Here is a 56,951-nt window from a genome sequence, read left to right as displayed (position 1 = left end):
ACGCGCGTGGATCGAGCAACTGTGCCTGCTGGCCGCCCTGTGCCTGCTGCTGCCCGCATTGAATGTGCTGAGCACGGGCGACAACCTGGCGGCGCAGATTGCGCGCGGCGACTGGGAAAGCGCCGGCGTGGAGCTGTGCAGCATGGCCTTCGGCCTGCTGGCCGCCTGGGGCGCGTGGAAAGTCCACAAGCGCAAGGAAAAACCGCTGAAAAAGGCTGCCGGCAAGGATGGCCCGGCGCCATCGGCCAGCCTGCAAATCAATACGGAAGGACAGTCATGATCCATACCATTCTTTGCGCGCTGGGCCTGGCGTATGCGGGCATGGCCAGCCTGTCCCTGGCGATGGACCGCCATCACGGCCAGGTATGGGGCAGGGATGCGGCGCCGAACGTGCGGCGCGCGCTGCAGCTGACCGGCGCGCTGTTGCTGGCGCTGGCCATCTGGCCCTGCGTGGCCGGCTGGAGCGCTACCGTCGGCGTGGTCGCCTGGCTGGGCTTTTTATCGGCAGGTGCGCTGCTGGTGGTCCTGCTGCTGCCCTATGCACCCCGCCTGCTGTTTCGTAGTTCCCTGCTGGCAGCCGTCGCCGCGCTGGCAGGGCTTGTGACCTTCCTGCATTGAACGCAATGCACATTTCAAGGATAGACTGATGCACTTTTCACGCCTGGCGACACCGATCGACGTTTTTACTCTTGACAGGGCGACTTCCTGATGGCGGCCCGTCTGCCTACCCGCCGCGCGCGCATTCTCGGCGCCGTGGTCCTGCTGGCGCTGTTCGGCGCCAGCGCTTTGTGGGCCACGCGCGGCCCGAAAACCGTGTTCGACACGGCTCCCGTCAAGCGCGGCAACATCGAGGCCAGCGTCACGGCCATCGGCACCCTGCAGCCGCAAACCTATGTCGACGTGGGCGCCCAGGTGTCGGGCCAGATCACGCGTTTGCACGTGCAGCCCGGCAGCGCCGTGGAAAAGGGCCAGCTGCTGGCCGAGATCGACCCCAGCGTGCAGCAAGCCACGGTCGACGCGGGCCGCGCCGCCTTGGCGGGCTTGCGCGCCCAGCTGGCGGATCAGCAGGCGCAGCACCGCCTGGCTGGCCAGCAGCATGGCCGCCAGAAGCAGATGGCGCGATTCGACTCGACCCCGCTGGCCGACCTGGAAACGGCCGAAGCCACCCTGGCGTCGGCCGCCGCCAAGATCGACCACCTGAAGGCGCAGATCGACCAGACCCAGGCCAGCCTGAAGGCGGACGAGGCGCGTCTGGGCTATACGCGCATCTATGCGCCGATGGCCGGCAGCGTCGTGGGCCTGGACGCGAAGGAAGGGCAGACCCTGAACGCGACGTACCAGACGCCGAACATCCTGCGCATCGCCGACCTGTCGGCCATGACGGTGTGGACGGAGGTGTCGGAGGCGGACGTGCGCCGCGTGCGTCCGGACATGCCCGTGTATTTCACCACCCTGGGCGGCGACCAGCGGCGCTGGAGCGGCAAGGTGCGGCAAGTGCTGCCGGCGCCGCCGGTGCCCGGTGGCACGGCCGCCGGCACGGCACTGGCGCCGTCCAGCAGCAAGGTGATCTTGTATACAGTGCTGTTCGACGTGGATAACGCCGATGGCGAACTGATGCCGCAGATGACGGCGCAGGTGGTCTTCGTCACGGCGGCGAAGCAGAACGTGCTGGCCGTGCCCTTGCCGGCGCTGAAACCATCGACCGGGGAAGGCGCGAAACCGGGGCAGTTCACGGCCCGCGTGATGGATGCCGACGGCAAGGTCGATACGCGCGCCGTCACCGTGGGCGTGCGCAACCGCCTCAATGCCGAAGTGCTGCAAGGCTTGCGCGAAGGCGAATTGCTGGTGACGGGCGAGCAGCCGGCCGGCATTGGCGCCAGCAGGTTCCAGCTATGAGTGCCATGAGCGAGGCCGCGTCGCTGGGACAAGCGGGACAGCCGGACCAGGCGGCGCCGTTAATTGAATTGCAAGGCATCCGCAAGCGCTACGGCGGCCATGACGGCGCGCCGGCCGTGGAAGTGCTGCGCGGCGTCACCCTGTCCATCGGCGCCGGCGAGTTCGTCGCCATCGTGGGCGCGTCCGGTTCCGGCAAGTCGACCCTGATGCATCTGCTGGGCTGCCTGGACCGCCCCAGCGACGGCAGCTACCGCTTCGCCGGCCAGGACGTGGCCAGCCTGAACCCCGATGAACTGGCGTGGCTGCGGCGCGAGGCGTTCGGCTTCGTCTTCCAGGGCTACCACCTGATCGCCACGGAATCGGCGCGCGAAAACGTGGAAGTGCCGGCCCTGTATGCGGGCATGCCGGCAGCCGCCCGCCACGCCCGCTCCGAAGCGCTGCTCAAGCGCCTGGGATTGAAAGACAGGCTCGATCACCGTCCGAACCAGCTGTCGGGCGGGCAGCAGCAGAGGGTCTCCATCGCCCGGGCGCTGATGAACGGCGGGCGCATCATCCTCGCCGATGAACCGACGGGGGCGCTCGACAGCACCAGCGGCGCCGAAGTCATGGCCCTGCTGGGCGAACTGGCCGACGCGGGCCACACCATCATCCTGATCACGCATGACCGCAAGGTGGCGGCCCAGGCGCGCCGCGTGATCGAGATACGCGATGGTGAAATCATCGACGATTCGGGCGCCGTCGCCCTTCCCGCCACGGCAGCGGCCCTGCCGCCGCTGGACATGTCGCGCGCCGCGCACGATGCGGGCGCGTCGCTGGGCACGGAACTGCTCGACGCGGCGCGCGCCGCCTGGCGCGTGATGTGGATCAACCGCTTCCGCACGGGCTTGACCCTGCTGGGCATCATCATCGGCGTCGCTTCCGTGATCGTCATGCTGGCCATCGGCCTGGGCACGCGCCAGCAGGTGATGGCGCAGCTGGGCGCCTTCGGCTCGAACCTCCTGTACATGTCGTCGATCGGCGAAAGTTCGCGCATCCCCGGGCGCAGCATCACCCTGGCCGACCTGGAAGCGCTCGAGGGCGTGCCCGGCATTTCCCACGTGCTGCCGAATGTCACCGGCAACAAGGTCATCCGCCATGGCAACCTGGACGTGCAGACGTATGTGCGGGGCACGGGCGCGGCGCTGCCGCAGATCCAGACCTGGCCGCTGGCGCATGGCGGCTTCTTCACGCAGCAGGACGAGCGCGAGATGGCCACCGTCGCCGTGCTGGGCTGGCGCCTGGCGCACAAGCTGATGCCCGACATCGCCAACCCCGTGGGGCAGAATATCCTGATCGGCAACGTGCCGTTCCAGGTGATCGGCGTGATGAGCGAGAAGGGCGCGCTGACGGGCGACAAGGACGAGGATGACGTGCTGCTGCTGCCGTTTTCCACGGCCGGCATCCGCGTCTTCGGCCAGCGCGAGCCGACCTATATCGTGCTGGCGGCCGATGACGTGAAGCGCATCGCCGAGACGGAAAAGGCCGTCGACGCCGTCATGTTCGAGCGCCACCGCATCCGCGACTACGGCATCAGCAATGCGGCCGCCTCGATCGCGGCCGAGGCGCGCACGCAGGACAACATGACCATGATGCTCAGCCTGATCGCGGCCGTCTCCCTGGTGGTGGGCGGCATCGGCGTCATGAACGTGATGCTGATGACGGTGCGCGAGCGCACGCGCGAGATCGGCATCCGCATGGCGACAGGCGCGCGCCGGCGCGACATCCTGCGCCAGTTCCTCACCGAGGCCGTGCTGGTGTCGGTGGTGGGCGGCGTGGCCGGCATCGTGGTCGGCGTGACGTTCGCCGCCGCGCTGCTGGTGTGGGACGTTCCCGTGATCTTTTCGCTCAGCGCCATCGGCGGCGCCTTTGCCTGCGCCGTGGTGACGGGGCTGGTGTTCGGCTTCATGCCGGCGCGCAAGGCGTCGGGACTCGACCCGGTGGTGGCGCTGGCGGGCCAGTAGGCGAACTCCCGATCCCCGGGGGGCCGGCCGGGGCGATGACGGGGCGGCAGCCGCTGCCTGTCGCCCCGGCGGCTGCCGGAAGCGGTTACCGGCAAAAAAATGTTGCTCTGGCTCCAACACGCGGTACTATCTCCCCATAATAAAAAAGCAGTGTTTTGTTGCCATGCCCTTTGCCGGGTGCACATACCAACCACCACAGGAGAATCCGATGCATAAAAAATTGACCTTGAAGACCGGTATCGCCGCTGCCCTCATGCTGGCATTCAGCGTGGGTGCCGTGCAGGCGCAGGAAGTCGTCCGCCTGGGCAACCTGAAATTTGCCCACTATGGTGCCGTGTCATATATCAAGGAAATCGCGCCCAAGTGCGGCATCAAGGTGGAGGAGCATATCTTTGCCAAGGGACTCGATGTGATGCAGGCCATCATCGCGGGCGAGCTGGACGTGGGAGCGACGGCATCCGAAGCCGCCATTTCCGGCCGCGCCGGCGGTGCGCCGATTTATGTGGTGGCCGGCTTTGCCAAGGGAGGCGCACGTCTGGTGGGTGGCACGGGACAAAAAATCACCAGCGTCAAGGATCTGAAGGGCAAGCGCGTGGGCGTGACGCGGGGCGGCATCCAGGAAGTGCTGCTGCTGGCCGAACTGTCGCAGGCAGGCCTGACGTATTCCGAAGCCAAGGGCAAGGATGTGCAACTGGTCTTCCTTGCCTATGCCGACCTGAACCAGGCGCTGATGGGCAAGAATATCGATGCCATGATGCAGTCTGAGCCGCAATCGTCGCAGGCCATCAACAAGGGCTTCGGCACGGAAGTCATCAAACCGTACGACACGCCGATCGGCGAACCCGTGCGTACCATGGTGATGACGGAAAAATTCTACAAGGAACGCCGTCCCGTGGCGGAAAAGTTCATGCGCTGCTTCGTCGAAGCGACGAAAACATTTATTGACAGCAAGGCAACGGCGGAAAAATACGTGCGCGAAGTGGTGTTCCGCGGCCAGATCACGAAGGACGACTTCGACGATGCGATCAGCAATTCGCCGTATTCGTATGACATCACGCCCGAGCATATCCAGGTAACTACCGACGTGATGGTGAAAACGGGCGTGGGCCGCATGGCGAAGCCGCCCGTGGCCAAGGACTGGGTCAAGACGGATTTGCTGGAGCAGGCCAAGAAAAGCCTGAACGTCAAGTAAGGCTCGCCTGCCGCAGTGTCCGGTGGCCCGCTTAAGCGGGCCATCATTTTTTTGCGGCACACTAATATAGTGAGGCGGCGCGAAAGATTGCTGAAATCTTGAGGGCGCGCCACCCCGTCCGGCCTCAGGCACGATATCATGGCAGGCTTGCATTGGCGAATGGGCCTGCTGCCCATGCCGACGCTTGAATCGCGCTTGCCGGCTATGGTGTAAACTTAAACTATGCAGACCTATTTCTTTCTCATTGCCGCTCTCCTGTATGCGGCGTGTGCCGTGCTTCCCTCTACCCGCGCCAGGCTCATCGCCGGCCTGACGGGCGTGGCGTGGCTGGCGCATGCCGCCACCCTGTGGTTCGACCTGATGGCGCCGGGCACCTTGCGTTTCGGCTTTTCCGCCATGCTGTCGGCCGCGCTGTGGGTGTCGGTGGGGGCGTACTGGATAGAGAACCGCAATTTCAGCCTGGACGGCTTGCGTCGCATGGTCATGCCCAGCGCCGTCATCGCCATCGGCCTGGCCTGGGCCTTTCCCGGCAGCCAGGTCAGCATGGAAGGCAAGTCGGCCATCTTCGGCTGGCATATCGCCGTGGCCGTGCTGGCCTACAGCACCCTGACGATCGCCGCCTTTCATGCCGTGCTGATGGCACTGCAGGAATCGCGTCTGCATACACGCAGCGAAAGCCGTGGCTTCATCGGCAGCGCGCTGGACCAGCTGCCGGCCCTGCTGACGATGGAAAAGCTGCTGTTCCGCATGATCGGCCTGGGATTCATCCTGCTCAGCCTGACGGTGTTGTCGGGCATCGTTTTTTCCGAGCAATTGTTTGGCAAGGCCCTGAACTGGGATCACAAGTCGGTGTTCACCATGCTGTCGTGGCTGCTGTTTGCCTCGCTGCTGGCGGGCCGGCGCTTCCGCGGCTGGCGCGGCAAGACGGCCCTGAGCTTTACACTGGCCGGTTTTGCTACCTTGCTGCTGGCCTATGTCGGCAGCCGTTTTGTACTTGAAGTGGTTTTACACCGAGGATTCGCATGACACGTGTTTTATTCTGGCTGGCGCTGGTGTTTCTGGTGCTGTTTGCTATCCGCAGCAAGATCCGCGGCATGCAGCAGCGTGCCCGGGCGCAACAGCAGCAGCGGCCGAACCCGTTTACGCCGCCCGTGCGGCCGCAGGAATTGCCTGATGCCGAGCTGATGCTGTGCTGCGCCCATTGCGGCGTCTATTACCCGGCGTCCGAAAACGTGCAGGCCAAGGGCCACGATTACTGCAGCCACGCGCACGCCACCTTGTAAACAGGGTGCGCACGCGCAGCATTGCTCATCCCGCATTGCTCATCCGTATCGTACATCCCCTCCTTGCCCGCCAGGCGTAGCATCTGCAGTAAGCGGCTCCGGTCGCCATCGCAGAAAGGCTAGCCTCATGCACAGCCCCAGCAGCTCACGTACCGCGGCCGCCACCGGCGAGACAGCCGCCTGCGGCATGCCGCCGGCGCCACAACTGATCGGCAATTCAGCCGCCATGCAGGCGCTGCGGGCGCAAGTGAACCGCATTGCCCGCTGCGGCGCGCCGGTGGCCATCCGCGGCGAGTCCGGCAGCGGCAAGGAACTGGCGGCGCGTGCCATCCATACGCAAGGCCCGCGCGCCCGCTTCCCGTTCATTGCCGTCAATTGCGGTGCCATTCCCGACGCGCTGATGGAGGCGGAGTTCTTTGGCTGCCGCCAGGGCGCCTATACGGGCGCCCTGCATGAGCGCGAAGGCCTGTTCCAGGCGGCGCACGGCGGCAGCCTGCTGCTCGACGAGGTCGACGACTTGCCGCTGGCCATGCAAGTCAAGCTGCTGCGCGCGCTGCAGGAGCGCCGCGTGCGCAAGCTGGGCGGCAGCAGGGACGAGGCCGTTGACGTGCGCATCCTGTGCGCCAGCCAGCATGGCCTGGCACGGGGCGTGGCGGCGCGCACCTTTCGCCAGGATCTGTATTACCGGCTCAACGTGATCGAGCTGGCCGTGCCGCCGCTGCGTGAACGGCTTGGTGATCTGCAGGTATTATGTGAGGCAATCCTGGCGCGTCTGGCGCCACGGCAAGGCGTGCGCCTGGCGCCGCCGGTGCTGGACGCCTTGCGCCAATACGCGTTCCCGGGCAACGTGCGCGAACTGGAAAACCTGCTGGAGCGGGCGCTGGCCTTTGCCGATGGCGGCGTGATCACGCCCGACGACCTGGGCTTGCCTTGCGTGGCTAGTGTCACGCCGTTGCGCGCGGCGCCGGTCGTGCCGGAGCGGCAATTGTCGCTGCCCGGGATGCCGCCGCGCAGCATGGCGCCGGTCTTGCCGCTGGCACGCTACTTGTGCCAGGTCGAGCGGGAAATGATCATGCAGGCACTGGTGCGGGAACGCTATCACCGCATACGGGCGGCAAGGCAATTGGGCATCAGCGTGCGTCAGTTGCGTTACAGAATGCAGAAGTTGGCGATACAGGAGCCCCGGTTTGATGACGACATGGAAGATAGATGACGATGGCTGGTGCGATGGCGCGGTGCGCTACGACTCGCCCTACCACGATGCCCGCCCGGAAGGTGCGCACGTCGATTTGCTGGTGATCCATAACATCAGCCTCCCCGGGGGGCGCTTCGGCGGGCCGCATGTGTCGGACTTGTTTACCGGCCGGGTAGATTATAATGCCGATCCTTCTTTTGCCGACCTGCGTGGTTTGCAGGTCTCGGCGCACTTTTTTGTGCGGCGCGATGGTGCGCTGTTGCAATATGTTTCGGCTGACCAGCGTGCCTGGCATGCCGGTACGTCCATATTTGAGGGACGCCCGCAGTGCAATGGCTATTCCGTCGGTATCGAAATGGAAGGCTCGGACTTTGTCCCCTTCCAGCCGCGACAATACTACGTGCTGGCAGCGCTGACGGCGGCGCTGGTGGCCCGCTACGGACTGGGCCAGGTGCGTGGGCATGAGCATATCGCACCGGGAAGGAAGACCGATCCGGGACCGTTTTTTGACTGGAATTTCTACCAGGAAATCTGGTTGGAAACCGTGCGCGAGCAGCCTGCGTTAGCGCTTACTACGCGGGCATTGGGCTTCCCGCCGCCACCCTGAAAAGTCAACCGAAATCGTAGAAGAAAGTACAAAAAATTACACCGGCCGATGCCGGAAAACTATTGCATCGCCTTTCGATGGGCACTACAATTAGTGCAGAACTTGGATTTAATGACTATATGTAGTGCCATCTCAGACGTTTCCAGAATTATTATCAAAGCTAACCTTCTTGCTGTTGTGGCAATTGGAACTGGCGGTTCATCACCCTTGATCGTGTTTTCCGCCAGCCGGCAGCCAAGGTTGGCGATATGAATTCTGACTGTGCATTATTTACTATTTGGCAATAAAAATTACCTGAAGAAACCCTGACCATCGGGCGTTCTATTCAACCACACACGCGGCAGCAAAACTGCAGGCTGACTTTAGCTGACAACGGGAGCTTCAATGCAATCACCTCAAGATATTTCCATCCATCCAACGCCAGTATCGCCAGCGCCAGGCGCGGCCAACAGCGTGGCGAGTACGGGCGCGGCCTTGGGCGACTATCGCATCATCCGCCGCAACGGTGCGGTGGTGGCATTTGAGCCTTCGAAGATCGCCATCGCCATGACCAAGGCGTTTTTGGCCGTTAACGGCGGCCAGGGCGCCGCTTCGGCCCGCATCCGCGAACTGGTGGAACAATTGACGGACGGTGTCGTCGCCGCGCTGGTGCGTCGCCATCCGGGCGGCGGCACCTTCCATATCGAAGACGTGCAAGACCAGGTGGAACTGTCGCTGATGCGTTCGGGCGAGCATGACGTGGCGCGTGCCTACGTGCTGTACCGTGCCAAGCACATGGAAGAGCGCCGCCTGCAGAAGGAAGCGCAGGGCGCCTCCGCGCAAGTTTCCGCACCGCAACTGAACGTGCTGGACAACGGCGTGCGCCGCCTGCTGGACATGCAGGAAGTGCGTGACCTGATCAACGCCGCCTGCGCCGGCCTGGAAAAGCACGTCGATGCCGACGCCATCCTGGCCGAAACGGTGAAGAACCTGTACGACGGCGTGCCCGTCGAAGAGCTGCACAAGTCGGCCATCCTGGCGGCGCGCGCGCTGATGGAAAAAGACCCGGCCTACAGCCAGGTCACGGCCCGCATCCTGCTGCACACGGTGCGCAAGGAAGTGTTCGGCAAGGAAGTGCCGCAAGCGGCCGCTGCCGCCGAATACCTGACATATTTCCCCCAATACATCGCCAAGGGTATCGCCGCCGAGCTGCTGAACCCGGTACTCGCCAGCTTCGACCTGGAGCGCCTGGCCAAAGCCATCGTGGCCGACCGCGACTTGCAGTTTGGCTACATCGGCCTGCAAACCCTGTATGACCGCTACTTCCTGCACATCCAGGACGTGCGCATCGAAATGCCGCAAGCGTTCTATATGCGCGTGGCCATGGGCCTGGCGCTGAACGAGGCGGACCGCGAAGCGCGCGCCATCGAGTTCTACAGCCTGCTGTCCTCGTTCGACTTCATGAGCTCGACCCCGACCCTGTTCAACTCGGGCACCCTGCGCTCGCAGCTGTCGTCGTGCTACCTGAGCACCGTCTCCGATGACCTGGAAGGCATCTACGACGCCATCAAGGACAACGCGCTGCTGGCCAAGTTCGCCGGCGGCCTGGGCAACGACTGGACGCCGGTGCGCGCCCTGGGCGCCCACATCAAGGGTACCAACGGCAAGTCGCAAGGCGTGGTGCCGTTCCTGAAAGTAGTGAACGACACGGCCGTGGCAGTCAACCAGGGCGGCAAGCGCAAGGGCGCCGTCTGCGCCTACCTGGAAACCTGGCACATGGATATCGAGGAATTCCTCGACCTGCGCAAAAACACGGGCGACGACCGCCGCCGCACGCACGACATGAACACGGCGAACTGGATTCCCGACATGTTCATGAAGCGTGTCATGGAAAAAGGCGATTGGACCCTGTTCTCGCCGTCGGACACGCCAGACCTGCACGACAAGGTCGGCAAGGCCTTTGAACAGGCTTACCTGGGCTACGAAGCCAAGGCTGCCGCCGGCGAAATCCGCGTCTTCAAGAAGGTCCAGGCGCTGGACCTGTGGCGCAAGATGCTGTCGATGCTGTTTGAAACGGGCCATCCATGGATCACGTTCAAGGACCCTTGCAACATCCGCAGCCCGCAGTCGCACGTCGGCGTCGTCCACAGCTCGAACCTGTGCACGGAAATCACCCTGAACACGGGTCCTGACGAAATCGCCGTCTGCAACCTCGGTTCCGTGAACCTGCCGGCACACATGAAGGAAGGCAAGCTCGATCACGTCAAGCTGTCCAAGACCATCCGCACCGCCATGCGCATGCTCGACAACGTCATCGACATCAATTACTACGCCGTGGAGAAGGCGCGCAATTCGAACATGCGCCACCGTCCGGTCGGCATGGGCGTGATGGGCTTCCAGGACTGCCTGCACATGATGCGCGTGCCGTTCGCCTCGGACGCCGCCGTGTCGTTTGCCGACACCTCGATGGAAGCCGTCTGCTACTACGCCTACCTGGCGTCGACGGAACTGGCCGAAGAGCGCGGCCGCTATGAATCGTACGCCGGTTCGCTGTGGGACCGCGGCATCCTGCCGCAAGACTCGGTGAAACTGCTGGCCGAAGAGCGCGGCGGCTACCTGGAAGTCGATTCCTCGTCGGCCATGGACTGGACTCCGGTGCGCGAACGCATCGCCAAGTTCGGCATGCGCAACTCGAACTGCGTGGCGATCGCCCCGACGGCGACGATCTCGAACATCATCGGCGTGTCGGCCTGTATCGAGCCGACGTTCCAGAACCTGTACGTGAAATCGAACCTGTCGGGCGAATTCACCGAGATCAACGGCTACCTGGTGCGCGACCTGAAGGCGCGCGACCTGTGGGATGAAGTCATGATCTCCGACCTGAAGTACTTCGACGGCTCGCTGGTGAAGATCGACCGCATCCCGCAAGACCTGCGCGATATCTACGCCACGGCCTTCGAAGTGTCGCCAAGCTGGCTGGTGGAAGCGGCTTCGCGTCGCCAGAAGTGGATCGACCAGGCCCAGTCGCTGAACATCTACATGGCTGGCGCTTCCGGCAAGAAGCTGGACGAGACCTACAAGCTGGCATGGCTGCGTGGCCTGAAAACCACCTACTACCTGCGTACCATCGCCGCCACCCACATGGAGAAATCGACCTCGCGTACCGGCGCCCTGAACGCCGTGGCAGTCGATGGCGGCATGTCGGCCAGCGCGCAGAGTGCCCAGGCGGCGGTCGTGGCGGCAGCAGCCGTGGCCGTGGCGCCCGTGGTGGCCGCGGCAGCGGACGACGCCGATGGCGAAGCCTGCTACCTGCGTCCGGGTGACGACGGTTTCGAGGAATGCGAGGCCTGCCAGTAAAAACCTGCTGCGCAGCCCCCTCCCGGGTCCTGTGTTGCTCACCGTACTAAAGTACGGCTCCGCTACTCGACCCGATATCGGGCTTGCTCGCGACGGTTTTTAAAAAATTTAAAGTTGTCAGCCCGGAACTTCTGGGCTGATTCAATGTTGTCAATGTCTGTATTGTCCGATTCAACGGGCCTGTTGCAGACGCCGGTGAGCCGGCATGGAAAGGAAGAAGAATATGTCGTTGTCTTGGGATGATGAAACCACGTCGGCAGCTGTGCCGCGTCCGGCGCAGCAAGCACCGCTGGGAAATACCGATTTGAACCTGCCGGCCGGCGCCGAGCCGTCCGAAGCGAATGCCGAACAAGTGGCGCGCCGCGTGAATGCCGACGACAAGCGCATCATCAACGGCAAGACGGACGTCAACCAGCTGGTGCCGTTCAAGTACAAGTGGGCATGGGACAAATACCTGGCCGGCTGCGCCAACCACTGGATGCCGCAGGAAGTGAACATGCAGCGCGACATCGAGCTGTGGAAGAACCCGAACGGCCTGACGGACGACGAGCGCCGCCTGGTCAAGCGCAACCTCGGCTTCTTCGTGACGGCCGACTCGCTGGCCGCCAACAACATCGTGCTGGGCACCTACCGCCACATCACGGCGCCGGAATGCCGTCAGTACCTGCTGCGCCAGGCGTTCGAGGAAGCGATCCATACGCACGCCTACCAGTACATCGTCGAATCGCTGGGCCTGGACGAAGGCGAGATCTTCAACGCCTACAACGAAGTCAAGTCGATCCGCGACAAGGATGAATTCCTGATCCCGTTCATCAACACCCTGACCGATCCGGCCTTCGTCACCGGCACGGTGGAGAACGACCAGAAGCTGCTGAAGTCCCTGATCGTCTTCGCCTGCCTGATGGAAGGCCTGTTCTTCTACGTGGGCTTCACGCAGATCCTGGCGCTGGGCCGCCAGAACAAGATGATGGGCGCTGCCGAGCAGTACCAGTACATCCTGCGCGACGAATCGATGCACTGCAACTTCGGCATCGACTTGATCAACACGATCAAGATGGAAAACCCGCAGCTGTGGACGGCCGCCTTCCGCGAAGAGATCAAGGACCTGTTCATGAAGGCCGTGGAACTGGAATACGCGTACGCGGAAGACACCATGCCGCGCGGCGTGCTGGGTCTGAACGCGCCGATGTTCAAGGGCTACCTGCGCTTCATCGCCAACCGCCGCGCGCAGCAGATCGGCATCGAGCCGCTGTTTGCCCAGGAAGAAAATCCGTTCCCGTGGATGAGCGAGATGATCGACATGAAGAAGGAACGTAACTTCTTCGAGACGCGCGTGACGGAATACCAGACCGGCGGCGCGCTGAACTGGGAATAAGCCAGCGCCCTCCAAAATCAAAAGCGCCGTCACATGACGGCGCTTTTTTTTCGTCCCGTCGCCAGAAAAATCCCGTCGCCGCGGCACGTCGAAAAGCGTCGCCGGCATGGCGCAAAAATGCGCATGCATTGGGCGCTGCGACACGGCTTGCGCCAGTTTTTTCAGATGCCGCGCACGGCCGCGCCGCGGGCTGAAAATATCGTTTCCGGAGACGCTGGCGGCGGCATTTGGGGCGCGATTGTGCGATAGCGCGCGTATCGTGCAAAAAAGCCCGTGAAAACGTGTCGTGCCGGTTGCGCATTGACAAGGTTTTCGTGTACTTTATGAGATTGCAAATGCGAGCGTTAGAATGCGGGGTTTTTTAACCAGCGCGGTAACGAAAAAACCTCGCAAAACAGGGATACAGATTTACACGGATATGCACAAAACCACACCGTTTTCGTCTGCCGCCGTGCCCGAATTTTTTCAGGCATGGCGGTTTTTTATTTGACGGATAGGTGTTGTGGCGAGCGCGATGCGAGGAGCGAAAAAACGCACGGCATCGAAAACGAATGACCGAATTCAGACTTTGCCACCAGCTGCGAGATAAAGCAGGGTGGCACCGACGATGGCTGAAGTGCTGCAAACGTGAGGAGTTGCAGCAGTTCAGCTGGTGCCGAATTCATTAGCGCAAACGACCGTTTGTGCCGATGAATAATTCGCCTGGCCTATCCTCGTGGTGGGTCGGACGGGTTTAAATCTTGTAGCTTAAATTTCTCATCTCAGATGAAGGAGAGACAAATGGCAACAGCCGCTAAGAAATCAGAAGTAAAGAAACCAGCCGCCAAGGCTGCTCCTGCCGCGAAGAAGCCGGCAGCCGCAGCGAAGCCGGTTGCCGCTAAACCAGCTGCCAAGGCCGCAGCCAAACCAGCCGCAAAACCAGTCGCCAAAACCGCAGCAAAACCGGCCGCCAAGCCGGCCGCGAAAGCCGCAGCGAAACCTGCCGCCAAGCCAGTAGCGAAAGCTGCAGCGAAACCCGCTGCCAAGGCCGCAGCCAAACCGGCCGCCAAGCCGGCAGCAAAAGTCGCAGCGAAACCTGTCGCCAAGGCAGCAGCCAAGCCAGCGGCGAAAAAAGCCGTTGCCAAGCCGGCCGCCAAGCCAGCTGCAAAAGCTGCAGCAAAACCTGCCGCCAAGGCAGCAGCCAAGCCAGCGGTGAAAAAAGCCGTAGCGAAACCAGCGGCCAAGGCAGCAGCAAGCCAAGCCGGCAGCGAAGAAAGTCGTCGCCAAGGCAGCAGCCAAGCCGGCCGCCAAAGCGGCAGCCAAGCCTGCAGCCAAAGCGGCAGCCAAGCCAGCGGCCAAGGCAGCAGCGAAGCCAGCAGTGAAAAAAGCCGCAGCGAAACCTGCCGCCAAGGCAGCAGTGAAACCGGCGGCCAAAGTGGCAGCCAAGCCGGCAGCGAAGAAAGTCGTCGCCAAGGCAGCAGCCAAGCCGGCCGCCAAAGCGGCAAAGCCGGCAGCCAAGGCTGCAGCGAAGCCAGCAGCCAAGGTAGCAGCGAAGCCGGCAGCGAAAGCCGCCGCCAAGCCAGCGGCAAAAGTGGCAGCCAAGCCAGCGGCCAAGGTAGCAGCGAAGCCGGCAGCAAAAGCTGCCGCCAAGCCAGCGGCCAAGGTCGCCGCGAAGCCGGCAGCCAAGGTAGCAGCGAAACCGGCAGCGAAACCTGCCGCCAAGGTTGCCGCCAAGCCAGCGGCCAAGGTCGCAGCAAAACCGGCCGCCAAGCCGGCCGCGAAAGCCGCAGCGAAACCTGCCGCCAAGCCAGCTGCAGCGCCAGCAGTGGCCGCACCGGCTCCTGTCGCAGCACCGGCAGCAGCAACTGCAGCGGCACCAGCCGCCGTAGCTGCCAAGCCAGCCGTCAAGAAGGCCGCGCCTAAAAAGGCCGCGCCGAAGAAGGCAGCTCCGGTCGCCAAGCCATCGGCGCCTATCGCACCTGTAGCAAAAACCGTGTTGGCACCGGCCGCCGCCTGGCCATTCCCAACCAGCACCCGCCCATCGTAATTTCCACGATACGGATGCCTGGATGAGGCAACACGCCGCTGTGTGACTCAATCACACAGCGGTTTTTTTTTGGAGAATTAGTCGTGCTGATCGTTATCCTTACATTGATCGTTGATACCATCGCCACCTTGCTGGGCGGCGTCCTGCTGCTGCGCTTCTGGATGCAGGCGGTACGCGTGCGGCCGCCGTCGTCCGTGGCGCAATTCACCTTTCAATTGTCCGACTGGCTGGTGCGTCCCTTGCGCCGCGTGATACCTGGCGTGGGCGGGTATGACTGGGCCAGCCTGATCGGCGCTTTTTTGATTGTCTTGCTGGCAAGCACAGTCTTGCTGATTTCCGGCTATCCCTTCGAGGCGGTACTGCTCAAGTCGCTGCAACGCTTCCTGCAATGGATACTCTACGGTTTCATGGCCTTGCTGATCATCGAAGCCATCTTCAGCTGGGTCAATCCGCATGCGCCCCTGGCGCCGTTCGTACGGGCCCTGAACGAGCCGCTGCTGCGTCCGATACGTAAAGTGGTGCCGCTGGTCGGCAGCCTGGACCTGTCGCTGCTGGTGGCGCTGATCCTGCTGCAGATCGCGCAAGTGCTGGTGGGGATGATTTTTGTGGTGCGATGATGGTGATGGTGGCATAGGTCGGGTTAGCGTAGCGTAACCCGACATCCGCACTTTGGCTCACGCCGACGTGCATGCGGTCAGACCCGGCGGGGGAATACGTCCCAATGGGACGTATTCCGATCGCGAAGCGACTGACCCCAGTTCATTAATAGCGGTAGCCGAATGCCGCTTCAAACTGGTCGGCGATGCTTGCCGGCGTAAATACATGGTTTTGCGCGCCCTGCGTGGCGATCTTGATGGCGCCCAGCAGGCTGGCCAGGCGGCCGCTGGTTTCCCAGCCCAGGTCGTTGGTGATGCCGAACAGCAAGCCAGCACGGTAGGCGTCGCCGCAGCCCGTCGGATCCAGCACTTCCTTGGCAGCCACGACAGGAATGTCGATGCGTTTGCCGTCCGTGTAAATCTCCGATCCCTTTTCGCCGCGCGTGACGATCAGCGCTTGCAGGCGGCTGGCGATGTCCGGCAGCGTCAAGCCCGTGCGTTCCATCAACATTTCCATTTCATAATCGTTGGCGGACACATACGTGGCCTTGTTGATGAAATCGATCAATTGTTCGCCATTGAAGCGCGGCAACTGTTGACCTGGGTCAAACATGAAGGGAATGCCCAGTTCGGCCAGGTCGGCAGCGTGCTTGAGCATGCCCAGGTCGCCATCCGGCGAAATGATGGCTACCTTGGCCGGGCCGGCATTGGCGATCGGGTTTTCATGCGCGAACGACATGGCGCCCGGGTGGAAGGCGTTGATCTGGTTATTGTCCGCATCGGCCGTGACGAAGCACTGCGCATTGTAGCTGTCGGCCTTGATCAGGATGTTGGCGGTTGAAATGCCCAGCTTTTGCAGGCGTTCCAGGTAGGCGGCACTGTCCTGTCCCATGACGCCGACGATGCGCGGATCGCCGCCCAGCATTTTCAGGCTGTAGGCGATGTTGCCCGAGCAGCCGCCGAACTCCGTGCGCATGGTAGGCACGAGGAAGGAAACGTTTACCTTGTGCAACTGGTCGGCCAGCAGGGATTCGCCGAAGCGGCCGGGAAATTGCATGATGGTGTCGGTGGCAAGCGAGCCGCAGATCAACGAAGTTTTGGTCATGATAGTGTGCTTTAAGGGTAAAAGATGGCGATATGGTAGCCAGACGCCGTGAGCTGGTCTAATGCGAAGTACAGTTTGATGGTTTGTTCCGAGCGCGGCGCAAAACCCTGGCTGACGTCGATGGTGGCAGGCAGGTAGTCGCGCGGTGCGATGACGCGGCGCAACACGGGCTTGTCATTCGCGTCGTTGAGGATCAGTTCGATGCTGGGCCAGGCTTGCACGCTGCGGCTCTGGTTGCGCAGCAGCGACACATACGAGAAGGTCTGTTCCTTCAGGGTTTGCAATTCGCCCTGTTCGATGGACAGCGCCTCGATCTGTGCCGGCAAGTCCACCTGGCAGCCGCTCATCTTGCACAATGCCACCAGGGTTGGCTTCCACTGCGGAAATTGCGCCGCCAGGGGATTGCGGAAGGTGGTCATCACTTGCAGGAGCAATAACAGCAGCAGGGCGACGGAGCCGACGGCCATCGCCACGCGCACGGCCTTGCCGCTCTGTTCGCGGCGCCGGCCCTGGGTCACGAAGGCGGGTTCGGGGTCGGCATCGAGGGGCGGCACAGCGGCGTCGCCAGTCTCCTGGGGGGGATCTGGCACAACAGTTGCGGCCGGCAGCGGCGCAAACGGCGAATCGCCGAACGTGGGCTCCTGGCGCGCAGGGCCGTCGGCGACGGGCGCGGGGGGCACGGGCTTGTCCAGGCTGACTTTTTCGGCTGCCGGCAAGGCTGGCGCGGCGCCGGCCTGCAGGCTCGGTTCGCGGCGGCTGTCGCGCAGATACGTGGCGAAGGCGGGCGCGTCATCGGCCTGGCGGCGCTTGAACGGCGCCATCGGCTGGGGCAGGGGTGCTTCCGGCAGGGCGGCTGGCGTGGCGACGGGTGTCGCTGCCGGCGGCTCAAGCGGGGCAGGGGCGGCGACAGGCGCGTCGCCCGGCACTTCGGCGGGCAGGCCCACGTCGAGGTCCAGCTCGATGTGTTCATCCTCGTCTTCGTCATCCCTGAGCTGCGCCGTTTCAGGCAGGATGCCGAACGGATCGAACGAGGTGTCGAAATCGAGGGAATAGATGGGTTCGTCGTCCGTGGCGGACGGCAGGCTGGCATCCAGCGGATAAGGGGGCGACAGCGGGGCGGCGGTGGCGGGGCCGGACGTTAAAAACGGTGATGCCGCAGCTGGATCGACCAGTGCGGCATTGCCGTCAAAGACTTCCCTGCACGTGCCACAGCGCACGATGCCCCCACGTAACTTCAACTGGTCAGCAGCGACCCGAAATATCGTGTTGCAGTGGGGGCATTTGGTGGCGAGGGCCATTGCTGTGCTTATGCACCTTCCGCGCGGGGCGCAGGGGCTTGCGTAGCGCCCAGGCGGCCATGCAGCGCCACCCAGCCGTCCTGCTCGGCCCAGACACCCAGCTGGATGAACGGTGCGTAGGCAGCGGCCACTTCTTCCGCCTGGCGTGCCAGTACGCCGGACAGGATCAGGGCGCCACCGTCGGCGACGCGTCCCGACAGCATCGGCGCCATCAGTTTCAATGGGCTCGACAGGATGTTGGCGACGACGATGTCAAACTTGGCCGTGGCGTGTGCCGAGGTGGCAAACGTGTCTGGCAAGAAATATTCGATCTCGCACTGGTTGCGATCGGCATTGTCGCGCGCCGATTCGATCGCCTGCGGATCGATATCCACGCCGGCGACGGTTGCCGCACCGAGTTTCTTGGCCACCATGGCCAGGATGCCGGAACCGCAACCGTAGTCGAGCACGGTCTTGCCGGGGGCGGGATGCGCCTCCAGCCACTCCATGCACAAGCGCGTGGTCGGATGGCTGCCCGTGCCGAAAGCCAGGCCAGGGTCCAGTTCCAGGATCAGGCCGTCAGGGTCCGGTGCCTCGTGCCAGCTGGGCACGACCCAGATATTCTTGCCGATGTGAATAGGCGCGAATTGCGACTGGGTCAGACGCACCCAGTCCTGCTCTTCCACGGGGCGCACGGCAAACGCGGGCGCTTCCGCCATGCCAACTGCCTGGGCGGCAGCGGCCACGATGGCCGCCTGGTCGGCATCGACGTCCGTCAGCGCCACCACGCGGCTGCGTTCCCACGCCGCTTCCTTCGGTTCCATGCCGGGTTCGCCAAACAGGGGCTGCTCGGCTTCCGTGCCTTCGTCGGCATCTTCCACCGACACCGACAGGGCGCCCGCTTCCATCAGGGCGTCGGACATGGCCTCGGCGTTGTCGCGGGCGATTTCGATGACGATTTCAGTCCAGCTCATGCGCCCGCCTTGATTTCGGATTTCTTGGCGATGCTGGGGCTGCCGCTATTCAGGTTCTTGCCCAGGTCCGGCATGTCGGCCAGTTTCTGTTCCAGATAGTGAATATTGGTGCCGCCTTCGATGAAGCGCGCGTCGATCATCAATTCGCGGTGCAGGGCGATGTTCGTGTTGATGCCTTCGACCACCATTTCGGACAGGGCGATCTGCATGCGGCGAATCGCTTGTTCGCGCGTGGCGCCGTAAGCGATCACTTTGCCGATCATCGAGTCGTAGTGCGGCGGTACGTAGTAGCCGGCGTAGGCGTGCGAGTCGACGCGGATGCCCGGGCCGCCTGGTGCATGCCACGAGACGATCTTGCCTGGCGATGGCGTGAACTTGAACGGATCTTCCGCATTGATGCGGCACTCGACGGCGTGGCCCGACAGCATGACGTCGCGCTGGCGGTAACGCAGTTTTTCGCCGGCGGCGATGCGGATCTGTTCCTGCACGATATCGATGCCGGTGATCATCTCGGTGACGGGATGTTCCACTTGCACGCGGGTATTCATTTCAATGAAATAGAACTCGCCGTTTTCGTACAGGAATTCAAACGTGCCGGCGCCGCGGTAGCCGATCTTGCGGCAGGCTTCGGCGCAGCGGTCGCCGATTTTTTCGATGAGCTTGCGCGGGATGCCCGGCGCCGGTGCTTCTTCGATCACCTTCTGGTGGCGGCGCTGCATGGAGCAGTCGCGCTCGCCCAGCCAGACGGCGTTCTTGTGTTCGTCGGCGAGGATCTGGATTTCCACGTGGCGCGGATTTTCCAGGTACTTCTCCATATACACTTCAGGGTTGCCAAAGGCCGTGCCGGCTTCCGTCTTGGTCATCGCCACGGCGTTGATCAGGGCAGCTTCCGTGTGCACGACGCGCATGCCGCGTCCGCCGCCGCCGCCGGCAGCCTTGATGATGACGGGGTAGCCGATCTTGCGGGCAATTTGCACGATCGCTTTCGGATCGTCCGGCAAGGCGCCTTCCGAGCCGGGCACGCAGGGTACGCCAGCCTTGATCATGGTTTGCTTGGCCGAAACCTTATCGCCCATCAAACGGATCGATTCGGAGCGGGGGCCGATGAAGACGAAGCCCGATTTTTCGACGCGTTCGGCAAAGTCGGCATTTTCCGACAGGAAACCGTAGCCTGGGTGAATCGCTTGCGCGTCCGTCACTTCAGCGGCGCTGATGATGGCGGGCATGTTCAGATAGCTCAGGGCGGACTGTGCCGGCCCGATACAAACGGATTCGTCGGCCAGCTTGACGTATTTCGCGTCCTTGTCGGCTTCGGAGTGGACTACAACCGTTTTAATGCCCATTTCGCGGCAGGCGCGCTGAATACGGAGGGCAATTTCACCACGGTTGGCAATCAGGATTTTTTCAAACATGGTAGGTTCGCGTATGTCTGTGAGAGCCGGCGAGCCGGCGAAACAACAAGTGTGAGGGGCTAAAACTGCAAACGGCCGTTGCCGGCCGTGTGGACTGGGTCTTAGCCGATCACAAACAAGGGTTGACCGAATTCGACCGGTTGGCCGTTTTCGACCAGGATCTGGGTCACGACGCCGGCTTTGTCCGAGTCGATTTCATTCAGGAGCTTCATCGCTTCGATGATGCACAGGGTATCACCTTCCTTGACGGTGGAGCCCACTTCGACGTACGCGGCGCTGCCAGGAGCGGAAGAGCGGTAGAAGGTGCCGACCATCGGCGACTTGACGACATAGCCCGTTGGCTCGGCGGCTACCACGACGGCGGCGGCAGCGGGTGCTGGCGCGGCGGCTGGCGCGGCTGGCTGGTACTGGGCTGGCATGCCTTGCGGCTGCATCATGACCATCTGGTTTTGCGGCATGGCCGACGATTTGACGATGCGAACCTTGCTTTCGCCTTCGGTAACTTCCAGCTCTGCGATATCCGATTCGGCGACCAGGTCGATCAAGGTCTTGAGTTTTCGTAGATCCATGTAAAACCCCTAGGAATGTAGTTTGTTTTATGAGTGATGCGGTGATGTCCAAGAACCTATCGCCGCGCTAAATGCGTGCAGATCGCGTAGATTAACGTTTTTTAAGCGCAAAGTCGATGGCAAACCGATATCCATCGATACCTAGCCCGCAGATCGTCCCCTGCGCGATCGCGCTGAGAAATGAGTGATGTCGAAACGTTTCGCGTTGATAAATATTCGAGATATGGACTTCCACAAACGGGATGGCGACCCCGGCCAGCGCATCGCGCAAGGCGACGCTGGTATGGGTCAGGCCGCCCGGATTGATGACAATGGCATCGATCCCTTCCGCTCGCGCGGCATGGATACGGTCGATCAGCGCGCCTTCATGGTTGCTTTGAAAGCAGACCAGGTCGGCACCGGCCGCCATGGCTTGCGCCATCGCTGCCTGCTCGATATCGGCCAAGGTGCTGGCGCCGTAGACCTCAGGCTCGCGCGTCCCCAGCAAATTCAGGTTGGGGCCGTTGAGCAGAAGGAGGTTTTTTGCCATGTATGGAAGACCGTTTTAGCGAAAGTTCCGCATTTTGCCGCCAAAGATACGCATTGGCAAGAGAAAAAAGCACGCTCCGAATTTACAAATTGTCCAGATCGGCGCGCAACTGATCAAATTTCAAGCGTCCCAGATAGGTCTTTTTCACTTCGCCATTGGCGCCGATCAGTACCGTGAAGGGCAAGCCGCCCGTGGCATTGCCAAAATGGCGCGACAGGTCGGTGCCGCTCATGCCGGAAACGTAGACGGGATAGGCAATCTTGACCTTGCTGGCAAAGGTGGCAATATTGCTGGCCGAATCGATGCCGATGCCAATGACTTGCAGATTTTTTCCCGCATAGTGGCCTTGTACTTCGGATAACTCCGGCATTTCTTCCACACACGGCGGGCACCAGGGAGCCCAGAAATTCACCAGCAAATTCTTGCCTTTCCATTGAGACAAGGCTTGCGTGGCGCCAGCCGCATCCGGCAGCGACAGCGCGTACAGCTCATTCACGGGACCCGTCGCGCCGGGCGCGATGGCGGTCGTCACGGGCCCCGCTTTTTCTTTCTCTTTATGTAAGCCGACATAGGCACCCATGCCGCCGAACATCAGGGCGACGATGGCGCAGGCGATCCAATTCTTTTTTGTCATATCTTTTATCTATATCAATGTTAGTCGACCGCCGGCGCGCCATCGGCGAGGCTGGCGGCCAGCAGGCTGCGCAAGCCCGCAATATCGGTGCGCAACACCTTGCCGTCCGCCTTGGCCTTCAGCGCGCCGCGCATATCGTCGAGTTCATACAGGGCGGCATGCACGCCTTCGTTTTTCCACAAGAAGCTGGCCGTCTCGACCGCATCATAACGCGCTCCCTTGAAATGCGGGCTTTCCGACATGTCGAGCAGCACATTTTTATTCAGCAGGAAGATGTGGATCTCCTTGGCGCTCTCGGCAAACAGCTGCAGATAGATCTCGTCGTGGGGGCCGGCCGTGCCATTGAGGACGGGGCCGCTGAGCAGGGGATGAAATTGTTGCAACGCTTCCATGACCTGCAGCGCGATCGTGCGCAGCTGGAACAGGCGCGCCGGCTGGCTGTCGGCCAGGAACAGGGCGTTGTACTGGCGTACCTGCTCCTCGATCATGTCGTTATCGGGCAGCACGTTGGGCCGGCTGGGCGTATCGCCCAGCACCTGCCGCGCCGCCTTGCGCTTGGCGCTGCCATAGTCGGCGCCGTCCTGCGCCACGAGGCGCGCGGCAGCGGCGGCAATTTCCAGGCGCACGAGCGCGCTGTCGTCAAATGCATCAGTCGTCATGACCGAGATGATACTCCGAAGCGGAAAAAACCATGGCGTCGGGTAAAATCCCACACTTGGCTTTTTTTTAGCCCACCCAATTACTTAACCGCGCACCTTTTCGCACTGATCACATGCATATTCATATCCTCGGCATTTGCGGTACCTTCATGGGCGGCCTGGCCGTCCTGGCCAAGGAGGCCGGCCATAAAGTCACCGGCTGCGATGCCAACGTCTATCCGCCGATGAGCACCCAGCTGGAATCGCAGGGCATCGAACTGATCCAGGGTTTTGACCCGGAACAAACCAGGCTGAACCCGGATTTGTATGTGATTGGCAATGTCGTGTCGCGCGGCAACCCGCTGGTGGAGGAAATCCTCAACCGCAGCCTGCCTTACGTTTCCGGCCCGCAATGGATCGGCGAACATATATTACGCAATCGGTGGGTCTTGGCCGTGGCCGGCACGCATGGCAAGACGACAACGTCCGCCATGCTGGCATGGATACTCGAAGACGCCGGCTACGCACCGGGCTTCCTGATCGGCGGCGTGCCGATGAACTTTGGCATTTCCGCCCGCCTCAGCGGCAAGATCGATGGTAAAAGCGTCGATTCGGACTTCTTCGTCATCGAAGCGGATGAATATGACACGGCCTTCTTCGACAAGCGCAGCAAATTCGTGCATTACCACGCGAAGACTGCCGTCATGAATAACCTGGAATATGATCACGCCGACATCTTCCCCGATCTGCACGCGATCGAGACGCAATTCCACCACCTGGTGCGCACCGTGCCCGGTATCGGCCGCCTCGTGTACAACGGCGATGAAGCGTCTCTGCAGCGCGTGCTGGCGCGCGGCTGCTGGAGCGAGCAGGAAAGTTTCGGCCAGGATGCCAACTGGCAACTGCAAGAGCAGGCCGACGGCAGCTTCGATGTCTTGTTCAATGGCCAGCACGAAGGCCATGTGGCGTGGGCGCTCACAGGCAAGCACAACCGCAGCAATGCGCTGGCGGCCATCGCCGCCGCGCGCCACGTGGGCGTGCCTATTGCCCAGGCGTGTGCTTCGCTGGCCACCTTCGAGAGCGTCAAGCGCCGCATGGAAGTGCGCGGCGTGGTCAACAACATTACCGTGTATGACGATTTTGCCCACCATCCGACGGCCATTGCCACCACCGTGGGCGGCCTGCGCCAAAAACTGGGTGGCAGCGCGCGCATCCTCGCCGTGCTGGAACCGCGTTCGAACACCATGAAGCTGGGCGCCATGAAAGATGCGCTGCCGGCCAGCCTGAAGGACGCGGACCTGGTCTTCGGCTTCGGCAGCCAGGCCGCGCTGGGCTGGAGCCTGGGCGCCGCGCTGGCGCCGCTGGGCCAGATTGCCAGCGCCTACGAAGACATCGATACGCTGGTGGCGGCCGTGGCGGCGAGCGCCCGTCCCGGCGATCAGATCATCGTCATGAGCAATGGCGGCTTTGGCGGCGTGCATCAGAAATTGCTGGAGGCCCTGGGCCGATGATTTTGTACCTGCATGGATTCCGTTCGTCGCCGCTGTCGATGAAGTCGCGCCTGCTGGCCGCGCAGATGCAGGCGCTGGGCCGCGCGGATGAATGGCTGTGCCCGCAATTGCCGGCGTCGCCGAAACTGGCCATCGAGCTGGCCTTGTCATTGGTCAATAACGCGGCGCCCGCCGACCTGACGCTCATCGGTTCCTCGCTGGGCGGCTACTATGCCACCTGGCTGGCCGAGCGGCTCGGTTGCCGGGCCGTGCTGCTCAATCCCGCCATCGTGCCCCTGATCGACCTGGAACAGCATGTGGGCGTGACGACTGAGTTCCATTCGGACAAGCCTTTCGAATTCAAGCGCGAATATATCGACGAATTAGGTACATTTGCCGTAGAGAAAATTACTGAGCCGCAACGCTATTTCCTGATTGCCGCCACGGGCGACGAAGTGCTCGACTACCGCGACATGCTGGCGCATTATCAGGGGGCGCGCCAGATCGTCATCGAGGGCAGCGACCATGGCATCAGTGAATTTGCCGATTACGTGGCGCCCGTGCTGGCCTTTGCCGGCGTCGACGTGGAAGCCGGCCGGTGAGGCCGGGTTCGCTGCGCCAGGCGCAATGGCATGCGCACGTGAATGCCGTCAATGCGCCGCCCGCCTTGCGCCACTGGCTGACGGGCGGTGGTTCGCTGACGGCCAAGCTGAAAGCGCACAGCCAGGCATTTCGCGTGCAATGTTTGCATCAGGAAACAGCACGCTGTCTCAGCGACGAGGCAGCCTGCATCGGCCTGCACCGTCCTGGCCGCGTCTGGGAACGCGAAGTGCTGTTACGGTGTGATAATAGACCGGCCGTGTTTGGCCATACCGTCGTGCCCATGCAGGCGACGGCCACGGACTGGCCCCTGTTTTCCGCGCTGGGCGAGCGTTCGCTGGGTACGACCCTGTTCGGCGACCGCATGGTGCGCCGTGGCGCACTGGAATTTGCCCGTTTGCGCGCGGGACACCCGCTGGTGCAGCGCGTGCAGGCGGCGCTGGCCCTGGAAGGGGCGCGCGTCGATGGGCTGGCGCCGTTTTTTGCCCGGCGCTGCCTGTATCAGCGCCATCAAGGATTGCTGCTGGTAACGGAAGTATTTCTGCCGGCGGTGTTTGAGCTTACTCGCACCGTTGCAACCGACACATTAATAAACAAAGCATAACAATGAATCTATTTTTTGAAGAATCCGGCGATTTCAAGGTCGGCACGGTCCTGTCGCAAGCGGGTGAGGCCTACCAGGTCGAAATGGCCAGCGGCAAGCGTACCAAGGTCAAGACCAAGGACGTGCTGCTGCAGTATGAAAAACCGGCGCCGGCCGAATTGCTGGAGCAAGCCAAGGCCGTGGCGGCCGACATCGACCTCGATTTCCTGTGGGAAGTGGCGGGCGAAGACGAGTTCGGCTTTGCCGAACTGGGCGCCGAGTATTTCGGCCATGCGCCCTTGCCGCCGGAAGCTGCCGGCCTGATCCTGGCACTGCATTCGGCGCCCGTGTATTTCTACAAGAAGGGCCGTGGCCGCTACAAGGCGGCGCCGGAAGCGTCGCTGAAGGCGGCATTGGCCGGCATCGAAAAGAAAAAGCAGCAGGCGCTCGTGCAAGCCGCCTATGTGGAAGAGCTGAAGCAGAACCGCTTGCCCGAAGCGATGCAGCCCATGGTGCTGCAACTGTTGTTCAAGCCGGACAAGAACACCATCGAATACAAGGCGCTGGAAGCGGCCTGCACGGAATTGCACACGACGCCGGCCCGTCTGATGCTGGCCGTCGGCGGTATTGCTTCGCCGAAAGATTTGCACCTGTCCAAATTCCTCTTCGAGAATTTCCCGAAAGGCGCCGGTTTCCCGAACGTGCCCGTGCCCGCCGTGACGGCCAAGCTGCCGCTGGCCGATGTGGCCGCCTTCTCCATCGACGATGTGACCACCACCGAGATCGACGATGCCTTCTCCGTGCAGCCATTGCCGGACGGCACGATCAAGGTGGGCATCCACATCGCCGCGCCGGGCCTGGGCATCCGCCCGGAAGACGTGATCGACAAGATGGCGCGCCAGCGCATGTCCACCGTCTATATGCCGGGCGACAAGATCACCATGCTGCCGGACGAAATCGTCAACGCGTTTACCCTGGCCGAAGGCACGACGTGCCCGGCCCTGTCGCTGTACGCCACCCTGGACCCGAAAGCGGACTGGGCCGTGGTCAGCACGCAGACGCGCGCCGAACTGGTGCCGATTGCCAGCAACTTGCGCCACAACCAGCTCGATGACCTGGTCAACGAGGAAACCCTGGCCAGCGGCGAGGGCGAGTATCCGCACAAGGCCGATTTCGCCATCCTGTGGCAATGGGCACAGCAGCTGGAACAGGGCCGCATGAAGAAGCGCGAAGCGTTCGGCCTCAAGCCGGAACAGAACAACCGCGTCGATTTCAACTTCTATGTGGAAAACGACATCGTCACCGTGGCCCGCCGCAAGCGTGGCGCGCCGCTGGACAAGATCGTCGCCGAACTGATGATTTTTGCCAACAGCACCTGGGGCAAGATGCTGCACGACCATGGCGTGCCGGGCATCTACCGCAGCCAGGGCGGCGGCACGGGCAATAGCTGGGCGGCAAAGATGCAGGTGCGCATGGTCACTCATGCGGCGCCGCACCAGGGCCTGGGCGTGGACCAATATGCATGGAGCACCTCGCCCCTGCGCCGCTACACGGACCTGGTGAACCAGTGGCAAATCATCGCCTGCGCCGAGCACGGCGTGACGGCCCCGCTGGTGGCCCCGTTCAAGCCGCGCGACGCGAATCTGTTCGCCATCGTCTCGGCGTTTGATGCCGCCTATGCCGCGTATGGCGATTTCCAGTCGAACATGGAACGCTACTGGTGCTTGCGCTGGCTGCACCAGGAAAACGCGCGCCAGGTCGATGCCGTCGTGCTGAAGGATGAAATCCTGCGCCTCGTCGACATTCCGCTCGTCATCAAGCTGCCGGGCATGCCATCCGTGGCGCGCGGCGCCCAGGTCAAGCTGGACTTGCTGCGCTGGGATGAAGTCGACCTGAGCATCGAAGCGCGCCTGCTGGAAATCGCCGCCGTGCCGGAAGTGGCGGCTGACGCCGAGCTCGATTACGAGGAAGACGCGGGCGACGAAGGCGCCGACGAGGGCGACGTGGCGCCGGAAGCGTCGCCGGAAGCGGCCAACCAGGTCAGCGACGCCGACGCGGAAGTGGCGGAACTGGCCAGCGAAGACGTGGTCAGCGAGCCAGAAGTCAAATAAGGCGCGGCAGAGACTGTGGGGCGGTGCTGAAATCTGTTGCCGGCGCCGCCCTTTGACGTAGAATTCAGCAGTCTTGTATCTTGTGCTTGTTGCGAACTGGGTTGCGCGTGAAGTCTTTCCGAGAGAATCGTTTCCTGATGATTGCCGTGGCGGTCTCGCTGCTGGCGCACGGCGCCTTGCTGGCGATGCATTTTGTCGCCCCGGCGCCGCAGCGGGCCGTCGCCACCGATCCCGGCCTGGAAGTGATACTCGTCAATGCCAAGCATGCGGCCAAGCCCCTGAAGGCGGATGCCCTGGCGCAAGCCAACCTGGACGGTGGTGGGCAGGCCGACAAGGGCCGCGCCAAGTCGCCCTTGCCCGACATGCGCAAGGTGGAAGAGGGCGAGAGTGTCAAGGCCAGCGCCCGGCGCATTGCTGAACTGGAACAGAAACAGCAGGAGCTGCTGACGCAGGCGGCCAGGCCCACGCCTTACAGCGCCGCGCCCGTCACGGAAAAGGACAAGCCCAATCCCCTGGCCACCGGCTCGGACTTGATGGAAAGCAGCAAGGCCATCGCCCGCATGGCGGCCGAGATCAGCCAGACCGTGGAAGACCAGAACAAGCGTCCCCGCAAGACCTTCATTACGCCCAGCACGCAGGAAGTTGGCTATGCCATGTATTACAAGGCCCTGCAAAAGCGCATCGAGGAAATCGGCACCCTGAATTTCCCGCAAAAGAATGGCCGCAAGATGTACGGCGAGCTGGTCGTATACATCCCGATCTTCCAGGATGGCACGATTTACCAGAAAGAAGGCGGTGCCCGCGTGGAGCGCAGCTCGGGCAACCCGGCGCTGGACGCGGCCGCCCTGGCCATCGTGCGCCGCGCCGCGCCGTTTGGGCGTTTCCCACCGAATATGTTGTCGAGCGACAAAGATGACCTGTGGGTGGTGATCACCCGCTTCAAATTTACCCGCGAAGAAAAAATGGAAGCTAACCTGACTGGCGGCAGCAATTGAACACACAAGAAATAACTCCCGATCAATATTGCGTCTTTGGTAATCCCATCGCCCACAGCAAATCGCCCTTGATTCATGCTGCGTTTGCCTTGCAGACGGGCGAGCCCGTCATCTATGAGCGCCGCCTGGCGCCGCTGGATGGCTTTGCGCTGGCGGCCCGCAGCTTTGCGGCCGAGGGCGGCAAGGGCGCCAACGTGACGGTGCCCTTCAAGCTGGACGCGTGCGCGCTGGCCACGCAGCTGACGCCGCGCGCCCGGGCCGCGGGCGCCGTGAATACCCTGCGCTTCGATGGCGATGTCATTCTTGGCGACAATACCGATGGCGCGGGCCTGGTGGCGGACATCCTGCGCAACGCCGGCGTGCCGATCACCGGCAAGCGCGTCCTGCTGCTGGGCGCGGGCGGCGCCGCGCGCGGCGTCGTGCTGCCCTTGCTGGAGCAGGGGCCGCAGGAACTGTTCATTGCCAACCGCACCGTGGCCACGGCCGAGGCCCTGGTGACGCAGTTTGCCGAGTCGCTCAGTCATCCGGAGCAGCTGCGCGCCGGCGGTTTCGAACAACCTGACGGGCAATTTGATATCGTCATCAATGCCACCTCGGCCAGCCTGGCGGGCGACTTGCCGCCCGTGCCTGTCACCATCTTCGGTCGCCGGACGCTGGCGCTGGACATGATGTATGGCGCGCAGCCCACCGTCTTCATGGACTTTGCCGCCCAGCATGGCGCGCAGGTGCGCGATGGCCTGGGCATGCTGGTGGAGCAGGCGGCCGAAGCGTTCTACGTGTGGCGCGGCGTGCGGCCGCAGACGCAGGACTTGCTGGCGCAGCTGCGCGGTGCCCTGTGAGCGGGGCCAGGACGGCCAAGGGCCGCAGCGGCAGCCGCTACGGCTGGATCAAGTGGCTGTTCATCGTGCCCGTACTGGCATTTGTCGTCGTGCAACTGTATTTCTTCCTGCAAATCTGGTGGTGGGTCGACCATAACCCGACCAGCACGGCCTTCATGCGCGAGCAATTGTCTGTCTTGCAGGAAAAGAATCCGAACGCCACCATCCAGCAGACGTGGGTGCCGTACAACCGCATCTCGAACAACCTGAAGCGCGCCATCATCGCCTCGGAAGACGCGAATTTTTCCGAGCATGAAGGCGTGGACTGGGACGCCTTGCAAAAGGCCTATGAAAAAAACAGCAAGAAACAGAAGGTCGTGGCGGGCGGCTCCACCATCACGCAGCAGCTGGCGAAGAATCTGTTCCTGTCCGGCTCGCGCAGCTACGTGCGCAAGGGGCAGGAACTGATCATTACCTACATGCTGGAAAGCCTGATGGACAAGCAGCGCATTTTCGAGATTTACCTGAATGTGGTGGAGTTCGGCACGGGCATCTTCGGCGCTGAAGCGGCATCGCGTCATTATTACCATGTGAGCGCGGCCAGCCTGAGTGCGGCGCAGGCGGCGAAGCTGGCCGTGATGCTGCCGAATCCCCGTTTTTACGACCGCCACCGCGATACCGGCTACCTGAACCGGCGCACCAGTGTCATCCTGCGCCGCATGGGGGCGGCCGAACTGCCGTGACGGCGAGCGGCCAGGATTTGCATAATATCAAGCATGCTTAATTGGCATTATTGCGGTGTAGCATCTTAATCCGGCACCCTTGGTGCAGCGACACACATTTTCCGTGAAAAAGCGGTGGCGAGGGGTGGTCGTGAAAAGGGCTTTGCGGGTACACTTGCGCTGTTTTCATTTTTGGCGCCAGCGCCAGCACATCACGATAACCTAACATCCGGCTGAGAGCGCGCATGATCAATGTTTTTGTATTACAGAATGGCCGGCTCAACCAGGTGCCGATCGACAGCCGCGCAGACCTCGAAAACGCCGAACCGGTCTGGGTCGACCTGACCGATCCCACCGATGATGAACGGGCCTGGGTCAAGGCCATCTACAACGTCACCCTGCCGGGCGAAGACGAAGTCAAGGATATTGAAGCGTCGGCCCGCTACTACGAAGCGGAAAACGGCGACTTGCACCTGCGCACGGACTTCCTGCGCGAAGAAGACGACGGCCCGTCGCGCGTCATCACCGTGGCCTTCATTCTTGCCCGCAAGATTTTGTTCTCCATGCATACGGACGACTTGCCCGTGTTCCGCCTGGTGCGCATGCGCGCCCGCTCGCGGCCAGGCTCCATCGCCGACTACATGGACGTGCTGCTGGACCTGTACGCCACGGATGCGGAATATTCGGCCGACGTGCTCGAAGGCATCTACCAGAACCTGGAAGAAGTCAGCACGCGCGTGCTGCAAAAGGAATTTACGGATGCGCATGCGGCCGAAGCGCTGAACGCGATTGCTCATGAGGAAGACTTGAATGGCCGTATCCGTCGCAACATGATGGATACGCGCCGCGCCGTGAGTTTCCTGATGCGCGGCCGATTGCTCAATTCCGAGCAGTTCGAGGAAGCGCGCCAGATTCTGCGCGACATCGAATCCCTGGACGGCCATACATCTTTCCTGTTTGATAAGATCAACTTCCTGATGGATGCCACCGTCGGCTTCATCAACATCAACCAGAACAAGATCATCAAGATCTTCTCGGTGGCCAGCGTGGCCTTCCTGCCGCCGACCCTGATCGCCAGCGTGTACGGCATGAACTTCAAGCTGATGCCGGAACTGGAATGGTCGTTCGGTTACCCGTGGGCCTGGGGCCTGATGATCACCAGCGCCATTGCGCCGTTCCTGTACTTCCGCCACCGCGGCTGGCTGAAATAGGAAAAACGGGCCCGCAGGCCCGTTTTTTTCAAGGCGCCGGTCTTTTTGGCGCGATGCCCGTGTATTGCGCCGACAGCAGTTTCCATGTCGGCCCCTCCTTTTTCGCCACATAGCTGGCGCGCAAGGCCATCGCGCGCGACTGTCCTCCCGCCTGTACCGTCACTGCCAGCCTGGCGATGAGCACGGCCGCATCGCCCGCGACCCGCACGAACGGCTCTTCCACCGTGATGAGGGGGGCGGTGGTTTTTTTCTCGGGAGCATAGAACGCGAGCATTTTTTCGCGCGTATCGACGTCGCCCATCGGCGAGACTTCCGCGTAGTTGTCGGCCGTCAAGGCTGCCAGGGTCTGCACGTCAAAACTGGCTTGCGCCGCCACGTGCTGGCGCACGAGGCTGAGGACGGCGGCATCGTCGTCCGCGGCCCGCGCGGGCTGCGCGGCCGCCGCGAAGGCAAACGCGGCAATTGTGGAAATCAGGGATAATCGGCCTTGCAGAAAGTTTTTGCGTGTCATGGTATCTATCCTGTTGGGCCTGATTCAAGCGATCAGGGCAACTGGAGTATGCCATTGAAGTTATCTAAAAGAAATTACTTCATGCCGCCGATGCGTGGCACGCGCCGCAAAGTATCGGGACGTGGCCGGCCAGGCGTGGCGCGCCGCGTCCCGCTGTTTTATGCTGGCGGTGCGCACCGCGCGTCGCCCCTACTGGAGAATACATGCCTGACACCGTTCCTTCCCTCCCGCATTACACCCACCTGATCAGCGACTGCGATGGCGTACTGATCGACAGCGAAGCCGTGGCCCTGCAGGCGCTGCTGGAGCTGCTGGCGCCGCGCCTGCCCAATTTGCCCGAGGGTGTCACCCTGCAAGCCTTGATCGAGCCGCGCCTGGGCCAGCGCCTGGTGCCGCTGATGCAGGATATTTACAAGGAACTGGGGCTGCCGCAGCTGCCGGCCGATGAGATCATGGCCATCGGCAATGCCGTCGATGCGGCCTGCGATGCGCAATTGCGCGCCGTGCCCGGCGTGGCGCTGGCGCTGGCGGCCATTCCCCTGCCCAAGGCCGTGGCCTCGAACAGCGTCAGCGCCCGCGTGCTGTCGGCGCTGGAGCGCACGGGCATGGCGCCCCTGTTCGAGCGCCGCGTCTTCACGCCGGACCTGGTGGGCCACGCCAAGCCGCATCCGGGCGTCTACCTGGCGGCCGCCGCCGCCTTCGGCGTGCCGCCGGGCCAGTGCCTGGTGCTGGAAGACAGCGTCACGGGCGTGACGGCTGCCGTGGCGGCGGGCATGACGGTATTGGGATTCATCGGCGGCGGTCATATCGCGCCGGGCCAGGAAGCGCGCCTGAAGGCGGCCGGCGCGCACGTCGTGTTCAACGACATGGGCAAGCTTCCGGCGCTGGTGGCGGAACTGCTGCAAGGCGCCACAGTGTAGCGGCAGCTGGCAATGCCGCTGCGCGCCGGCCGCAAAGCGCGACGCGCAGCAGGTTTTGTCAGGTGCGTACCTTACGCCAGCTTGGCAAACACCTTGCGTGCGGCGGCGATGGTGGCGTCGATGACGGCATCGTCGTGCTGCGCCGAGACGAAGCCCGCCTCGAAGGCGGCAGGCGCGAAGTACACGCCTTCGTCCAGCATGGCGTGGAAGAAGGTATTGAACTTGCTGCGGTCGCCGGCCATCATTTCCGCATAGCTGGTCGGCGGCGTTTCGCTGAAATAAATGCCGAACATGCCGCCGATGGAATCGGCGCAGAACACCACGCCCGCTTCCTTGGCGGCCGCCGTCAGGCCGTCGGCCAGGCGCTTGGCCGCGGCGCCCAGCTGCTCGTAGAAGCCTGGCTGCTGGATCAGTTTCAGGGTCGTCATGCCGGCGGCCACGGCCACCGGGTTGCCGGACAGGGTGCCGGCCTGGTAGACGGCGCCCAGCGGCGCCATGTTGTGCATCAGCGCCGCGCTGCCGCCGAAGGCCGCCACCGGCATGCCGCCGCCGATTACCTTGCCCAGCGCAGTGAGATCCGGCTTGATGCCGTACAGCGTCTGCGCGCCGCCCAGGGCCACGCGGAAGCCGCACATGACTTCATCGAAAATGAGCAGGGCGCCGTGCTGCGTGCACAGCTCGCGCATCGCCTGCAGGAATTCCGGCGTGGCCTTGACCAGGTTCATGTTGCCGGCCACGGGTTCGACGATCACGCAGGCGATTTCCGCGCCGAAGCTGTCGAAGGCGTCCTTCAGCTGCTCCACATTGTTATAGTCGAGCACCAGGGTGTGCTTCACGAAGTCTTCCGGCACGCCGGCCGACGTCGGGTTGCCGAAGGTGAGCAGGCCGCTGCCCGCTTTCACCAGCAGCGAATCGGCGTGGCCGTGGTAGCAGCCTTCGAACTTGACGATCTTGTCGCGTCCCGTGGCGCCGCGCGCCAGGCGCAGGGCGCTCATGGTCGCTTCCGTGCCGGACGACACCAGGCGTACCTGTTCGATCGACGGCACCAGGCGCGTGATTTCCTCGGCCATCAGCACTTCGCCCTCGGTCGGCGCGCCGAAGGACAGGCCCAGCGCGGCGGCATCCTGCACCGCCTTGACCACCTCTGGGTGGGCATGGCCGACGATGGCCGGGCCCCACGAGCCGATGTAGTCGATATAGCGCTTGCCGTCCGCGTCCCAGAAGTACGGGCCTTCGGCGCGCGTGATGAAGCGCGGCGTGCCGCCGACGGAGCGGAAGGCGCGCACGGGCGAATTGACGCCGCCTGGCGTGGTTTTTTGCGCGCGGGTAAACAGGATGTCGTTCTGGGAAGTCGTCGTCATGATAATCGTGCCTTGAAAGTGGATCGTTGTCTGTGTCGTCTGTATTTGTCTGGACGGGATTACTGGGCGCCGTGCGGGCGCTGCAGCTGGAACAGCCGGTTCGGCACCAGCTTGCCCATGCCGTGGCGCTGGGCGTGCGCCAGCGCGCCGGCCGTGAATTCCTGCGCCGCCACCACCACCTGCGGCACGTCGTCTTCATGGTCCGCCAGGGCCAGCAGGGCGGTGGCGGCCGCCGACAGGGTACTGCCCGCGCCATTGAAGATGCCGGGCAGGTGGCGCCATTGATCGTGGCGCACCACGCCGTCCTCGCCGAACAGGGTGTTGGCGCGCAGCTTGCCTTCCGCCGTGCCCGATTTGCTGGCGTCGGCCGGCATGCCGGTGACGAGCACGTATTCGCAGCCCAGTGCCACCAGGTAGTCGACGTCGTTCTGCAGGGTGTCGTCAGGGTCGGCGTCACGCCAGGTCTCGGCCAGGCGTTCCAGTTCGTCCGGCGAGAGCACCAGCAGGGTCGTTTGCGGGATCAGGAGCTGGCGCACGGCGGTGAGGATGTCCTCGTCGTCCATGCCCTGTTCCGGCAGCGCCGAAATGAAGGGATCGAGGATCAGCGGCACGTTCGGGTAGTCGGAGACGATTTCGGCGATGGCCGTGACGTTTTCCACGCTGCCCAGCGCGCCGATCTTGATGGCGGCCACGGACATGTCTTCCAGCAGCACGCGCGCCTGGTCGGAGACCCAGTCCGGGTCGACCGCCTGCACGTCTTCCACGCGCGCCGTATCGCTGATCAAGAGGCCCGTGGTGACCGACAGGCCATGGCAGCCGAAGGCTGAAAACGTGGCCAGGTCGGCCTGGATGCCGATCGCGCCGACGGGATCGGACACGCCGAAGCTTAATATGAGGGGAGAAGTTTGGTTTTGCACGGCGGGTAGATTAAGATACCTAATTCAGCATTTTACTTGATTGAAGGGTGGCAGAACGTGAGTAGCAACGAAACAACGCAGCAATTCCAAACGTGGATGTGTCTTATTTGCGGCTGGGTTTATGATGAAGCGGCCGGTCTGCCCGACGAAGACATCGCTCCCGGCACGCGTTGGGCCGATGTGCCGATGAACTGGACCTGCCCCGAATGCGGCGCGCGCAAGGATGATTTCGAAATGGTGGCCATTTAGTTAATCCTGATCAATTGGCATGTGCCGGCTGCACAATGGTGTAGCGGCAGCATATGCTATGGTATGAAAGATTGCCGAATAATCAAATGACGAGTTCGCTACTGCCCGAGGCATCGTCCGATGGCGCGTGCGCCGGCGCCATCATCCTGCTCATCGACGACAGTGCCACCGTCCGCAGCGCGGCTGAAAAGATCCTGCGCGCGGCCGGTTATCGCGTGGTGGTGGCGGAAAACGGTTTTGAAGCGCTGGCCAAGATCGGCGACTGCCGTCCGGCGCTGATCGTGTGCGATATTGTCATGCCGCGCCTCGATGGTTACCGCACGTGTGCGCTGATCAAGGCCAGCGCGGCATTTCATGCCACGCCGGTACTGATGCTGTCGTCGAAGGAAGGTTTGTTCGACCGCGTGCGCGGCGCCATGGCGGGCGCCAGTGCCTGCCTGGCCAAGCCGCTCGCGCCCGAGGCGCTGCTGGCGGCCGTGCGGCAGCACCTGGCCAGCCGTTTTTAGTATGATGTATACAACGCAGCAAGGAAGTAAACAAACACATGGCCATACACACAATTCTGATCGTCGATGACTCGCCGACAGAACGTTACTACCTGAGCGAGATGCTGGTGCGTGCCGGTTACGCCGTCCTGACGGCGCAAGACGGCGCCGACGCGCTGGCGCAGCTGAAGCAGGCCAGGCCCGACCTGATCCTGATGGATGTGGTGATGCCCGGTGCGAATGGTTTCCAGATCACGCGCGCGATCGCCCGCGATCCTGAACTGCAGGACGTGCCGGTGATTATCTGCTCCAGCAAGAGCCAGGAAACGGACCGCATCTGGGGCTTGCGCCAGGGCGCGCGCGATTACCTGGTCAAGCCCGTGGTCGAAGCCGACCTGCTGGCGAAGATCGCGGCGCTGTCCTGACGCATGCGCACGATGCCTGGCAATGGCGTGCCTGCTCCGGCCTTGCTAGCCATGCCGCCGTTCGAGGCTGGCGCGCGGCAGGGCCGTTTGCGTCAGTATCAGCTGCAGTTGATCGAGCGCGTGCAGGCGGCGCGCAGCGGTGCGCTGGCAGCCCGCAAGGAGCTGGGCGTGCTGCTCGGCGGCCGCTGCTGCCTGCTCGACCTGACGCAGCTTGGTGAAATCGTCATCGCCTCCGGCGTGCAGATCCAGGCCGTGCCCCTGGCGCAGGACTGGTACCTGGGCCTGGCCACCATGCGCGGACGCCTGACGGCCGTCATTGACCTGGCCCGCTACATGGGGCAGGCCGCTTGCGTGCCGGGCGGCGACAGCCGCATCATCACCTTTTCTCCCCGCCTGGGCATGAATTGCGCGCTGCTCGTCGAACGCGTGCTGGGCCTGCGCCAGCAACGCGGCATGCAGTGCATGCCATCGCCCGATGGGCCGCCATGGGCCAGGCAGGCACTGCGCGACAGCGAGGGGCAGCTTTGGCTGCGCCTGGACCTGGCGCAGCTGGCGCAGGCGGAGCGCTTCCTCGATGCCGGCTATGCCGGCACGGCCACCGGCAAGGATGGATACTGATGGGCGCCAATTCTCCTATCCTGGCGTCCGGCATGGCCGAGGCGGAGCACGCCCCGGGCGAACCGGCGCTGCCGGCCGACCTGCCGCTGCGCCTGCGCGACGCGCTGGGACGGCGCAAGTCGCTGGCCAGCGCACCGGCCAGCGACTTGAAGCTGCCGCTGATCGGCCACCTGCCGCTGCAAAAGCAGTTGAGCATCCTGTCGACGGTAATGGCCCTGAGCCTGGCCGCCAGCCTGCTGTTCGTCGGCTTGAACACGCGCAGCGGCAATATAGCCTCGGCGCAGACGCAGCTGGCCAGTGATGCGCTGATGCACTCGCAGCGCATCGGCAAGGCCGCGCCGAATGCCGTGCAGGGTAATCCGGAAGCCTTCCGCCAGCTCGAGGAAAGCCGCAATGAACTGAACCAGGATTTCCGCCTCATGCTGCGCGGCGGGACGTATCACGGCCGCGACATCGGCGAATCGCGCTCTGGCCTGCTGGCGGCGGTGGCCGACGCGCGCAAGAAATGGGCCAGCAGCGACCGTGCCGCCAGCACCATACTGCGCCTGAAGACGGAACTGGGCGAATTCGACAAGACCTTGCAGCAATTGAATGCGCTCTCGCCCGCACTGCTGGCGCAGGCCGAGGAAATCGCGGCCCTGAAGGTGCAGCGCGGCGGCAATGCGCGCGACCTGGCCGTCATCGGCCGGCTGATGATGCTGAGCCAGCGCATGAGCCGCAGCGCCAGCGAATTCCTCTCCTCGGGCAGCATCAGCTCGGAGACGGCGTTTTCGCTGGGGCGCGACACGACGTACTTCCGCGCCGCCGTCGAAGGCCTGCTCAACGGCAGCGTGTCGCTGCAGCTGGCGCCCACGCGCGACGCCGAACTGCGCGAGCGCCTGGTGGCGCTGAAGGCCAGCTTCGACAATTACCAGAAGCTGGTCTCGTCCATCCTTGATCGCCTGGACAAATTCAGCTCGGCGAAAAGCGCCGAGCAGCTGATCTTCAACGAGAACGAAGACCTGCGCCAGCGCCTGACGCTGCTGCAGCAGATGTACCACGCGAACCAGGAAACCCTGGGTGTCGCCTTCTGGCTGATGGTGGCCGGCGTGCTGCTGACCTTGATCGCGGCGGCCGGCATCGGCAGGGTGCTGCTGCAGGACTCCGTCAACCGCACGCGCGAGGCCGAGCGCCGGCGCCACGAGGCGGAGATCCAGCGCCTGCTGTCGCAGGAGAAGGAAGAGCAGGCCAAGGCGAAGAATGACCAGAACCAGGCGGCCATCCTGCGCCTGATGAACGAATTGCAGAAGGTGGCCGACGGCGACCTGACGGTGCAGGCGACGGTATCGGAAGACATCACGGGCGCCATCGCCGATTCCGTCAACTACACGGTGGAGGAATTGCGCGGTCTGGTGGGGCGCGTGACGGCCACGGCGGAGCAGGTGAACCGCGCCTCGACGCAGGCGCAAAGCATCTCCAGTAAACTCCTGATCGCCTCGCAGCAGCAGTCGCGCGAAATCCTCGACGCCAGCGCCACCGTGGTGAAGATGGCCAACGCGATTACCGACGTGTCGAAGTCGGCCAGCGTCTCGGCCGACGTGGCGCGCCAGTCGGTGGCGGCCGCGCTGCAAGGCTCGACGGCGGTGGAAAACGCCATCAAGGGCATGCATGAAATCCGCGAGCAGATCCAGGATACGTCCAAGCGCATCAAGCGTCTGGGCGAGTCGTCGCAGGAAATCGGTGAGATCACCGAGCTCATTTCCGACATCACGGAGCAGACCAACGTGTTGGCGCTGAACGCCGCCATCCAGGCCGCATCGGCCGGCGAGGCGGGACGCGGCTTTTCCGTCGTGGCCGAGGAAGTGCAGCGCCTGGCCGAACGCTCGGCCGCCGCCGCCAAGCAGATCGGCGCACTGGTGCGCACCATCCAGGCCGATACCCAGGATGCGACCAGGGCGATGGAAAAATCCACGCAGGGCGTGGTCGAAGGCGCGCGCCTGTCCGATGCGGCCGGCGCTGCCCTGAACGACATCAGCCAGGTGTCTAAGCACCTGGCGGAACTGATCCAGGGCATCTCGTTCGCCACCGGCACGCAGGCCGGTTCGGCCAGCGGCGTGGCCTTGAATATCCAGCATATCCTGAGCGTAACGGAGCAGACCCAGGATGGCACGCAGCAGACGGCGCAATCGATCCATAAGCTGTCGATGCTGGCGCAGGAACTGAAAAACTCGGTGTCGCGCTTCCGCGTCGCCGCCTGAACGCCGCGCCAGCCGATGGCGCGGCGCGTTGTGCGTACCGATTTTTGCGCTACGATTTCTTTACCGAGGCATGCATGAGCACACCAGATAGTCCGCAGCAGTCCAAGCCGTTCGACAGCGAACCTCTGTCGTGGGTGATGGTGGAAATCCGCGAAGCGCTGGGTCGCTCGAAGACGGCGCTGTTCGAAGCGGGTGGCCGCGAGCGCGAGGAGCGCGCCACGGCACTGCAGCATGCGCGCTCGCATCTGCACCAGGCGCACGGCGCGCTGGTGATGGTCGACGTGGCCGGCACCAGCCTGCTGACGGCCGGCGCGGAACAGGCGCTGGCGCGCTTTCGCGACGGCAGCCTGGAGTACACGGTGGATCATGCGCAGGTCGTCGCCGAGCTGTATCAGGCCCTCACCGAATACCTGGAAGACCTGGTGGCCGGCACGCCGCCGCAGCCGACCCGTCTGTTCCCCTATTATCGGGCCCTGCAAACCATGCTGGGCGCTGAGCGCATCCATCCGGCCGACCTGTTTTTTCCGCCATCGTCCGTGCTGGAAGGCCATGCCATCGCGCTGCACCAGACGCCGCCGGGCGCCGATTATCCGGCATGGCGCGGCCGCTTTGAAAAGTCCTTGCTGCCCTTCCTGAAGGCGCAGGACGACGCAACAAGGCGCCAGCATGCCGCCGCCCTCCATGAAACCTTGACCCTCGTGGCCGACGCGCAGCAAGAGGCGCCGGCGCGCACCTTCTGGTACGCCATGCAGGCCTTCGCCGGGCTGGCGGCCAGCGGCGAGGGCATGGGCACGCTCTATGTGAAGCAGCTGTTTGGCCTGATCAATCTGCAGTTGCGCCGCCTGGCCCAGGGCACGGCCAGCCTGCCCGAAACGATGCTGCGCGATGCCCTGTTCTTCATCGCCGCCGCCGCTGAACCGACGCCGGCGGCGCAGCAGCTGCGCACGGCGTTCGCGCTCGATGGCATGGTGCCCGCCGACGTGGAAACGCGGCGCTATGGCCAGGTCGACCAGGATACCCTGCAGGACGCGCGCACGGCGCTGGCGCAGGCGCGCGCCGGCTGGAGCCGCCTGGCGCAGGCGCGCGCCGGCTGGAGCCGCCTGGCGCAGGCCGATCTCGATCCTGCCCGCAGCGCGGACTTTGACCGCTCCTTGCAGGACGTGGCGGCGCACGCGGATGCCCTGAAACTGCCGGCCCTGGCCAGTCTGCTGCGCCAGTGCGCGGACGTGGCGCGGCAAGCCGTGGTCAGCGGACGCAGTGCGGCCCTGGAACAGGAAATCGGCACGGCGCTGCTGTTCGCCGAGACGGGCCTGGAGCAGGTGCGCCGCCTGCCCGACGATTTCGCGGGCAACGCGGAAACCATCGCCGCGCGCCTGCAGGCGCTGCTGGCCGGCGAGGCGCCGCCGCCCGCCAGTGCTGGCGAGCTGTCGCGCCAGATCGAACAGGGCCAGACCGTCGCCGCGCTGGCCGACGACATGAAAACGGGCCTGCGCCAAGTGGAGCGACTCCTCAACGACTATTACGCCGATGGTGCTGGCCGCATTTCGCTCGATGGCGTGGCGCCCTTGCTGCGGCAATTGCAGCAGCAACTGGCCGTACTGGGACAGGACGATGCCAGCGCCGCCGTGGCGCAGGTCGATGCGGCCGTGCGGCAGCTGCCGGACAGCGAGGCACAGGTTGAACAGGCCGAGGCGCTGGACGAGATCGCGCAGAATGTCAGCGCCCTGGGCTTCTTTGTCGATATGCTGGGCCGCAATGCGCAGGCGGCCAAGGGGAGGTTTCATTTTGACGCCGCCGCCGGCACCTTCCGCGCGCTGCCGTTCGAGAAAGTGGCCGCCGCCGGCGCGGTGCCCGTGCCCCTGCTGGACCAGGCGCTGGCGCCGGTCGCGCCGTCCGCCATCGACCTTGCCCCCGCCGCCGCGGACATGGATGCGGAGATGCTCGACATCTTCATCGCCGAGGCGCGCGACGTGCTGGCCTTCATCGACACGACCCTGGCCCTGCCGCGCGAACAGGCCGCCGGCAGCGAGCACCTGGCCATGTTGCGCCGTTCCTTCCATACCTTGAAGGGCAGCAGCCGCATGATCGGCCTGGCGCAGTTTGCCGAGGCGGCCGGTGCCATCGAGCGCGTCATGAATACCTGGCTGGCCGAGGCGCGCCCGGCCAGCGATGATTTGTTTACCCTGCTTAACTACGGCTGGTACCAGCTCAGCGAATGGATCGCCGAACTGGAAGGCGGCGCGGGACGCGAGCGCGAGGCGGGCATGCTGCTGGCGGCAGCCGAACGCGTGCGCGAAGGCGGGCCGTTCGCTGCGCAAGCCGCGTCCTGCCGCGGCCGAGCCGCCGGCAGCGAAGGCGTCCGCGCCCGTGTCCTTGTCCGGCAGCGGCAACGTGATCGGCTTTCCTTCCGCCACGGCGCCTGCCGCGCATGAGGCACCCGACGATCACCTGAAGCACGTGGGCGAGTTGCGCATCAGCCTGCCTTTGTACAATATCTACCTGGCCGAGACGGATGAATTGCTGCGCGTGCTGACGCGCGACTTCGGCGAGTGGCGCCATGAGCAGCGCGCCGTCAGCGGGGAAGCGCTGCAGGCCGTGCATACCCTGGCGGGTACTTCTGGCACGGTGGGCTTCCAGGCCCTGCGCGACCTGGCGCATGCGCTGGAAACGACGATCGAAACGGTGGTGCCGCCGCGGGCCGGCTTGCGCGATGCGCAGCACGACGTGCTGGAGCAGGCCACGCAGCGCATCGGGCAGATGCTGCAGGCGTTTGCCCTGGGCGACCTGGCGCCGGCGCAGCCGGACATGATCGAGGCGCTCAATACCCTGTGGCGGTCGTTGACGGCACCGCCCGGCGAGAGCCGGGAAGAGCAGCTCGACGCCCTGTTTGCGGCCACCTACGCCAGCATCGTCGGCACGCCGGCGCAGGCGGTATCGCCGGCCGAAACGCCAGCCGGGGCGGCAGCCGGGCCCGCCGATCCGCAGCTCGAGACCCTGTTCGCGGCGACCTATGCGAGCATCGTCGCAGACGCGCTGCAGGCGGATGTCCCCGCGACAGCCGAAACACCCGCAGCGGACCTCGGTAGCAGCGACGACCTGTTCGACGCCGGCTTCGAGCACGCGCCGCCGCTGGAACATGCGCTGCCGGAAGCGCTGGTGCCCGCCATCATGCCGGCCGATGCGGCTGCGCTGCTGGCCGCCAGCGCCGGCATCAGCGATGAACTCGACCTCGACCTGCTGTCCGTCTTCCTGGAGGAGGGCGCCGACCTGCTGCCGCAGATCGGCGAGGCACTGCGCAGCTGGCAGCAGCAGCCGCACGACAGCGGCCAGGCGCAGATGCTGCTGCGTACCCTGCACACGGTCAAGGGCAGCGCGCGCATGGCCGGCGCCATGCGCCTGGGCCAGCACGCGCATGAAATCGAGACGCATATCGAAAACATGCTGCATGCCGGCACCGCCACGCCGCAAGCCTTCGAGGAACTGCTGGCCCATTACGACCATGCGCTGCATCTGTTCGAACAGCTGCAGCAGCCCTTGCTGCCCTTGCCGGGCATGGAAGACATGCCCGTCGCCGAGCCGAAGGCGGCCCTGGTGCGCGTGCGGGCCGATATCCTCGACCGCCTGGTGAACCAGGCTGGCGAAGTATCGATCACGCGCTCGAAGATGGAAAACGAGGTCGGCGTGCTGGGCGCTTCGCTGGCGGAATTTTCCGATAATCTGCAGCGCCTGCGGCGCCAGCTGCGCGAAGTGGAAATACAGGCCGAATCGCAGATCGCCTCGCGCATGGCCGTCGGCAGCGAACGCGATTTCGATCCGCTCGAATTCGACCGTTTTACGCGCCTGCAGGAACTGACGCGGATGATGGCCGAAAGCGTCAACGACGTGGCGTCTTTCCATGAAAATCTCAGCCACAGCGTCGATGCCGTGACGGACGACCTGGTGCTGCAGGCACGGCTGACGCGCGATCTGCAGCGCGACCTGATGCAGATCCGCATGGTGCCGTTTGCCAGCATCGCCGAGCGCCTGTTCCGCGTGGCGCGGCAAAGCGCCAAGGAAGTCGACAAGCGCGTCAACCTCGATATCCGCGGCGGTGGCGTGGAAATCGACCGTAGCGTGCTCGAACGCATGGCGGCGCCGTTCGAACACCTGCTGCGCAACGCCATCGTCCACGGCATCGAGCCGCGCGACGCGCGCCTGGCCGCAGGCAAGAGCGAAACGGGGGAGCTGCTGGTGCAGGTAAGCCAGCAGGGCAACGAGGTGGCGATCGCCTTTTCCGACGATGGCGCGGGACTGGACCTGGAACGCATCCGCGCCAAGGCGCTCAGCGCCGGCCTGGTGGCGCCGGATGCCCAGCTGGGCGATGCGCAGGCGGCCGAGCTGATTTTCGCCCCCGGTTTTTCCACCGCCGACAGCCTGACGGAACTGGCGGGAAGGGGCGTGGGCATGGACATCGTGCGCTCCGAAGCGCTGGCCCTGGGCGGCCGCATCGAGACAGCCACGCAGGCGGGGCAAGGTCTGCGCTTCACGATACACCTGCCGCTGACCCTGGCTGTGACGCAAGTGGTGCTGCTGGCGGCGCACGGAAAAACCTATGCCTTGCCATCGGTGCTGGTGGAGCAGGTGCTGCATTTGAAGGGCGAACAGCTGGAGCAGGTGCAGGCGGCCGGCTGCATCGAGTCGCACGGCCATGCGCTGGCGCTGCACCACCTGTCGTCCATGCTGGGCGAGACGCCGGCGGCGCCGGCCGTGCAGCGTTACGTACCCGTGCTGCTGCTCAGGAATGGCAACGACAGGCTGGCGCTGCAGGTCGACGACGTGCTGGGCAACCGCGAGGTGGTGGTCAAGCATGTGGGGCCGCAGCTGGCGCGCATGCCGGGGATCGCCGGCGCCACGGTGCTGGGCACGGGCGATATCGTGCTGATCCTGAACCCGGTGGCGCTGGCGCAGCACCTCGAGCATCACCCCGAATTGCTGCCGCAGTACGTGGTGGCGTCCGGAGACCAGCGCGCCGCTTCCAGCGCGCTTGCCGCGCCGCGCGCCTGCGTGATGGTGGTCGATGACTCCCTGACCGTGCGCCGCGTGATGCAGCGGCTGTTCGAGCGCGAAGGCTATTTGGTCATGCTGGCAAAGGACGGCGTCGATGCGCTGGAACAGCTGCACGCGCTGGCGGCGCCGGCCATGCCTGCCCTGCTGCTGGTCGACGTGGAAATGCCGCGCATGGATGGCTTTGACCTGACGCGCAATGTGCGCAGCGACGACAAGACGCGCGCCATTCCCGTCATCATGATCACTTCGCGCAGCGCCGACAAGCACCGTACGCATGCGTTTGAACTGGGGGTGAACGCGTACTTCGGCAAGCCGTTCCAGGAGGACGAACTGCTGGCGGAAGTGGCGCGCCTGCTGGGCGGCGGCGTGGCGTGAGCCGGCATCACCGCCATGCCGGCAATTTCGTCGGCTGATGCGGGGCGTGCCCCGCTGATCCGGCCTACGCCACGGCCTTTACCACGGCATAGCGCTCCAGGGTTTCCTTGCGCGCCTCGTCGTGCTGCACCAGCGGCTCCGGATAGTCGCGCCCCAGCACGATGTTTTTTTGTTCGAGCAGCATGCGTGGCACCAGCCATGGGGCGTGGATTTCCTTGTCTCCCAGCGCCTTCAGTTGCGGCAGGTAGCGGCGGATGAAGCGGCCGCCCGCATCGAATTTTTCCGATTGCGTAATCGGATTGAAGATACGGAAATAAGGCTGCGCATCGCAGCCCGAGGACGACGCCCACTGCCAGCCGCCATTGTTCGAGGCCAGGTCGAAGTCGTTCAGGTGCAGCGCGAAATACGCCTCGCCGCGGCGCCAGTCGATACCCAGATCCTTGATCAGGAAACAGGCCGTGACCATGCGCAGGCGGTTGTGCATGTAGCCTGTCTGGTTCAGCTGCGCCATGGCCGCGTCCACCAGCGGATAGCCGGTGCGGCCTTCGCACCAGGCGGCAAAGGCGGCATCGGCCTCGGGCCCCGTTTCCCAGGCGATGGCGTCGTACGCGGGCTTGAAGGCGCCGCCTTCCACGTGCGGATTCTGGTACAGGATCATGGCGTAGAAGTCGCGCCAGATCAGTTCCGCCAGCCACACGGGCGCGCCGTCGCCGCCGCCGCCCCGGTCCATCAGGTCGACGATGGTGCGCACCAGGTAGCGCAGCGAGACAGTGCCGAAGCGCAGATGCATGGACAGATAGGACGGCCCTTTCAGCGCGGGAAAGTCGCGTGCCACGTCATAGCGTGCCGCGCGCGGCAAAAAATCCTCGAACAGCTTGCTGGCGCCCGACATGCCAGTCGGAATCGCCAGTTCGGCCAGGTTGCTCGGCTCGAAACCCAGTTCTCCCAGGGAGGGCAAGGGCGCCGGCGCGCCGTGGCGCGGTGGCGCCAGGCGGGCTGCGTGCGGTTCGATGTCGAAAGGGGCCAGGCAGCCAGGTTCGGCGCGCATTTTCTTCAGCCACGCATTCTTGTACGGCGTGTAGACGGTATAGGGTTTCTGCGACAGGGTGAGGACTTCGTCCTTTTCAAAGATCACCTGGTCCTTGAAGCTGAACCACAGGCGCGCGTCGCGCGTCAGCGCGGCCGCCACCGTGGCGTCGCGGGCGATGGCTTGCGGTTCGTAGTCGTGGTTGGCGAAGACGGCATCGGCCTGCAATTCGGCGGCCAGACGGGGAATCGCTTCGGCCGCATCGGCGTGCAGCACGATCAGGTCGCCGCCAAGTGCGCGCAATTCGGCCGCCAGTTCGGCCACGCTGGCATGGATGAAATCGACGCGCCGGTCGCGGCGCGGCAGTGCCGCCAGGATGGCCGTGTCATACACAAACACGCAGTGCACGGCCTGGCTCTGGCGCAGGGCGTGATGCAATGCAGCATGGTCAAAGGCGCGCAGGTCGCGCCGGAACCATACGAGGGAAGTCTTGAGGGTCATTATTTTCGCGTGTTCCGGGTCAAAGATAAGCGTTTTTTTGCCGTCGAGTGGGCCTTATGGCCGCTCGCGTCATGCCATTGGCGTCGCTGTGGCGGCAATTCAGTGTAAACTAGCGGGTATGTGCGCAGTGTTTTATGTGCGACAGCGATTTTGCAATCGATTTTACAATTGTTTCCGAAATGTGGCTGTCATTGCGATTGTAATTGCGGTTGTGTGATATTCCGCAATACGCGCGATGCACTTTTGGTAGCGAATGTATAAATAAATTTATAACATAACAAGAATAGCGTCTGGCAACATGACTGCACGCCGCCCCACATTCGCGGCGGGCTGTGCCAGACGTACGACAGCGGGGTAAGCGAGACTTGCCAGCAAGCCCACAGAGAGAGCATCGCGTATGAAGAAGAGTAAAATCGACCAGACTCTACCAGGACATCGTTTGATGCAGGGCGTCGGCGAGCCGGCTGCCACTGGTTCCTCCACCCTGAATCTGGCCAACCATTTCCTGATTGCGATGCCGGCCATGCAAGACCCGATCTTCGGCGGCACGGTCGTCTACGTATGCGAACACAATGAAAACGGCGTGCTGGGCGTCGTCATCAACAAACCCACCGACATGACGATGGAAGTGCTGTTCGAGCGCATCGACCTGAAACTGGCCGCCGGCAGCGATGCGCCCATCGTCCATGAACCGATCATGTTTGGCGGCCCGGTGCAGGACGACCGCGGCTTCGTGCTGCACACGCCGGGCGCGCGCTATTCGTCGTCGCTGACGGTGACGGATGAAATCGCGTTTACCACCTCGATCGACGTGCTCGAAGCCGTCGCCAAGGGCGATGGCCCCGAGCGCATGCTGGTCTCCATCGGCTACTCGGGCTGGAGCCCGGGCCAGCTGGAGGACGAGATCGGCCGCAATGGCTGGCTGACGGTGGGCGCCTCGGCCGACATCCTGTTCGATTTCCCCATCGAGCAGCGCTACGTGGCGGCCATCAAGTTGCTGGGCATCGACCCCTTGATGCTGGCAAGCGAGGCTGGCCACGCATGAGCGGTGACGCCATCGACACCGTCCTCGCCTTCGATTTTGGCCTGAAACGCATCGGCGTGGCCATCGGCAATACCATGATTTGCCAGGCCAAGCCGCTCAGCGTGATCACGGCCACGGCGAACGAGCCAAAATTTGCCGCCATCGCCAGCCTGATCAAGGAGTGGGGCGCCAGCCGCATCGTGGTGGGCTTGCCCAGCCACCCGGATGGCACGGAGCACGAAATGAGCGCGCGCTGCCGGCGCTTCGCCAACCAGGTGCACGGTCGCTTCAACCTGCCCGTGGAACTGGTCGACGAGCGCTATTCCTCGGCCGTCATCGCCGCCAAGCGCGGTGAAGTCATCGATGATCGCGCCGCCGCCATCATCCTGCAGCAGTATTTCGACGCGAATTATTAATCTGACCTTAGACTGCATTCCTGAATGATTAAGAACTCTATGCCGCACCCTACGAACCCTTCCCAACTCGACGCCGAGGCCCTGTACGCCGACTTGCTGCAGCAAGTGCGGAGCGGCCTGGCGGGCGTCACCAACGTGGCCATCGTCGGCATCCATTCGGGCGGTGCCTGGCTGGCCGAGCGCCTGGCGCGCGACCTGAACCTGCTCGACCGCTTGGGCGTGCTCGATGTCTCGTTCTACCGCGACGACTTCGCCCAGAAAGGCCTGCATGCGGACGTCAAGCCGACGCAAATCAGTTTCGACGTGGCCGGCGCCACCATCCTGCTGGTCGACGACGTGCTGTACACGGGCCGCACCACGCGCGCGGCCATCAACGAATTGTTCGACTATGGCCGTCCGGCGAAGATCATGCTGGCCGCCCTGGTCGACCGCGGCGAGCGCCAGCTGCCGGTAGCCGCCGATTTCGTGGCAGCCTTCACTGCCGTGCCGCCTGGCCAGGCCCTGGTCCTGAAGCAAGCCGACGACGGAAAATTCACGCTTACCATAGATACCCACCATGCTTAATCCGCAACTGAATAAACACGGCGAACTGCAACATCTGCTGACGATCGAAGGCTTGCCGAAGTCTATCGTCAACCACATCCTCGACACCGCTTCCTCGTTCGTCGGCATCTCCGACCGCGACGTCAAGAAGGTGCCGCTGATGCGCGGCAAGAGCGTTTTCAACCTGTTCTTTGAAAACTCCACGCGCACCCGCACCACCTTCGAGATCGCCTCGAAGCGTTTGTCGGCCGACGTCATCAACCTGAATATCCAGGCATCGTCGGCCAGCAAGGGCGAGTCGCTGCTCGACACCATCGACAACCTGTCGGCCATGCATGCCGACATGTTCGTCGTGCGCCATGCGCAGTCGGGCGCCCCCTACCTGATCGCCAAGCACCTGATCGACACGAAGCAGCCGCATGTCCACGTGGTCAACGCCGGCGACGGCCGCCACGCGCACCCAACCCAGGGCTTGCTCGACATGTACACGATCCGCCACTACAAGAAGGATTTTACCAACCTGACGGTGGCCATCGTGGGCGACATCCTGCACAGCCGCGTGGCCCGTTCCGATATCCACGCGCTGACTACGCTGGGCGTGCCGGAAGTGCGCGCCATCGGCCCGCACACCCTGCTGCCGGGCGGCCTGGAACAGATGGGCGTGCGCACCTTCACCAACATGGATGAAGGCTTGAAAGGCGTGGACGTGATCATCATGCTGCGCCTGCAAAATGAACGCATGAGCGGCGCGCTGCTGCCGTCGGCGCAGGAGTACTTCAAGAGCTATGGGCTGACGCCTGAACGCCTGGCGCTGGCCAAGCCGGACGCCATCGTCATGCATCCGGGTCCGATGAACCGCGGCGTGGAGATCGATTCGGCCGTGGCCGACGGTCCGCAGGCGGTGATCCTGCCGCAGGTGACGTTCGGTATCGCCGTGCGCATGGCGGTGATGAGTATTTTGGCTGGTAATCAGGGCTGATGGCCCAAGGACGAGAAGCAAGCATGACGACACTACATATCAAGAACGGCCACCTGATCGACCCTGCCAACGGCATCGATGGCTTGCAAGACCTGTTCATCGCCGACGGCAAGGTGCTGGCCGTGGGCAGCGCCCCCGCCGGTTTCACCGCCGACAGCACGTTTGACGCGGCCGGCCTGGTGGTTTCCCCCGGCCTGGTCGACCTGTCCGCGCGCCTGCGCGAGCCGGGCTACGAATACAAGGCGACCCTGGAGTCGGAATTGCAGGCGGCCCTGCAGGGCGGCGTCACGAGCCTGGTCTGCCCGCCGGACACCGACCCCGTGCTCGATGAGCCGGGCCTGGTGGAAATGCTGAAATACCGCGCCAAGACGCAGAACAAGGCCCACGTGCACCCGCTGGGCGCGCTGACCATGGGCTTGAAGGGCCAGTCGCTGACGGAGATGGCGGAACTGACGGAAGCGGGCTGCATCGGCTTCGCGCAGGCGGAAGAGCCGATCGAGGACACCACCGTGCTGCTGCGCGCCATGCAGTATGCGAACACCTTCGGCTACACCGTCTGGCTGCGCCCGCAGGACCCGCACATCGGCCGTGGCGGCATCGCCCACAGCGGCCCGCTGGCCTCGCGCCTCGGTTTGTCCGGCGTGCCCGTGATGTCCGAAACCATCGCGCTGCACACGATTTTCGAGCTGATGCGCGCCAGCCGCGCACGCGTGCATCTGTGCCGCATTTCGTCGGCCGCCGGCCTGGAGCTGATCCGCGCCGCCAAGGCCGAAGGCTTGCCCGTCACCTGCGACGTGGGCGCGCACCATGCGCACCTGACGGATGCCGACATCGGCTTCTTCGACCCGAACGCGAGGGTCACGCCGCCGTTCCGCAGCCAGCGCGACCGCGATGCGATCCGCGCCGGCCTGCTCGACGGCACCGTGGACGCCATGTGCTCGGACCACACGCCCGTCGACGACGATGAAAAGCTGCTGCCTTTCGGTGAAGCCTCGCCCGGCGCGACAGGCCTGGAACTGCTGCTGTCGCTGGCCCTGAAATGGGCCGACGACTACGCCCTGAATCAGCCGCAAACGGGCGCGAGTCCGCTGGCGCGTGCCGTGGCGAAGATCACGTCGGACGCGGCGCGGGTTGCCGGCATTCCGGCGGGCAGCCTGGCCGTGGGCGAAGCGGCCGACATCTGCGTCTTCGATCCTGCCGCGCGCTGGACCGTGTCGTCGGCGTCGCTGGCCAGCCAGGGCAAGCACACGCCGTTCCTCGGCTATGAGCTGAGCGGCATCGTCAAGGCGACCATCGTGGCTGGACAGGTGGCGTTCCAGCGTTAATTTTTTGTACTGGAGTGAAACTCCAGCATACTGCCGGGGTCAGTCCTTTCAGGAGCGGAATTCGCCCCATTGGGGCGGATTCCCCCGCCGGGTCTGACCCCAGAATTTGCTGTGGGTTTGCTTCTTTATCTGGTGTCATTTGAAACTTCTGCTTACCTACCGCCTCGCGCGCATCGCCATTCACCTGAGCTGCGGCATGGCCAAGAGCGCCGTGCTGTTCCCGTGGCTGGACCTGGAGGGGCGCAACCGGCGCATCCGCCGCTGGTCCACGCAGCTGCTCGATATCTGCGGCGTACGCGTGGTGCAGCCGGCCGCCAGCCTGCCGGCGCTCGACCATGCCATGGTGGTGGCCAATCACGTTTCGTGGCTCGACATCTTCGTCATCAACGCCGTCCATCCCTGCCGTTTCGTCGCCAAGGCGGAAATCCGCGCCTGGCCGATCCTGGGCTGGCTGGCGGGACGCGCCGGCACCATCTTCATTTCGCGCGGCAGCAAACGCGACCTGCGCCTGATTTTCCAGGGCCTGGTGGATAAATTGCAGGCGGGCGAGCGTATCGCGTTCTTCCCCGAAGGCACCACCGCCGCGCAGGGACAGATTTTGCCGTTCCACGCCAACCTGTTCGAGGCGGCCATCGACGCGCAAGTGCCGGTGCAGCCGTTCGCGCTCGTGTACGTGGATGACAAGGGGGACTTGCATCACGCCGTCGATTTCATCGGCGAGATGAGTTTTGCACAAAGCATGGTGGCGATCCTGAGCGGACCGCCCATCACGGCGCGTTTGACTTGCCTGGCGCCGGTGGCGACGCTGGACGCGCACCGGCGCGACCTGGCGGCGGCAACGCAAGCGGCGGTGGCCGCCGCGCTGCCGCTGGAGCAGGCGGCCTAGTTCTTCACGTGCAGCCAGCGCGCATGCGCGGCGCGGGCCAGGTAGTCGAGGATAAACCCTAAAATCCCGATCAGCACGATGGCGGCCATCAGTTCCGAATACGCCAGGCGGTCGCGCGTATCGAGGATGAAGTAGCCCAGGCCGGCCGAGACGCCCAGCATTTCCGCCGGCACCAGCACGATCCAGATGATGCCGATGGCCAGGCGCACGCCCGTCAAAATATCGGCCGTGATGCCCGGTAAAATCACCTTGAAGACGATCTCGCTGCGCGTGGCCGACAGGCTGCGCGCCAGCAGCAGCCAGTTCGGATCGAGCCGCGCCACGCCGGCCGCCGTATTGAGCAGGATAGGCCAGACGGCCGCAAACGCCAGCAGGAAGTACACGGGCGCATCGCCGACACCCAGCACCATCACGGCGATCGGCATCCACGACAGCGGCGAAATCATGCGCAGCAGCTGGAACAGGGGCATGGCCGCGCCGGAAAAGCTTTTCGACATGGCCACCAGCACGCCCAGCGGCACGCCGATGACGATGGCCAGCCCCAGGCCCACGGCCACCCTTTGCAGGCTCAATACCACGTGCAGCCAGATATCCGGGCCGCCCAGCATCTCCTTGAACGCCAGCGCCGTGGGCAGCGGCGCGAAGGCGGTGGCGATGGGCGTGGATTTCTCCAGCGCCGTCACGCCCACGGACCACAACAGCAAGGCACAGGCCAGCCCCACCAGGGGCAGGCCGAACTTCGTGAACAGCTTGCTCGCCATCGTCAGACCGCCACGGTTTCGCTGCGCAGCAGGTTGGCCGGCAGGCCGAAGGCGGCCGGGCCACCCACGGCGGTGATGGCCTTGCGCACGAAGCGGTCATCGACCAGGTCGCGCGCGGCGAACTTCGGATCGAGGTTCGCCAGGAAGCGCGTATCACCTTCGACCTTGGTGCGGCCGATGGCGCGCACCAGTTCTTCCGTGTACGAGGCGAACGGATATGGCTGGAAGTCGATGCGGCGCTGCTGCCAGTTCTTGTGCACGATCAGGCCCTGCTTTTCATAGCCGGCGTAATCGGTGGTGGCCAGTACCTTGGTCAGCACCTGCAGCGGATGCGGCGTGTAGCGGTGTTCGCCCACGTTCGACAGCAGCTTGGCCGTGTCGACCTGGTTCGAGCGCGTCCACAGCTGCGCCTTGACGATGGCGTTGGTGACCTTCTGCGCCCATTCCGGCCGCGTGTTGATGTCGCGCTCGGACAGGAAGGTGACGCAGCAGGCATGGTTTTTCCACACGTCGCCCGAGAAGCGCAGGATCTTGCCGATGCCGGCGTTTTCCGCCGCCGCATTGAAGGGCTCGGCCACGATGTAGCCGGCGATGGACTTGCTGGCCAGGGCCGAGACCATTTCGGCCGGCGCCAGCACCACCAGGTTGACTTCATTCGATTTGATGGCCGCGTTGCGCGCGCGCGTGACGGGCGTGAGGCCATTGGCGGACAGGATCTGCTGCAGCAGGATGTTGTGGATCGAGTACCAGAACGGAATGGCGACCGTGCGTCCGCCCAGATCGGACACCTTGTTGATCTCGTTGGCCACCGTCAGTGCGGAGCCGTTGACGTGGTTCCAGGCGACGACCTTGGCGGGGAACTTGGCGCCATAGCGCACCCACAGGGTGGCGGGCGACAGCAGGTGGATGACGTTGACCTGGCCGGCGACAAAGGCTTCGATGATCTGCGCCCAGCTGCGGAACAGGCGCGGCGTTTCGGCCTGCAAGCCTTCCGCCTCGAACAGCTTGCGGGCGTGGGCGACCAGCAGCGGGGTGGCATCGGTGATGGGCAGGTAGCCGATTTTGACGGGCTGGTCATCGCCTTTCGGTCCTTGCTGGGCGATGGCGTCGCCGGCGAACAGCAGGGGCGAGGCGACGCTGGCCGTGGCCAGTGCCGACATGCGCAGAAAGTCGCGCCGCGTCAGGCCGCAGTCGCAATCGGACGAGGCGCAGATGTGCAGGGGTTTGTTTTGGTCTTCGAATGTCATGGGGAAGTTCCGGTCGATTAATTGGGAGCAAAGACTGGCTGCTGGTCCTGCTTTTGCATGCTTTGCAAGGCGTCGAGGATGTCCATCTTGAGGGCGATGACGTCGGCGCTGTGGCCGATGCGGGGCTGGGCGATGGCGACGGGCCATTCGCGCACGATGTTGCCCGGCTTGCCGCCCATGAGCAGGATGCGGTCGGCGACGAGGATCGCTTCATCGATATCGTGCGTGACGAGCAGCACGGCCGTGTGCCAACGGTGCACCACGTCCACCAGCAGCGACTGCATCTCGGCGCGGGTGATGGCGTCGAGGGCGGAAAACGGTTCATCGGCGAACAGCAGTTCCGGCTCGCGCGCGAGGGCGCGGGCCAGCGCCACGCGCTGGGCCATGCCGCCCGACAGCGCGGAGGGATACAGCTTTTCGCGGCCCTTCAATCCCACCGCTTCGATGGCTTGCGCCACGCGCGCCTGGTGCGCTTCGCGCGTCAGCTTGGGCTGGTGCTGGAAGTCCAGGCCGAAGCCGGCATTGCCCGTGACGTTCAGCCAGGGCAGCAGGCTGGCCTGCTGGAACACGAGGGCGCTGCGCGGGTCCGGCTCGCGCATGGGGGCGTCGAGGAATTGAATGGCGCCCGTGGATGGCGGCTGCAGGCCGGCCAGCACGCGCAGCAGGCTCGACTTGCCGCAGCCGCTGCCGCCCAGCAGGCAGACGATTTCGCGTTTGCGCACGCCCAGCGAGACGCGCTGGAAGACGGGTGCGGCGCCCGGATAGGAAAAGCTCAGGTCCTGCGCCTGCAAGGCCCATTGTTGCGGTTCTGCGGCTACCGTCATGCCGGCGCTCCCGCCGCCTTGGCCGCCTGCTGGCTGTCGAACAGCTGCAAGGCCGATTGCAATTGCGTCAGGCTGGGGGTGACGATGGGAATGAACGACGATTCGCGCCAGCGGCGGGCAAAGCCCTGCTGCTCCGCGTTCAGGTAGGCGCGTCCGCCCATGGCTTGCAGCTCCAGCATCAGCGCCTGCTGCAGCACGTCCGCCAGCTGTATGCGCAGGCGGAACATGGCTGGCGCCTGCGTCTTGAAGCGGCCATCGTGTACGCCGTCCAGCAGGGTCGCGACAGCCGCCTCCAGGGTCGCTTGCAGCGCCTCGATGCGCGGCGTGAGCGCGTTGCGCGAACCGGCGGAAATCTGCGCCGCCTGCGCCAGGCTGGCGCGCGCCAGGCCGATCGACAGGCCGCACTGCATGCCGAGGAACGATGGGCGCACCTGCGGCAGCCAGGCCGGCGCGTTGTCGCTGATGATGTCCGCGGCGGGGATGTGCACCTGCGCCAGCTTGACGGACGCCGTATTGCTGCCGCGCAGGGCGATCAGGTCCAGGTCATCGCTGCGCTGTACGCCAGCGGCGCTGCTATCGAAGGCCACGATGACGGGCGGCGTACCGTCGTCCGGCGCCACGGCTGCCGCCGCGACGAAACCCGCCTTGCGCAAGTTCGTCACCCAGGCCAGGCCGCCGTCGACGAGCAAGCCGTCGGCGTGGCGCGCGCCCGTGATTTGCAGCTGCTCGATGCCGGACAAGAATTTCATGGCGTTCGACAGGCCGCTGGCGCCCGCCTGCGTGCCGGCCAGCAGGCCGGGCAAGCGGCGCTCGGCCAGGGCGCGGTTCCCGCTTTGCAGCATGAATTCGATGAAGCAGCGCTGGCCCCAGAAGACGAAGGCGGCCGTCACGGATTCTTCGGCGACCTTGGCGATGGCATGGATGGCGTCGCGCACGTCGCCGCCCGCGCCGCCATGTTCCTGCGGCACGCCGATGCGCAGCAGGTGGTCGCCAGCGAGGGCTGGCAGGACGGTTTCAGCCAGCTGCGACGATTGGTCCAGCTGGTCGGCATGCATGTGCAGCCAGTGATTGAGGTGGCCCATGTCAGACGGCGCCGGGCAGGTAGGGCGTCAACTGCGGGTTGACGGGCGTGCCGGCCAGGCTGTTGGAGAAATTGCACAGGGTGGCCAGGCTGATGCCCAGCACGACCTCCAGCGCCTGCTGCTCGTTGTAGCCGGCGGTCAGGAAGGCTTGATAGTCGGCGTCCGTGACGGCGCCGCGCGTGGCGATGACGGCCGTGGCGAAGGCGGCGACGGCATCCAGTTTGGCGTCGCCCGTGGGCTGGCCATGCTGCAGGGCGCGCACCGTCTCCGGCGCCTGGCCCGCCTTTTTCAGCGAGATGGCGCTGTGGCCGGCGATGCAGAAATCGCAGCCGTGGATGCGCGCGGCCGTGATCTGTACCACTTCACGTTCCATCAGGCTCAGGCTGGCGCGTGCATTGATGCCGGATACGGTCAGGTAGGTTTCCAGGGCCAGCGGCGCGTTGGCCAGCACGCCGATCAGGTTGGGCAGGTAGCCATTGTTGGCGATGGCCTTTTCCACGAAGGGGCGGCTGTCGGCCGGCGCGGTATCGAGAGTATGCAGAGTCAGACGGGACATGGGGCACCTTGCTAAGTTAGTAAGTCACTCATGCATTATATCGGCCATATCGTGCGTGCAACAGGCGTGAGCGTCGCCCTTTTGTGCTCGTTCGTCTGCGATTGTGTGATTCTTGACTTCAGCTGGCCAGTTGGCGCAGGCGCTGGTCGCGCCGGTACGCGCCCGGCTGTTCGCCCGTGACGCGCTTGAAGGCGCGCGTAAAGGCGGCGTGCGAGCGGTAACCCACCAGTTCGGCCGCGCGTTCGACGGAGACGCCATCGTGCAGGCGCCGCGCGGCGATCTTCATGCGCAGCAGAAGCAGGAACTGGGCCGGCGAGTGGCCGCTGGCGCTGGCGAAATGCTTGCAGAAGCTGGCGCGCGACATGCACGCGGCCTTGGCCATGTTCTCGATCGACCAGTCGTCGGCGGGAGCGTCGAGCATGCGTTCGAGCAGCGGCGAAAACGCGGGCTGGTGCAGCAGCGACAGCAGGCCGGCCGCCACCTGCTCGCCCTGCGCCACATGGCGGATCAGGTAAAAGAACAGCAGTTCGACGAGGCGCGCGATCAGGGGCGAGGGCTGTTCCGGGTCGCCGCCCGCCTCCAGCAAGATCAGGTCGAACAGTGCCGTGGCCGCGCCGAAGGCCGGCGCGTCGCCGCGTATCAGCAAATAGGGCGGAAACGAATCGACGATCAGCGCGGAAAGGGCGCCGCGAAACTGAAAAAAGCCGCAGGCCAGCGCCGTCGCCGGGCTGTCCGTGGCCGCCTGCAGGGGCAGCATGGCTTGCGCATTCGCCGCCCGCAGGGGATCGCTGTGGGGGCTGAGGAAATGCGGCAGGTCGCGCAGCAGGAAGACGCCATCGCGCGGGCCGAGGGCGATCGGTGCCGCGCCATCGAGGTGCAGGTAGCAGTGGCCATCGAGTACCAGGTGAAAGCTGCCCAGTTCCCGGCCCGCCGTGGAGGCGCGCCAGCGGCCGCAGTACTGGCCCACGTGCAGCACGGCGGTGTCGATCTGCAGGCTGCCGAGCAGCCAGCGCGCCAGTCTGTCGGTGTCAGGATGCATGGGATCGAAGAGGCAAAAGCTGCATCATACGGGCCGCGCGCGCCAGGGCCAACGACGGATTTCGACTAAGCATATGCAGCCGATGCAGCTTACTGCCTGCCGCTGTGCTGCTGGAATGTGGGACAGCTCACTTGCAGCAGCGAGCGGTCCTCCAGGCACACGGCAGAAAGTTTTCCACCCCACACGCAGCCGCTGTCGAGGCCGATCAAGTGCGGCTGCAACGTGAGCCCTAGCGCCGACCAGTGGCCGAAGACGACGGTGTCGCCGGCGCTTTGCCGCCCTGGCACGTCGAACCATGGCAGCAGGCCGGAGCCTGGCGGCGGGCTGCCGCTTTCCTTCATCTTGAAGTCCATCACGCCCTCCGGTGTGCAGAAGCGCAGCCGCGTCATGGCGTTGATGATGCAGCGCAGCCGGTCGGCGCCC

52 protein-coding genes and 1 pseudogene (2 of these 53 cut by a window edge) are annotated in these 56,951 nt (G+C 64.1%); 34 read left to right on the top strand and 19 right to left on the bottom strand.

The window, feature by feature from the left end:
- The 13 genes from EBS11_RS05035 to EBS11_RS04975 all read left to right on the top strand — a co-directional run.
- A protein-coding gene (locus tag EBS11_RS05035) for a PepSY-associated TM helix domain-containing protein (RefSeq protein ID WP_290601005.1) crosses the window boundary here: on the top strand, positions 1-280 show its end. Its footprint begins 1,424 nt before the window's first position; the window shows 280 of its 1,704 coding nt (coding positions 1,425-1,704); the start codon falls outside the window, past its left edge; it ends in the stop codon at positions 278-280.
- Positions 277-618 (top strand): DUF3325 domain-containing protein, encoded by a 342-nt coding sequence (locus EBS11_RS05030; protein ID WP_290601003.1) that lies wholly within the window; start codon positions 277-279, stop codon positions 616-618. The genes EBS11_RS05035 and EBS11_RS05030 overlap by 4 nt, the downstream gene beginning before the upstream one ends.
- Before the next feature lie 90 nt (positions 619-708).
- The gene (locus EBS11_RS05025; RefSeq protein WP_290601001.1) at positions 709-1,896 is read left to right on the top strand and encodes an efflux RND transporter periplasmic adaptor subunit; all 1,188 of its coding nucleotides are present in this window, start codon (positions 709-711) and stop codon (positions 1,894-1,896) included.
- Positions 1,897-1,901: 5 nt separating this feature from the next.
- Complete coding sequence (locus EBS11_RS05020; protein WP_290600999.1) at positions 1,902-3,896, top strand: MacB family efflux pump subunit; 1,995 nt, start codon at positions 1,902-1,904, stop codon at positions 3,894-3,896.
- Positions 3,897-4,104: 208 nt separating this feature from the next.
- Positions 4,105-5,088 (top strand): ABC transporter substrate-binding protein, encoded by a 984-nt coding sequence (locus tag EBS11_RS05015; protein ID WP_290600998.1) that lies wholly within the window; start codon positions 4,105-4,107, stop codon positions 5,086-5,088.
- 222 nt (positions 5,089-5,310) lie between these two features.
- Complete coding sequence (gene ccsA / locus EBS11_RS05010) at positions 5,311-6,114, top strand: cytochrome c biogenesis protein CcsA (protein ID WP_290600997.1); 804 nt, start codon at positions 5,311-5,313, stop codon at positions 6,112-6,114.
- Positions 6,111-6,371 (top strand): PP0621 family protein, encoded by a 261-nt coding sequence (locus EBS11_RS05005; protein ID WP_077408507.1) that lies wholly within the window; start codon positions 6,111-6,113, stop codon positions 6,369-6,371. The genes ccsA and EBS11_RS05005 overlap by 4 nt, the downstream gene beginning before the upstream one ends.
- 127 nt (positions 6,372-6,498) lie before the next feature.
- Positions 6,499-7,584, top strand: coding sequence for a sigma-54 dependent transcriptional regulator (locus tag EBS11_RS05000; RefSeq protein ID WP_290600995.1), 1,086 nt, complete (start codon positions 6,499-6,501; stop codon positions 7,582-7,584).
- Positions 7,562-8,173: a 1,6-anhydro-N-acetylmuramyl-L-alanine amidase AmpD gene (ampD, locus tag EBS11_RS04995; RefSeq protein ID WP_290600994.1), complete on the top strand. Its 612-nt coding sequence runs from the start codon at positions 7,562-7,564 to the stop codon at positions 8,171-8,173. Before EBS11_RS05000 ends, ampD begins: the two co-directional genes overlap by 23 nt.
- Before the next feature lie 384 nt (positions 8,174-8,557).
- Complete coding sequence (locus tag EBS11_RS04990) at positions 8,558-11,509, top strand: ribonucleoside-diphosphate reductase subunit alpha (protein WP_290600993.1); 2,952 nt, start codon at positions 8,558-8,560, stop codon at positions 11,507-11,509.
- Between the two features lie 223 nt (positions 11,510-11,732).
- Positions 11,733-12,884 (top strand): ribonucleotide-diphosphate reductase subunit beta, encoded by a 1,152-nt coding sequence (locus EBS11_RS04985; protein WP_070218582.1) that lies wholly within the window; start codon positions 11,733-11,735, stop codon positions 12,882-12,884.
- Between the two features lie 780 nt (positions 12,885-13,664).
- Positions 13,665-14,786: a hypothetical protein gene (locus tag EBS11_RS04980; protein WP_290600992.1), complete on the top strand. Its 1,122-nt coding sequence runs from the start codon at positions 13,665-13,667 to the stop codon at positions 14,784-14,786.
- A gap of 207 nt (positions 14,787-14,993) precedes the next feature.
- Complete coding sequence (locus EBS11_RS04975) at positions 14,994-15,527, top strand: YggT family protein (protein WP_290600991.1); 534 nt, start codon at positions 14,994-14,996, stop codon at positions 15,525-15,527.
- Between the two features lie 145 nt (positions 15,528-15,672).
- On the opposite strand, the gene EBS11_RS04970 is transcribed toward EBS11_RS04975, so the two are convergent.
- From EBS11_RS04970 to EBS11_RS04935, 8 genes are all read right to left on the bottom strand, one after another.
- Complete coding sequence (locus EBS11_RS04970; protein ID WP_290600989.1) at positions 15,673-16,611, bottom strand: carbohydrate kinase family protein; 939 nt, start codon at positions 16,609-16,611, stop codon at positions 15,673-15,675.
- Positions 16,612-16,622: 11 nt separating this feature from the next.
- On the bottom strand, positions 16,623-17,909 hold the full coding sequence (locus tag EBS11_RS04965; protein ID WP_290600987.1) for a DUF3426 domain-containing protein: 1,287 nt from the start codon (positions 17,907-17,909) through the stop codon (positions 16,623-16,625).
- Positions 17,910-17,917: 8 nt separating this feature from the next.
- Positions 17,918-18,862 (bottom strand): 50S ribosomal protein L11 methyltransferase, encoded by a 945-nt coding sequence (prmA, locus tag EBS11_RS04960; RefSeq protein ID WP_290600986.1) that lies wholly within the window; start codon positions 18,860-18,862, stop codon positions 17,918-17,920.
- The gene (gene accC / locus EBS11_RS04955; protein ID WP_131373626.1) at positions 18,859-20,274 is read right to left on the bottom strand and encodes an acetyl-CoA carboxylase biotin carboxylase subunit; all 1,416 of its coding nucleotides are present in this window, start codon (positions 20,272-20,274) and stop codon (positions 18,859-18,861) included. Before accC ends, prmA begins: the two co-directional genes overlap by 4 nt.
- Positions 20,275-20,375: 101 nt before the next feature.
- Positions 20,376-20,843, bottom strand: a complete 468-nt coding sequence (gene accB, locus EBS11_RS04950) for an acetyl-CoA carboxylase biotin carboxyl carrier protein (RefSeq protein WP_092796365.1) — start codon at positions 20,841-20,843, stop codon at positions 20,376-20,378.
- Between the two features lie 91 nt (positions 20,844-20,934).
- Positions 20,935-21,372, bottom strand: a complete 438-nt coding sequence (gene aroQ, locus EBS11_RS04945; RefSeq protein ID WP_034746628.1) for a type II 3-dehydroquinate dehydratase — start codon at positions 21,370-21,372, stop codon at positions 20,935-20,937.
- 82 nt (positions 21,373-21,454) lie between these two features.
- Positions 21,455-22,006, bottom strand: coding sequence for a TlpA disulfide reductase family protein (locus EBS11_RS04940; protein ID WP_290600982.1), 552 nt, complete (start codon positions 22,004-22,006; stop codon positions 21,455-21,457).
- A gap of 20 nt (positions 22,007-22,026) precedes the next feature.
- Positions 22,027-22,665, bottom strand: coding sequence for a hypothetical protein (locus EBS11_RS04935; RefSeq protein ID WP_290600981.1), 639 nt, complete (start codon positions 22,663-22,665; stop codon positions 22,027-22,029).
- A 113-nt stretch (positions 22,666-22,778) separates the two neighbouring features.
- Between EBS11_RS04935 and mpl the strand changes: the two genes are divergently transcribed.
- The 8 genes from mpl to corA all read left to right on the top strand — a co-directional run bounded on the left by mpl (position 22,779) and on the right by corA (position 31,174).
- The gene (gene mpl / locus EBS11_RS04930) at positions 22,779-24,155 is read left to right on the top strand and encodes a UDP-N-acetylmuramate:L-alanyl-gamma-D-glutamyl-meso-diaminopimelate ligase (RefSeq protein ID WP_290600979.1); all 1,377 of its coding nucleotides are present in this window, start codon (positions 22,779-22,781) and stop codon (positions 24,153-24,155) included.
- Entirely contained in the window at positions 24,152-24,736 is a 585-nt protein-coding gene (locus tag EBS11_RS04925; protein ID WP_290600978.1) for a YqiA/YcfP family alpha/beta fold hydrolase, read from the top strand. Before mpl ends, EBS11_RS04925 begins: the two co-directional genes overlap by 4 nt.
- Entirely contained in the window at positions 24,733-25,338 is a 606-nt protein-coding gene (locus EBS11_RS04920; protein WP_290600977.1) for a chorismate lyase, read from the top strand. The genes EBS11_RS04925 and EBS11_RS04920 overlap by 4 nt, the downstream gene beginning before the upstream one ends.
- 2 nt (positions 25,339-25,340) lie before the next feature.
- Complete coding sequence (locus tag EBS11_RS04915) at positions 25,341-27,428, top strand: RNB domain-containing ribonuclease (protein ID WP_290600975.1); 2,088 nt, start codon at positions 25,341-25,343, stop codon at positions 27,426-27,428.
- A 137-nt stretch (positions 27,429-27,565) separates the two neighbouring features.
- Positions 27,566-28,423, top strand: coding sequence for an energy transducer TonB (locus EBS11_RS04910; RefSeq protein ID WP_290600974.1), 858 nt, complete (start codon positions 27,566-27,568; stop codon positions 28,421-28,423).
- A gap of 11 nt (positions 28,424-28,434) precedes the next feature.
- Positions 28,435-29,262, top strand: a complete 828-nt coding sequence (aroE, locus tag EBS11_RS04905) for a shikimate dehydrogenase (protein WP_290601053.1) — start codon at positions 28,435-28,437, stop codon at positions 29,260-29,262.
- On the top strand, positions 29,259-29,984 hold the full coding sequence (gene mtgA, locus EBS11_RS04900; protein ID WP_290600972.1) for a monofunctional biosynthetic peptidoglycan transglycosylase: 726 nt from the start codon (positions 29,259-29,261) through the stop codon (positions 29,982-29,984). Before aroE ends, mtgA begins: the two co-directional genes overlap by 4 nt.
- Positions 29,985-30,208: 224 nt before the next feature.
- Entirely contained in the window at positions 30,209-31,174 is a 966-nt protein-coding gene (gene corA, locus EBS11_RS04895) for a magnesium/cobalt transporter CorA (RefSeq protein ID WP_034746658.1), read from the top strand.
- Positions 31,175-31,202: 28 nt separating this feature from the next.
- On the opposite strand, the gene EBS11_RS04890 is transcribed toward corA, so the two are convergent.
- Positions 31,203-31,685: a nuclear transport factor 2 family protein gene (locus tag EBS11_RS04890; protein WP_290600969.1), complete on the bottom strand. Its 483-nt coding sequence runs from the start codon at positions 31,683-31,685 to the stop codon at positions 31,203-31,205.
- Between the two features lie 203 nt (positions 31,686-31,888).
- On the opposite strand from EBS11_RS04890, the gene EBS11_RS04885 reads away from it, so the two are divergent.
- On the top strand, positions 31,889-32,605 hold the full coding sequence (locus EBS11_RS04885) for an HAD-IA family hydrolase (protein ID WP_290600968.1): 717 nt from the start codon (positions 31,889-31,891) through the stop codon (positions 32,603-32,605).
- Between the two features lie 71 nt (positions 32,606-32,676).
- On the opposite strand, the gene hemL is transcribed toward EBS11_RS04885, so the two are convergent.
- Positions 32,677-33,966: a glutamate-1-semialdehyde 2,1-aminomutase gene (hemL, locus tag EBS11_RS04880; RefSeq protein WP_290600966.1), complete on the bottom strand. Its 1,290-nt coding sequence runs from the start codon at positions 33,964-33,966 to the stop codon at positions 32,677-32,679.
- Positions 33,967-34,025: 59 nt separating this feature from the next.
- On the bottom strand, positions 34,026-34,883 hold the full coding sequence (locus EBS11_RS04875; RefSeq protein ID WP_290600964.1) for a hydroxymethylpyrimidine/phosphomethylpyrimidine kinase: 858 nt from the start codon (positions 34,881-34,883) through the stop codon (positions 34,026-34,028).
- 96 nt (positions 34,884-34,979) lie between these two features.
- Between EBS11_RS04875 and EBS11_RS04870 the strand changes: the two genes are divergently transcribed.
- From EBS11_RS04870 to EBS11_RS04845, 6 genes and pseudogenes are all read left to right on the top strand, one after another.
- Positions 34,980-35,132 carry a rubredoxin gene (locus tag EBS11_RS04870; RefSeq protein WP_038488910.1) on the top strand — a complete coding sequence of 51 codons (153 nt, stop codon included), beginning with the start codon at positions 34,980-34,982 and terminating at the stop codon, positions 35,130-35,132.
- Between the two features lie 86 nt (positions 35,133-35,218).
- The gene (locus EBS11_RS04865; RefSeq protein WP_290600963.1) at positions 35,219-35,638 is read left to right on the top strand and encodes a response regulator; all 420 of its coding nucleotides are present in this window, start codon (positions 35,219-35,221) and stop codon (positions 35,636-35,638) included.
- 38 nt (positions 35,639-35,676) lie between these two features.
- The gene (locus tag EBS11_RS04860) at positions 35,677-36,042 is read left to right on the top strand and encodes a response regulator (RefSeq protein WP_086143773.1); all 366 of its coding nucleotides are present in this window, start codon (positions 35,677-35,679) and stop codon (positions 36,040-36,042) included.
- A 3-nt stretch (positions 36,043-36,045) separates the two neighbouring features.
- Complete coding sequence (locus EBS11_RS04855; RefSeq protein WP_290600960.1) at positions 36,046-36,660, top strand: chemotaxis protein CheW; 615 nt, start codon at positions 36,046-36,048, stop codon at positions 36,658-36,660.
- A complete protein-coding gene (locus EBS11_RS04850; RefSeq protein WP_290600959.1) occupies positions 36,660-38,897 on the top strand; it encodes a methyl-accepting chemotaxis protein in 2,238 nt (745 codons plus the stop codon). The genes EBS11_RS04855 and EBS11_RS04850 overlap by 1 nt, the downstream gene beginning before the upstream one ends.
- A 74-nt stretch (positions 38,898-38,971) precedes the next feature.
- Positions 38,972-44,318 (top strand): annotated as a pseudogene (locus EBS11_RS04845) (Hpt domain-containing protein).
- A gap of 64 nt (positions 44,319-44,382) precedes the next feature.
- Here the strand turns inward: EBS11_RS04845 and EBS11_RS04840 are convergent.
- The gene (locus EBS11_RS04840) at positions 44,383-45,846 is read right to left on the bottom strand and encodes a deoxyribodipyrimidine photo-lyase (protein ID WP_290600958.1); all 1,464 of its coding nucleotides are present in this window, start codon (positions 45,844-45,846) and stop codon (positions 44,383-44,385) included.
- 442 nt (positions 45,847-46,288) lie between these two features.
- Between EBS11_RS04840 and EBS11_RS04835 the strand changes: the two genes are divergently transcribed.
- From EBS11_RS04835 to EBS11_RS04810, 6 genes are all read left to right on the top strand, one after another.
- A complete protein-coding gene (locus EBS11_RS04835) occupies positions 46,289-46,891 on the top strand; it encodes a YqgE/AlgH family protein (RefSeq protein ID WP_290601051.1) in 603 nt (200 codons plus the stop codon).
- Complete coding sequence (gene ruvX / locus EBS11_RS04830) at positions 46,888-47,286, top strand: Holliday junction resolvase RuvX (RefSeq protein WP_290600956.1); 399 nt, start codon at positions 46,888-46,890, stop codon at positions 47,284-47,286. Before EBS11_RS04835 ends, ruvX begins: the two co-directional genes overlap by 4 nt.
- A 39-nt stretch (positions 47,287-47,325) precedes the next feature.
- Positions 47,326-47,850, top strand: coding sequence for a bifunctional pyr operon transcriptional regulator/uracil phosphoribosyltransferase PyrR (pyrR, locus tag EBS11_RS04825; RefSeq protein ID WP_290600954.1), 525 nt, complete (start codon positions 47,326-47,328; stop codon positions 47,848-47,850).
- Positions 47,843-48,808, top strand: a complete 966-nt coding sequence (locus EBS11_RS04820; protein ID WP_034746695.1) for an aspartate carbamoyltransferase catalytic subunit — start codon at positions 47,843-47,845, stop codon at positions 48,806-48,808. Before pyrR ends, EBS11_RS04820 begins: the two co-directional genes overlap by 8 nt.
- Positions 48,809-48,831: 23 nt before the next feature.
- A complete protein-coding gene (locus EBS11_RS04815) occupies positions 48,832-50,133 on the top strand; it encodes a dihydroorotase (RefSeq protein WP_290600952.1) in 1,302 nt (433 codons plus the stop codon).
- A 139-nt stretch (positions 50,134-50,272) separates the two neighbouring features.
- Positions 50,273-51,019, top strand: coding sequence for a lysophospholipid acyltransferase family protein (locus tag EBS11_RS04810; RefSeq protein WP_290600951.1), 747 nt, complete (start codon positions 50,273-50,275; stop codon positions 51,017-51,019).
- Here EBS11_RS04810 and EBS11_RS04805 read toward each other — a convergent pair.
- The 7 genes from EBS11_RS04805 to EBS11_RS04775 all read right to left on the bottom strand — a co-directional run.
- Positions 51,016-51,780, bottom strand: coding sequence for an ABC transporter permease (locus EBS11_RS04805; protein ID WP_290600949.1), 765 nt, complete (start codon positions 51,778-51,780; stop codon positions 51,016-51,018). The two genes, EBS11_RS04810 and EBS11_RS04805, sit on opposite strands and share 4 nt — an antisense overlap.
- A 2-nt stretch (positions 51,781-51,782) precedes the next feature.
- Positions 51,783-53,027, bottom strand: coding sequence for an ABC transporter substrate-binding protein (locus EBS11_RS04800; protein ID WP_290600948.1), 1,245 nt, complete (start codon positions 53,025-53,027; stop codon positions 51,783-51,785).
- A gap of 17 nt (positions 53,028-53,044) precedes the next feature.
- Positions 53,045-53,851, bottom strand: a complete 807-nt coding sequence (locus EBS11_RS04795; protein WP_290600945.1) for an ABC transporter ATP-binding protein — start codon at positions 53,849-53,851, stop codon at positions 53,045-53,047.
- A complete protein-coding gene (locus tag EBS11_RS04790; RefSeq protein ID WP_290600944.1) occupies positions 53,848-54,933 on the bottom strand; it encodes an acyl-CoA dehydrogenase family protein in 1,086 nt (361 codons plus the stop codon). The genes EBS11_RS04795 and EBS11_RS04790 overlap by 4 nt, the downstream gene beginning before the upstream one ends.
- A gap of 1 nt (position 54,934) precedes the next feature.
- Positions 54,935-55,489 carry a carboxymuconolactone decarboxylase family protein gene (locus EBS11_RS04785; protein WP_290600942.1) on the bottom strand — a complete coding sequence of 185 codons (555 nt, stop codon included), beginning with the start codon at positions 55,487-55,489 and terminating at the stop codon, positions 54,935-54,937.
- A 118-nt stretch (positions 55,490-55,607) separates the two neighbouring features.
- Positions 55,608-56,528: an AraC family transcriptional regulator gene (locus EBS11_RS04780; RefSeq protein WP_290600941.1), complete on the bottom strand. Its 921-nt coding sequence runs from the start codon at positions 56,526-56,528 to the stop codon at positions 55,608-55,610.
- 89 nt (positions 56,529-56,617) lie between these two features.
- Positions 56,618-56,951, bottom strand: partial view of a symmetrical bis(5'-nucleosyl)-tetraphosphatase gene (locus tag EBS11_RS04775; protein WP_290600939.1) — the final stretch only. It continues 506 nt past the right edge of the window; the window shows 334 of its 840 coding nt (coding positions 507-840); its start codon lies off the right edge, out of view — the gene reads right to left on this strand; the stop codon is at positions 56,618-56,620.

It is taken from the genome of Janthinobacterium sp. (assembly GCF_009923995.1).
Classification (GTDB): domain Bacteria; phylum Pseudomonadota; class Gammaproteobacteria; order Burkholderiales; family Burkholderiaceae_D; genus Janthinobacterium.
This window is presented reverse-complemented; position numbering and strand designations above follow the sequence as displayed.

Coding starts and splice junctions, on each gene's coding strand:
- EBS11_RS04990 (WP_290600993.1), top strand. CDS start 8,558: ATGCAATCACCTCAAGATATTTCCATCCATCCAACGCCAGTATCGCCA.
- EBS11_RS04790 (WP_290600944.1), bottom strand. CDS start 54,933: ATGGGCCACCTCAATCACTGGCTGCACATGCATGCCGACCAGCTGGAC.
- ccsA (WP_290600997.1), top strand. CDS start 5,311: ATGCAGACCTATTTCTTTCTCATTGCCGCTCTCCTGTATGCGGCGTGT.
- aroQ (WP_034746628.1), bottom strand. CDS start 21,372: ATGGCAAAAAACCTCCTTCTGCTCAACGGCCCCAACCTGAATTTGCTG.
- EBS11_RS04805 (WP_290600949.1), bottom strand. CDS start 51,780: ATGGCGAGCAAGCTGTTCACGAAGTTCGGCCTGCCCCTGGTGGGGCTG.
- EBS11_RS04910 (WP_290600974.1), top strand. CDS start 27,566: ATGATTGCCGTGGCGGTCTCGCTGCTGGCGCACGGCGCCTTGCTGGCG.
- EBS11_RS04800 (WP_290600948.1), bottom strand. CDS start 53,027: ATGACATTCGAAGACCAAAACAAACCCCTGCACATCTGCGCCTCGTCC.
- EBS11_RS04940 (WP_290600982.1), bottom strand. CDS start 22,006: ATGACAAAAAAGAATTGGATCGCCTGCGCCATCGTCGCCCTGATGTTC.
- EBS11_RS04860 (WP_086143773.1), top strand. CDS start 35,677: ATGGCCATACACACAATTCTGATCGTCGATGACTCGCCGACAGAACGT.
- EBS11_RS04820 (WP_034746695.1), top strand. CDS start 47,843: ATGCTTAATCCGCAACTGAATAAACACGGCGAACTGCAACATCTGCTG.
- EBS11_RS04780 (WP_290600941.1), bottom strand. CDS start 56,528: ATGCATCCTGACACCGACAGACTGGCGCGCTGGCTGCTCGGCAGCCTG.
- EBS11_RS05025 (WP_290601001.1), top strand. CDS start 709: ATGGCGGCCCGTCTGCCTACCCGCCGCGCGCGCATTCTCGGCGCCGTG.
- hemL (WP_290600966.1), bottom strand. CDS start 33,966: ATGACGACGACTTCCCAGAACGACATCCTGTTTACCCGCGCGCAAAAA.
- corA (WP_034746658.1), top strand. CDS start 30,209: ATGATCAATGTTTTTGTATTACAGAATGGCCGGCTCAACCAGGTGCCG.
- prmA (WP_290600986.1), bottom strand. CDS start 18,862: ATGAGCTGGACTGAAATCGTCATCGAAATCGCCCGCGACAACGCCGAG.
- EBS11_RS04865 (WP_290600963.1), top strand. CDS start 35,219: ATGACGAGTTCGCTACTGCCCGAGGCATCGTCCGATGGCGCGTGCGCC.
- EBS11_RS04855 (WP_290600960.1), top strand. CDS start 36,046: ATGCGCACGATGCCTGGCAATGGCGTGCCTGCTCCGGCCTTGCTAGCC.
- EBS11_RS04785 (WP_290600942.1), bottom strand. CDS start 55,489: ATGTCCCGTCTGACTCTGCATACTCTCGATACCGCGCCGGCCGACAGC.
- EBS11_RS04915 (WP_290600975.1), top strand. CDS start 25,341: ATGAATCTATTTTTTGAAGAATCCGGCGATTTCAAGGTCGGCACGGTC.
- ruvX (WP_290600956.1), top strand. CDS start 46,888: ATGAGCGGTGACGCCATCGACACCGTCCTCGCCTTCGATTTTGGCCTG.
- EBS11_RS04985 (WP_070218582.1), top strand. CDS start 11,733: ATGTCGTTGTCTTGGGATGATGAAACCACGTCGGCAGCTGTGCCGCGT.
- EBS11_RS04935 (WP_290600981.1), bottom strand. CDS start 22,665: ATGACGACTGATGCATTTGACGACAGCGCGCTCGTGCGCCTGGAAATT.
- mpl (WP_290600979.1), top strand. CDS start 22,779: ATGCATATTCATATCCTCGGCATTTGCGGTACCTTCATGGGCGGCCTG.
- EBS11_RS04835 (WP_290601051.1), top strand. CDS start 46,289: ATGCAGGGCGTCGGCGAGCCGGCTGCCACTGGTTCCTCCACCCTGAAT.
- ampD (WP_290600994.1), top strand. CDS start 7,562: ATGACGACATGGAAGATAGATGACGATGGCTGGTGCGATGGCGCGGTG.
- EBS11_RS05020 (WP_290600999.1), top strand. CDS start 1,902: ATGAGCGAGGCCGCGTCGCTGGGACAAGCGGGACAGCCGGACCAGGCG.
- EBS11_RS04885 (WP_290600968.1), top strand. CDS start 31,889: ATGCCTGACACCGTTCCTTCCCTCCCGCATTACACCCACCTGATCAGC.
- EBS11_RS05030 (WP_290601003.1), top strand. CDS start 277: ATGATCCATACCATTCTTTGCGCGCTGGGCCTGGCGTATGCGGGCATG.
- EBS11_RS04815 (WP_290600952.1), top strand. CDS start 48,832: ATGACGACACTACATATCAAGAACGGCCACCTGATCGACCCTGCCAAC.
- EBS11_RS04970 (WP_290600989.1), bottom strand. CDS start 16,611: ATGACCAAAACTTCGTTGATCTGCGGCTCGCTTGCCACCGACACCATC.
- EBS11_RS04965 (WP_290600987.1), bottom strand. CDS start 17,909: ATGGCCCTCGCCACCAAATGCCCCCACTGCAACACGATATTTCGGGTC.
- EBS11_RS04850 (WP_290600959.1), top strand. CDS start 36,660: ATGGGCGCCAATTCTCCTATCCTGGCGTCCGGCATGGCCGAGGCGGAG.
- EBS11_RS04890 (WP_290600969.1), bottom strand. CDS start 31,685: ATGACACGCAAAAACTTTCTGCAAGGCCGATTATCCCTGATTTCCACA.
- EBS11_RS04980 (WP_290600992.1), top strand. CDS start 13,665: ATGGCAACAGCCGCTAAGAAATCAGAAGTAAAGAAACCAGCCGCCAAG.
- accC (WP_131373626.1), bottom strand. CDS start 20,274: ATGTTTGAAAAAATCCTGATTGCCAACCGTGGTGAAATTGCCCTCCGT.
- pyrR (WP_290600954.1), top strand. CDS start 47,326: ATGCCGCACCCTACGAACCCTTCCCAACTCGACGCCGAGGCCCTGTAC.
- EBS11_RS05015 (WP_290600998.1), top strand. CDS start 4,105: ATGCATAAAAAATTGACCTTGAAGACCGGTATCGCCGCTGCCCTCATG.
- EBS11_RS04870 (WP_038488910.1), top strand. CDS start 34,980: ATGTGTCTTATTTGCGGCTGGGTTTATGATGAAGCGGCCGGTCTGCCC.
- EBS11_RS04925 (WP_290600978.1), top strand. CDS start 24,152: ATGATTTTGTACCTGCATGGATTCCGTTCGTCGCCGCTGTCGATGAAG.
- EBS11_RS05005 (WP_077408507.1), top strand. CDS start 6,111: ATGACACGTGTTTTATTCTGGCTGGCGCTGGTGTTTCTGGTGCTGTTT.
- EBS11_RS04795 (WP_290600945.1), bottom strand. CDS start 53,851: ATGACGGTAGCCGCAGAACCGCAACAATGGGCCTTGCAGGCGCAGGAC.
- EBS11_RS04840 (WP_290600958.1), bottom strand. CDS start 45,846: ATGACCCTCAAGACTTCCCTCGTATGGTTCCGGCGCGACCTGCGCGCC.
- EBS11_RS05000 (WP_290600995.1), top strand. CDS start 6,499: ATGCACAGCCCCAGCAGCTCACGTACCGCGGCCGCCACCGGCGAGACA.
- accB (WP_092796365.1), bottom strand. CDS start 20,843: ATGGATCTACGAAAACTCAAGACCTTGATCGACCTGGTCGCCGAATCG.